Annotated in this window: 36 protein-coding genes (1 of these 36 cut by a window edge); 23 read left to right on the forward strand and 13 right to left on the reverse strand. The window is 32.3% G+C overall.

The window, feature by feature from the left end:
* From GKZ86_RS16000 to GKZ86_RS16050, 11 genes are all read left to right on the forward strand, one after another.
* Positions 1-2,916 carry the 3' portion of a VIT domain-containing protein gene (locus GKZ86_RS16000; protein ID WP_154784076.1) on the forward strand. 300 nt of this gene lie to the left of the window's left edge, so 2,916 of the gene's 3,216 nt are visible here — the last part of the coding sequence; its start codon lies beyond the left edge, outside the window; its stop codon occupies positions 2,914-2,916.
* 146 nt (positions 2,917-3,062) lie between these two features.
* Complete coding sequence (gene rsgA, locus GKZ86_RS16005) at positions 3,063-4,046, forward strand: ribosome small subunit-dependent GTPase A (protein ID WP_059117681.1); 984 nt, start codon at positions 3,063-3,065, stop codon at positions 4,044-4,046.
* Positions 4,047-4,131: 85 nt separating this feature from the next.
* Positions 4,132-4,584, forward strand: coding sequence for a D-aminoacyl-tRNA deacylase (gene dtd / locus GKZ86_RS16010; RefSeq protein WP_154784077.1), 453 nt, complete (start codon positions 4,132-4,134; stop codon positions 4,582-4,584).
* Between the two features lie 63 nt (positions 4,585-4,647).
* The gene (locus GKZ86_RS16015) at positions 4,648-6,555 is read left to right on the forward strand and encodes a DUF3857 domain-containing protein (RefSeq protein ID WP_154784078.1); all 1,908 of its coding nucleotides are present in this window, start codon (positions 4,648-4,650) and stop codon (positions 6,553-6,555) included.
* 30 nt (positions 6,556-6,585) lie between these two features.
* Positions 6,586-8,595, forward strand: a complete 2,010-nt coding sequence (locus GKZ86_RS16020; protein WP_154784079.1) for a DUF3857 domain-containing protein — start codon at positions 6,586-6,588, stop codon at positions 8,593-8,595.
* A gap of 1 nt (position 8,596) precedes the next feature.
* Positions 8,597-10,570 carry a DUF3857 domain-containing protein gene (locus tag GKZ86_RS16025; RefSeq protein WP_154784080.1) on the forward strand — a complete coding sequence of 658 codons (1,974 nt, stop codon included), beginning with the start codon at positions 8,597-8,599 and terminating at the stop codon, positions 10,568-10,570.
* A 2-nt stretch (positions 10,571-10,572) separates the two neighbouring features.
* Positions 10,573-10,899, forward strand: coding sequence for a nucleotide pyrophosphohydrolase (locus tag GKZ86_RS16030; RefSeq protein WP_012022600.1), 327 nt, complete (start codon positions 10,573-10,575; stop codon positions 10,897-10,899).
* 99 nt (positions 10,900-10,998) lie between these two features.
* The gene (locus GKZ86_RS16035; RefSeq protein WP_154784081.1) at positions 10,999-12,228 is read left to right on the forward strand and encodes a 3-phosphoshikimate 1-carboxyvinyltransferase; all 1,230 of its coding nucleotides are present in this window, start codon (positions 10,999-11,001) and stop codon (positions 12,226-12,228) included.
* Positions 12,229-12,565: 337 nt separating this feature from the next.
* Entirely contained in the window at positions 12,566-13,615 is a 1,050-nt protein-coding gene (gene queA, locus GKZ86_RS16040) for a tRNA preQ1(34) S-adenosylmethionine ribosyltransferase-isomerase QueA (RefSeq protein ID WP_154784082.1), read from the forward strand.
* 339 nt (positions 13,616-13,954) lie between these two features.
* Positions 13,955-15,232, forward strand: coding sequence for a kynureninase (gene kynU / locus GKZ86_RS16045; RefSeq protein ID WP_154784083.1), 1,278 nt, complete (start codon positions 13,955-13,957; stop codon positions 15,230-15,232).
* 290 nt (positions 15,233-15,522) lie between these two features.
* Positions 15,523-15,957, forward strand: a complete 435-nt coding sequence (locus GKZ86_RS16050) for a YMGG-like glycine zipper-containing protein (protein WP_154784084.1) — start codon at positions 15,523-15,525, stop codon at positions 15,955-15,957.
* Between the two features lie 56 nt (positions 15,958-16,013).
* Here GKZ86_RS16050 and GKZ86_RS16055 read toward each other — a convergent pair whose 3' ends face one another.
* Both GKZ86_RS16055 and GKZ86_RS16060 read right to left on the reverse strand, forming a co-directional pair.
* Positions 16,014-17,825 carry a hypothetical protein gene (locus GKZ86_RS16055; protein ID WP_154784085.1) on the reverse strand — a complete coding sequence of 604 codons (1,812 nt, stop codon included), beginning with the start codon at positions 17,823-17,825 and terminating at the stop codon, positions 16,014-16,016.
* 484 nt (positions 17,826-18,309) lie between these two features.
* Complete coding sequence (locus GKZ86_RS16060; RefSeq protein WP_154784086.1) at positions 18,310-19,866, reverse strand: hypothetical protein; 1,557 nt, start codon at positions 19,864-19,866, stop codon at positions 18,310-18,312.
* Between the two features lie 116 nt (positions 19,867-19,982).
* Between GKZ86_RS16060 and GKZ86_RS16065 the strand changes: the two genes are divergently transcribed.
* Complete coding sequence (locus GKZ86_RS16065; RefSeq protein WP_154784087.1) at positions 19,983-22,370, forward strand: penicillin acylase family protein; 2,388 nt, start codon at positions 19,983-19,985, stop codon at positions 22,368-22,370.
* A gap of 193 nt (positions 22,371-22,563) precedes the next feature.
* Here the strand turns inward: GKZ86_RS16065 and GKZ86_RS16070 are convergent, their stop codons facing one another.
* The 8 genes from GKZ86_RS16070 to GKZ86_RS16105 form a co-directional block, all read right to left on the reverse strand.
* Entirely contained in the window at positions 22,564-23,010 is a 447-nt protein-coding gene (locus GKZ86_RS16070) for a hypothetical protein (protein ID WP_154784088.1), read from the reverse strand.
* Between the two features lie 223 nt (positions 23,011-23,233).
* Positions 23,234-23,650, reverse strand: coding sequence for a DUF6157 family protein (locus tag GKZ86_RS16075; RefSeq protein WP_154784089.1), 417 nt, complete (start codon positions 23,648-23,650; stop codon positions 23,234-23,236).
* A gap of 135 nt (positions 23,651-23,785) precedes the next feature.
* Positions 23,786-25,231 (reverse strand): serine hydrolase domain-containing protein, encoded by a 1,446-nt coding sequence (locus tag GKZ86_RS16080; RefSeq protein ID WP_154784090.1) that lies wholly within the window; start codon positions 25,229-25,231, stop codon positions 23,786-23,788.
* Between the two features lie 219 nt (positions 25,232-25,450).
* Positions 25,451-25,951 carry a nuclear transport factor 2 family protein gene (locus tag GKZ86_RS16085; protein WP_228526585.1) on the reverse strand — a complete coding sequence of 167 codons (501 nt, stop codon included), beginning with the start codon at positions 25,949-25,951 and terminating at the stop codon, positions 25,451-25,453.
* Position 25,952: 1 nt separating this feature from the next.
* The gene (locus GKZ86_RS16090; protein WP_154784091.1) at positions 25,953-26,489 is read right to left on the reverse strand and encodes a nuclear transport factor 2 family protein; all 537 of its coding nucleotides are present in this window, start codon (positions 26,487-26,489) and stop codon (positions 25,953-25,955) included.
* A gap of 75 nt (positions 26,490-26,564) precedes the next feature.
* The gene (locus GKZ86_RS16095; RefSeq protein ID WP_154784092.1) at positions 26,565-27,371 is read right to left on the reverse strand and encodes an AraC family transcriptional regulator; all 807 of its coding nucleotides are present in this window, start codon (positions 27,369-27,371) and stop codon (positions 26,565-26,567) included.
* Between the two features lie 33 nt (positions 27,372-27,404).
* Entirely contained in the window at positions 27,405-28,238 is an 834-nt protein-coding gene (locus GKZ86_RS16100) for an alpha/beta fold hydrolase (RefSeq protein WP_154784093.1), read from the reverse strand.
* 101 nt (positions 28,239-28,339) lie between these two features.
* Positions 28,340-28,933 (reverse strand): GNAT family N-acetyltransferase, encoded by a 594-nt coding sequence (locus GKZ86_RS16105; RefSeq protein WP_154784094.1) that lies wholly within the window; start codon positions 28,931-28,933, stop codon positions 28,340-28,342.
* Between the two features lie 445 nt (positions 28,934-29,378).
* Between GKZ86_RS16105 and GKZ86_RS16110 the strand changes: the two genes are divergently transcribed.
* Complete coding sequence (locus GKZ86_RS16110) at positions 29,379-30,722, forward strand: NAD(P)/FAD-dependent oxidoreductase (RefSeq protein ID WP_154784095.1); 1,344 nt, start codon at positions 29,379-29,381, stop codon at positions 30,720-30,722.
* 98 nt (positions 30,723-30,820) lie between these two features.
* On the opposite strand, the gene GKZ86_RS16115 is transcribed toward GKZ86_RS16110, so the two are convergent.
* Entirely contained in the window at positions 30,821-32,338 is a 1,518-nt protein-coding gene (locus tag GKZ86_RS16115; RefSeq protein WP_154784096.1) for a helicase HerA-like domain-containing protein, read from the reverse strand.
* 380 nt (positions 32,339-32,718) lie between these two features.
* Here GKZ86_RS16115 and GKZ86_RS16120 point away from each other — a divergent pair, with 380 nt between their 5' ends.
* The 8 genes from GKZ86_RS16120 (at position 32,719) to GKZ86_RS16155 (ending at position 39,248) form a co-directional block, all read left to right on the forward strand.
* Positions 32,719-33,543, forward strand: coding sequence for a MotA/TolQ/ExbB proton channel family protein (locus GKZ86_RS16120; RefSeq protein WP_154784097.1), 825 nt, complete (start codon positions 32,719-32,721; stop codon positions 33,541-33,543).
* Between the two features lie 56 nt (positions 33,544-33,599).
* Entirely contained in the window at positions 33,600-34,226 is a 627-nt protein-coding gene (locus tag GKZ86_RS16125; protein ID WP_154784098.1) for a biopolymer transporter ExbD, read from the forward strand.
* Positions 34,227-34,245: 19 nt separating this feature from the next.
* On the forward strand, positions 34,246-34,839 hold the full coding sequence (locus tag GKZ86_RS16130; RefSeq protein ID WP_154784099.1) for a biopolymer transporter ExbD: 594 nt from the start codon (positions 34,246-34,248) through the stop codon (positions 34,837-34,839).
* A 38-nt stretch (positions 34,840-34,877) separates the two neighbouring features.
* Entirely contained in the window at positions 34,878-35,675 is a 798-nt protein-coding gene (locus GKZ86_RS16135; protein ID WP_154784100.1) for an energy transducer TonB, read from the forward strand.
* On the forward strand, positions 35,675-35,905 hold the full coding sequence (locus GKZ86_RS25465; RefSeq protein WP_154784101.1) for a hypothetical protein: 231 nt from the start codon (positions 35,675-35,677) through the stop codon (positions 35,903-35,905). The genes GKZ86_RS16135 and GKZ86_RS25465 overlap by 1 nt, the downstream gene beginning before the upstream one ends.
* 2 nt (positions 35,906-35,907) lie before the next feature.
* The gene (locus tag GKZ86_RS16145) at positions 35,908-36,831 is read left to right on the forward strand and encodes a PstS family phosphate ABC transporter substrate-binding protein (protein ID WP_154784102.1); all 924 of its coding nucleotides are present in this window, start codon (positions 35,908-35,910) and stop codon (positions 36,829-36,831) included.
* Between the two features lie 16 nt (positions 36,832-36,847).
* Entirely contained in the window at positions 36,848-38,515 is a 1,668-nt protein-coding gene (locus tag GKZ86_RS16150; RefSeq protein WP_154784103.1) for a tetratricopeptide repeat protein, read from the forward strand.
* 100 nt (positions 38,516-38,615) lie between these two features.
* A complete protein-coding gene (locus GKZ86_RS16155; RefSeq protein WP_154784104.1) occupies positions 38,616-39,248 on the forward strand; it encodes a 7-carboxy-7-deazaguanine synthase QueE in 633 nt (210 codons plus the stop codon).
* Between the two features lie 84 nt (positions 39,249-39,332).
* On the opposite strand, the gene GKZ86_RS16160 is transcribed toward GKZ86_RS16155, so the two are convergent.
* Both GKZ86_RS16160 and GKZ86_RS16165 read right to left on the reverse strand, forming a co-directional pair.
* Positions 39,333-39,878, reverse strand: coding sequence for a YfiT family bacillithiol transferase (locus GKZ86_RS16160; protein WP_154784105.1), 546 nt, complete (start codon positions 39,876-39,878; stop codon positions 39,333-39,335).
* Between the two features lie 18 nt (positions 39,879-39,896).
* Entirely contained in the window at positions 39,897-40,604 is a 708-nt protein-coding gene (locus GKZ86_RS16165) for a bifunctional 2-polyprenyl-6-hydroxyphenol methylase/3-demethylubiquinol 3-O-methyltransferase UbiG (RefSeq protein ID WP_154784106.1), read from the reverse strand.
* A gap of 72 nt (positions 40,605-40,676) precedes the next feature.
* Between GKZ86_RS16165 and GKZ86_RS16170 the strand changes: the two genes are divergently transcribed.
* Positions 40,677-41,171, forward strand: coding sequence for a YkgJ family cysteine cluster protein (locus tag GKZ86_RS16170; protein ID WP_154784107.1), 495 nt, complete (start codon positions 40,677-40,679; stop codon positions 41,169-41,171).
* Positions 41,172-41,287: 116 nt separating this feature from the next.
* On the forward strand, positions 41,288-42,523 hold the full coding sequence (locus tag GKZ86_RS16175) for an ABC transporter permease (RefSeq protein WP_154784108.1): 1,236 nt from the start codon (positions 41,288-41,290) through the stop codon (positions 42,521-42,523).
* Positions 42,524-43,423 lie beyond the last annotated feature (900 nt).

The raw sequence follows: 43,423 nt of genomic DNA on the forward strand, positions 1-43,423 counted from the left end.
ATAAACGGAAAAATGCGAGAAGCTGTTCCTGTAAATAAAAATAAAGGGAAACAGGTTTTTGAAGCTGTAGAACATCGTCGTGTCGATCCGGGATTATTGGAGAAAGTAGATGGAAATAATTTCAGAACCAGGATTTATCCTTTAATGCCAAACGGAGAACGAATTGTAATTATTGGTTACGAAGAAGAACTTATGGCTTCTGATAAAAACAATCTTGCGTATCAATTGGTGAGTCGTTTTCCGAAAAAACTCGATAAGTTTTCAGTGAAGATTTCTGTTGTTGGAGTTTCAACTTCTCCAAAAATTACCGAAAAATCATCTAGAATTTCTTTCTCAAAATGGAACCAGTCTTTTGAAGCTTCTTTCGAAAAAGAAAATTATCAGCCGGATGAAAAATTAGTTTTTGAAGTTCCGATACAAAATAATGTACCAAGTGTTTTGACTCAGGATGCAGGTGGTCAGTATTATTTTTATGGAAATGTTTTTATTGAAGGCAATACTAAATCGAGAAAAATCCCTTCTTCAATTGGTTTAATCTGGGATAATTCTTTGAGCTGTCAAACGCGTGACCTTAAAAAAGAATTAGATTTGTTAGAAGCTTATTTTCAAAAGATAAAAAATACAAAAGTGACTTTGTACTTTTTAAATTACACTTTTGAAAAGCAAAAAGAGTTTGTTATTTCTAATGGAAATTGGAGTGACTTAAAAGCGGTTTTAGAAAACACAAAATACGATGGAGGAACACGTTATTCGCAGTTAAATTTTGCAAATCACGATCAGTATTTGTTTTCTACAGACGGATTATCATCATTGAGTGAAAATTCATTTCCAAAAACTAAAAAAGCTGTGTTTACCATTTCGTCTTCTGTGTCGGCTGACTTTGCTTTTTTAAATTATTCATCTTCACAAACGGGAGGGAATTTCATCAATCTAAATCAATTGAGCACCGAAAATGCTTTGGATAAATTGATTAATACAAACCTGAAATTTTTAGGAATAAAAGAAAATCTTTTAATTACTGATTTGTTTCCGATGGAAGGAACTTCGGTTTCAGGAAATTTTAGTTTTTCAGGAATATCATTAAATCCGAAAAATGAAATTACGTTGTTGTTTGGTAACGGAGATGATGCTGTTTTGGAAAGAAAAATAACTTTTGATGCTGCAAATCAAAATGCAAGTGAAGTTAATATTGAAAAACTTTGGGCGCAGAAAAAAATCGCAAATCTTGAATTGCAATATGACAAAAACGCGGAAGAAATTGAAACTGTAGGAAAGAAATACGGAATTATTACCAAAAATACTTCCTTAATTGTTCTGGAGAATCTTCAGGATTATATCATGTATGATATTATTCCTCCTGCAGAATTACGCGCAGAATTTGACAGAATTAAAAAACAGGAACAAGACAGTCGTCTGGCAAAACAAAATAGTAACTGGGAAAATGTAGAGGGTTATTTTACAGCATTAAATTATTGGTGGAAACTTGATACAAAATATGTAGCGCCAAAAGTTTTGCCAAAGTCAAAGAAAAAGAGAGGTTCGGGAACAATAAATGGTGATCCTGATGCTGTTTTGACAGTTGATGAGCCTATTGGAGCAGGACCAGCAAGTGAAGTAATAGAAGAAGATAATGCCGTATATAATACAGCAGCCATATCTGCAATGAAATTGGAGACTGTAGAAAATCAAGGCAAAAAAGAGAAATCGTATCGACCTGCAAAAAATATTGCTCCAGGATTAACCAATACTATAAAGCAACCTGTTGTTAAACGAGAAGAAATCAAAACGGAACAAGAAGACGATTATAGTACAGCTATTGTGAGAGGGTATTTGTCTGATAGTAAAAACAAGGAACTTTTAATAATTGTTGATGGACAAATTTTTGATGGAACACTCGAAGATGTAGTAAATGCAAATATGCTTTCGGTTGACAAAATTACAGATTCTTCTGTTACCTCTATTTATGGCAGTGGAGCTGCAAATGGAGTAATTAGTATCACGACAAAAAATCCGAATAAGTTCAAAGTATGGAATCCAGACAGATTGTACTTAAAGGCACTAGCATTGGCACCAAAAGAAAAACAATACGATTTGTATTTAGAATTAAGAAAAGCACAGGAAAGAAACCCGAGTTTTTATTTTGATGTTGCGCACTTTTTCTACAATCAGGGCGATGTGAAAAAAGCATTGCAGATTATCAGTAATATTGCCGATTTAGGATTAGAAAATCATCAGCTTTACAAAACATTGACTTATACTTTACGTCAATGGCAGGATTTTGATGATGCTGTATTTACAGCAAAACAAGTCGTAAAATGGAGATCGCATGAGCCACAGAGTTTACGCGATTATGCATTGACTCTCGAAGATGCTGGAAAATATCAGGAATCTTTTGATGAACTGATTAAAGCGCTGGAAGTTAATTATTATGGCGAAATGCGCGACCATTATGAGGGAGTTGAAGATATTATTCTAATGGATTTGAATCGAATGATTATAGAACATTCAGGATTGAAAACCGAAAAATTAGACAAAAAATATCTTGACAAAATGCCGGTCGATATTAGAATAATCATGAACTGGAACCAGATGGATGTAGATTTAGATCTTCATATCATTGAACCAAATGGAGAAGAATGTTATTACGGACATAAAGATACACAAGCAGGTGCAAGATTTTCAAAAGATTTCACACGAGGTTATGGTCCTGAACAATATTTAATTCGAAATGCAATCAAAGGGAAATATAAAATTAAGACCAATTATTTTGGTGAAACTCAACTTACAGAAAATGGCCCAGCTACAATTATGGTTGAAATTTATATAACTAAGGAAGGAAAAACGTCTAAAACTTTAAAAACAATTCAGTTAGGAAAAATCAAAGAAAATGATATTTTAGGCGAAATTATTTGGTAAACAAATCAAATTTAGAGTCTGTTTTTTAATTTTAAAAGGCGAAGTTGCGTTGTTAAATTCTAAAAACGTAATTTTGCCTTTTAAAATTAATAAGGATTTCAGTTAATCTTCAATCAAAAATCTGAAATCTGAAATCAACAATTTGAATGACAGGACTCGTATATAAATCTACAGGAAGTTGGTACACCGTAAAATCTGAAAAAGGTGATTTTATAGAATGCCGTATGAAAGGGAAGTTTAGGATGAAAGGTATAAAAAGTACCAATCCTATTGCTGTAGGTGATATTGTCGATTATGAACTCGAAGAAACCTCTGATGCCTTAACCGGAACGATTCATAATATTCACGAAAGAAAAAATTATATCGTTCGTAAATCGGTAAATCTATCGCATCAAATGCATATTATCGCATCAAATATTGATCGCGTTTTTTTATTAATTACGATTAATAATCCTCCAACAACATTCAATTTTATAGATCGTTTTTTAGTAACTGCCGAAGCTTACAATATTGAAACGATTTTGGTTTTTAATAAAATAGATACTTTTGATGATGCAACACTCGATGATCAGTTGTACATGCAATATGTTTATGAGCAAATTGGTTACAAATGTCTTCGCGTTTCTTCGACAGAAATGAAAGGTGTCGAAGAGCTGAAAGAAATGATGATTGGGAAAGTAAGTATGTTTTCAGGACATTCTGGTGTCGGGAAATCAACTTTGGTAAATGCTATGGAACCTTCGCTGCATCTTAAAACCAAAACAATTTCTGAAGCCAGTAAACAAGGTCAGCATACCACAACTTTTGCAGAAATGTATGATTTGTCTTTTAATGCTAAAATTATCGATACGCCGGGAATTAAAGGTTTCGGAATCGTAGATATGGAAAAAGAAGAAATCAGCGGGTATTTTCCTGAATTTTTCAAATTGAAAGACCAATGTAAATTTAACAATTGTCTACATAAAGAAGAACCTCATTGCGCCATAAAAGCAGCTTTAGAGAAAGATGAAATTTCCTGGACTCGTTACAATAGTTATTTGAAGATTCTGGAAGGCGATGAAGAAAATTATCGTACAGATTCGTATGATGAAGATCGTAAAATTAGTGACGAAACCAGAAACCAGAAATAAAATAGTCTAAAGTCAAAAGTTTAAAAGTCATAATGTAACCTGCAAGACTTTCTGCTTTTTTGACTTTAAAACTTTAAACTAAAATATGAAAATAGTTCTTCAAAGAGTTTCAGAAGCATCTGTAACAGTTGATTCTAAAATTGTTGCCGATATTCAAAAAGGTTTACTAGTTTTAGTCGGAATTGAAGATGCCGATACTCAGGAAGATATCGATTGGCTTGCTGGAAAAATCATTAAAATGAGAATTTTTGGTGACGAAAATGATGTTATGAACTGCTCAGTTCAGGATATAGATGGTGATATAATTGTGGTAAGTCAATTTACGCTTCACGCTTCAACAAAAAAAGGAAACCGTCCTTCATATATAAAAGCTTCAAAACCAGAATTCGCAATCCCGATGTATGAGAAATTCATACAATCTTTAGAAAAAGACTTCAATAAAAAAATACAAACCGGAATTTTTGGTGCAGATATGAAAGTCAGTCTGTTAAATGACGGACCCGTAACCATAATTATGGACAGTAAAAACAGAGAGTAAAAATTCATAAACAAATGTTAAGGGTTTCTAAAAATAATATATATTTGGTGAAATTCCCTACTAATGAAAAGCCCTCTTTTTGCGTTATTTTTTTTCTTCTTTTCACTTATAACTTTTGCTCAAAAGAGTCAATATCCCGCTTCTACAATTGCTGATAGTCTTAAAGAAAATGCGAATGCTGTTGTTAGACTTGATGAGAGAGAAATAACGATTTTATCTCAACGCAGTATGAATTCGAAAAGTCATCGTGTTGTAACAGTTTTTAACGAAAAAGGATTTGATGCTTCAGAAGCTTATGAATTTTATGATAAATCAACATCTGTTAAAGATATTGAGGCGATAATCTACGATGCTTCCGGTAAAGAAATAAAAAAAATAAAAAGAAAAGATTTTAAAGATCAGAGTGTTGTTGGCGGTGGTACACTTTTTTCAGACAGCAGATATATTTTTCTCGATTATACTCCAATTTCTTATCCTTTTACAATAGAATTTAATAGTGAGGTACAAACTTCATCAACAGCATTTATTCCAAGATGGATGCCTTTGAGAAGCTTTTTTGTGAGTATTGAGAAATCTTCTTTAAATGTTATTTATCCAAATGATTTGGGATTTAAAAAGAAAGAATTTCAATTTTCAGGGTTTAATATCAAAAAGATAGCAGACACAAATACGCAGCTGTCTTATACAATTTCTAATGTTTTAGCACAGAAACAAGAAGATTACAGTCCATCATATAAAGATTTATTTCCTAAGGTAATGATGGGTTTAGAACGCTTTCATCTTGAAGGTGTTGACGGAACAGCTACAAATTGGACGGATTTTGGGAAATGGTATTCTGAAAAAATATTATCAGGAACTACTGATTTGCCAGAAGAGACAAAGGCAAAAATTAAAACCGTTGTTGGAAATGAAAAAGACCCAATAAAAAAAGCTAAGCTGGTTTACGACTTTGTTCAGAAAAAATCAAGATATGTTAGTATTCAGGTTGGTATCGGGGGTTGGAAACCCATGTTGGCCGCAGATGTAGATCGCTTAGGCTATGGTGATTGTAAAGCTTTAACAAACTATACAAAAGCACTTTTACAAGCTGTTGATGTTCCATCTTACAATACAGTTTTATATGGAGATAGTTATAAAACAAATATTGAATCTGATTTTGTTTCAATGCAAGGAAACCACATGATTTTATCTATTCCAAATGGAAATCATTATACTTGGTTAGAATGTACAAGCCAGGACGATCCTTTTGGTTACCAGGGAAAATTTACAGATGATAGGGATGTATTGATTATTAAACCAGAAGGAGGAGAAATTGTTAGAACTAAAGTTTATGAAGACATTGGTAATACCCAAAAAGACAAAGGAATATATACAATAGACGAAAGTGGTAATTTTTCAGGATCAATTTCAATTGCTTCCGAGGGTTCTCAATATAGTTCGAAAGCCAGAATTGAAGTGATGCAACCAACCGAAAAAGAAGCACATTATAAGGAATATTGGGATAACATCAATAATTTGAAACTCGGAAAAATAACTTTTACAAACGATAAAGAAAATATTCGTTTTACAGAAGATGTTCAATTAAGTGCAATTAATTACGGAGTAATTTCGGCCAATAAAATGATTTTTCCAATTGATGCTTTTAATCAAAATACAGGAAATGTTAAACGAATCAGAAACCGAAAAAATCCTTTTCAGATTCAACGAGGTTATTTAGATATTGATGAAATCGAAATTAATTTGCCAGCAGGATTTACAATCGAATTTTTGCCTTCAAACTATGAATTGAAAGGAAAATTTGGAGAATACAAAACCGAAATCATCAAAAAAGAAAATAATAAACTGACTTACAAACGTTCCATGTTTTTAAACAAAGGAAAATATTCGAATAAAGAATATGATGAATATCGCCTTTTTATGGAACAAGTATCAAGAAATGATAACGCCAAAATTATACTAACCAAGAACTAAAAAGATCCATCAAAACCAAACCTAAAACAAATGAAAATTTTCAAACCATTCTGTCTATTCGTTTTTTTATTATTTATATCAAATATAACAGCGCAGGAATTTAAATTAGGAAAAGTATCAATTGCAGAGCTGCAGGAAAAAGTGCATCCAAAAGATACAGCTGCTGCTGCCGCAATATTGTACAAAAAAGGGAGTTCGAGAATCGAATATAATCAAAATGATGGTTTTGTTACTGTAACTGATGTTGAAACGAGAATAAAGATTTACAAAAAAGAAGGTTATGATTGGGCAAATCATAATGTATGGTATTCTAATAACAGTAACCTGTCTGAAAAACTGTCTTTTAATGATGCCGTTACCTACAATCTTGTTGCTGGTAAAATCGAAAAGACAAAATTAAAAAGTGAAGGAATTTTTGATGAGGTGGTAAATAAATACAAAAGCCAAAAAAAGATTACAATGCCTAATGTAAAAGAAGGTTCGGTTATCGAATTTAGATACACCGTTAGAAGTCCTTCAAGAATGATCAGAGAATGGGATTTTCAAACCAGTATTCCTGTAAATTATTCTGAGTTTGTAACGTATGTGCCGGAATACTATACGTATAATCCTAGGCAAAAAGGATATATTTTTCCTAAGGTTACGACTGTAAAAAATAATAGATCAATCGTGTTCATTTCGAAAGAAAGATATGAAGGATCAAATGCCAGAACAGAATTCTCTCATGATAAAGTAGATTATATGGAAACCCAGACTACTTATGTTGGGGAGAACTTTCCCGCAATGAAAGAAGAGTCTTTTGTAAATAATATTGATAATTATACTTCAAGTATTCAACATGAATTATCGACAGTACAATTTCCTAACGAACCTCTAAAGTTATACTCTACAGACTGGAATTCAGTTGCAAAAACAATTTATGATTATGATACTTTTGGTCCCGAATTAAATAAAACAGGCTATTTTGAGAATGATTTAAAAGTAGTTTTAGCAGGTAAAGATACCCCGGAAGAAAAAATTATGGCTATTTTAAATCATGTTAAATTGAGTGTAAAATGGAACGGATATCATGGTTATGATTGCGATAATGGAGTAAAAAAGGCCTATAAAGAAAAATCAGGAAATGTTGGCGATATCAATTTGATGCTTACGGCAATGTTACGTTATTCAGGACTAAATGCAAATCCTGTTTTAGTTAGTACAAGATCAAACGGAATATCTTTATTCCCGAACAGAACGGCTTTTAATTATGTTATTGCTGCAGTTGAAACTCCAAATGGAACAGTTTTGCTGGATGCCACAGATAAATTTTCGATACCTAATATTTTACCCTTAAGAGCATTGAACTGGAAAGGAAGATTAATTAGAAAAGACGGAACATCAGAAGAGGTTGATTTAATGCCAAGCAAACTATCTGGCGATAATGTATTTATAACTTATAGCGTAGATGCTGACGGAAAAGTTACAGGAAAGGCGAGAAGACAATATACAGATTATAATGCCTTGGTAACCAGAGAAAATATTTCTAGCTTAAAAGAAGAAGAATATCTGGAAAAATTAGAGAATAGAAATAACAAAATAGAAATCAGCGATTATTCGAGAACAAATGAAAAAGATATTTTATTGCCAATTATAGAAACTTATTCATTTACCGGAAGTAATTTGTGCGAAGTAATTGGAGGTAAATTATATATTAACCCAATGTTGTTTTTTACAAATGAAAAGAATCCGTTTAAGCAGGAAGTTCGTGAATATCCGGTAGATTTTAGTTTTCCTTTTTCTGATAAATACAATATTACGATTCAAATTCCAGAAGGTTTTGCGATAGAAACATTACCAACTCCGGCAGCAGTAGCAATGGAGGATAATTTGGGTACTTTTAAGTTTAATATTGCAGCAAATGCAAATGTACTTCAGTTAACTGTTTCGCATCAAATTAATGAAGCCATTGTTGGAACAGAGAAATATGAAATGCTTAAGGAGTATTACAAAGCAATGATTGCAAAAGAAACAGAAAAAATAGTTTTAAAAAGAATCTAATATGAGGCTATGGAGTTTAGTAATAGTAGCTTTTTTACTTTTAAGTAATTCAAAAATTAATGCTCAAAATCATGAATTAGATAAAGTAACAATAGAAGAATTACAAGAAAAAGTAAATGCAAAAGATACAACAGCTCCAGCTACAATTTTATTTAAAAAAGGAAAAACTTTTTTCACCTACAGTGAAGGAAAAGGTTTTACCGCTAACCATGTTTATGAATTTAAAATTAAAATTTATAAAAAAGAGGGGCTTAGTTGGGCAAACCATAGGGTTTCTTACTATGTAGGATACGGAAATTTGAATGATGATAATGTGAGTTTTTCAAGTGCTGTAACTTATAATCTTGAAAACGGTGCTATTGTAAAAACAAAAATAACCAGAGAAGGTATTTTTAATAACAAAGTAAATAAATACTGGAACCAGACAACCATTACTTTGCCAAATGTAAAAATAGGTTCAGTTATAGAATTCAGGTATGTGGTGAAATCACAAAATGTAGTTCGACTTCCTGATTTTGATTTCCAATATGATATTCCGGTTAATTATTTTGAGTATAAAACAGAGATTCCTGAATTTCTTATTTATAAAACGATACTTATTGGCCAATTAAACATTACTACAAGCAGCGAAATAGTCGAAAGCAAACAAATATTTGCTACTGGTTACAAACAGATTAATAGTTTGTATACTTCTGAAAATATTCCGGCATTAAAGAAAGAGAAATTTGTAGACAACATAAGCAATCATTCAGGCTCTATACAGAATGAACTGGAAAGAAAGAGATTTCCACAACAACCCCTTGTGGATTTAACAAAAACATGGGATGGAGTTGCCAAAAGTATTTATGAAAATGATAGTTTTGGAAAAGAACTTAAACTTAAAAATTATTATTCAGAAGATTTAAAAACCTTGTTGCCAAATGCAAATCTGCCTTTAGAAAGATTAAATGCAATTTTTAAGTTTGTTCAAAATAGAATGAACTGGACTAATGAAAAAGGATATTTTGTAGATAAAGGAGTTAAAAAAGCATATGAAGCAAAAACAGGTAATGTTGCCGAAATAAATTTTATTCTGATTTCGATGCTGAAAACTGCCGGGATCGATGTAAGTCCGGTTTTGGTTAGTACACTTGAAAATGGAGTTCCGGTATTTCCGAACCGCACCGTTTTTAATTATGTTATTGCGGCTGTAGAAATCGATGGAAAGAAGATTTTATTAGATGCAACAAACAAGTTTACCGCACCAAATGTTTTACCTTTAAATCTCTTAAACTGGAAAGGAAGACTAATTAAAGAGGATGGTTCATCTCAGGAAATTGACCTTATTCCGGAAACTCCGTCAAAAGATAGTTATACGATAACAGCTACTATAAAACCTGATTTAAGACAAATTGAAGGACAGGTGAGAATAAGAAGAGCAGATTACTCAGCACTTCAATTTAGAGAATTAAAATCAAGCGATAATAATGAAGATACTTATCTTGAAAAATTAGAAAATGATTTGAATAAAATACAAATCAAAGACTATTCGTTAGAAAATAAAAGTGAGGATTTATCAAAACCAGTTGTCGAAAAATTTAGTTTTACATCTGATAATTCGTATGATGTTATTAATGGGAAAATATTTTTAAAACCGTTACTTTTCTTCACCGATATTACAAATCCGCTAGTTCAGGAAGAAAGACAAATGCCAATTTATTTTGGATATCCTGATCAGAATACTTATAATGTTTTCTTTGAGATTCCGGATGGCTATGCTATCGAATCGATGCCAAAACCAATGCGAATCAGTACAGAAAACAAAGATGCCTTTTATATAATGAATATGATTGCTGAAGAAAATAAAATACAAATTCAAGTGACAAAAGGAATAAACAAAGCTATTTTTGTAGCGAGCGACTACGATATGCTGAAAGAGTTTTTTCAGAAGATAATCGTTAGTCAAAATGAAAAAATTGTCCTTAAAAAATTATAACGATGGATTTGAAAAATGCACAACTAGACGTAGATACCTGGATCAAAGAACACGGAGTTCGTTATTTTAATGAATTAACCAATATGGCGCAACTTACAGAGGAAGTAGGTGAGGTGGCAAGAATTATTGCAAGAAGATATGGCGAGCAATCAGAAAAAGAAAGCGATAAAAACAAAGATTTAGGTGAAGAACTGGCCGATGTTGTTTTTGTAGTTTTATGTCTGGCGAATCAAACAGGAATCGATTTGCAAGCCGCTTTTGATAAAAAAATGGACTTAAAATCGGTTAGAGATAAAGATCGTCACAAAAACAACGATAAATTGAAATAATTGTGAAATATCAATGGTGAATTTTGAATTATGAATGAGGAGTGGTAAATTGCGGGCTCGAATTAAATTACACATAATTCGCAACTCATAATTAAGATCATGAATTTAAAATTAAGTACGAATTCACAATTCACCATTGACAATTCACAATTAAATATTACAGGCTCAAAAAGCGAAACGAATCGTTTGTTATTATTAAAAGCCTTATTTCCAAATATTACACTTGCTAACACTTCAAACTCTGATGATAGTGAAGTAATGCAAAAAGCCTTAATTGGCAACGAGGAAATTGTAGACATTCACCATGCCGGAACAGCAATGCGTTTTTTAACAGCTTACTTTGCTGTAAATGAAGGTCGCAACGTTGTAATGACAGGTTCAAAAAGAATGCAGGAACGCCCAATAAAAATTCTAGTCGAAGCATTAGGACAATTGGGAGTTGAAATCTCTTATGAAAAAGAAGAAGGTTATCCGCCAATTCGAATCAAAGGAAAAAAAGTTACTGCTTCAAAAGTAACTTTGGCAGCAAACGTAAGCAGCCAATATATATCGGCACTTTTACTTGTTGCTTCAAAATTAGAAAATGGTTTAGAATTAACGTTAGAAGGCGAAATCACTTCAATTCCGTATATCAAAATGACTTTGGCTTTGCTGAATGATTTAGACATCATAACCAGTTTTGAAGGAAATGTGATTAAAGTGTTTCCTAAAGAAGCTGTTGTTTCAAAAGAAATGGTCGTAGAATCTGACTGGAGTTCTGCATCATACTTTTTTAGTTTAGTGGCTTTGGCCGATGCAGCAACAATCACATTGAGCAGTTATAAAGAAAACAGTTTACAAGGCGATTCTGAATTAGTTTCACTTTATGAGAAATTGGGAGTTAAAACAACGTTCCAAAATAATAAAATGACTTTGGTTAAACAAGCCAATTTTAATTATGAAACCGTAAATTTCGAATTAAACAATACACCGGATATTGCACAAACAATTGTAGTAACTTGTTTAGGTTTAGGAATTGGTTGTTATTTGACAGGACTTCACACCTTAAAAATTAAAGAAACAGATCGACTTGAGGCGCTTAGAATTGAACTAACAAAATTGGGTGCGAATATATCAGTAACTAATGATTCTTTAACTTTGGTAGCTTCACAAAACATCAACCATAATATTAAAATTGGTACTTACAACGATCACCGTATGGCAATGGCATTTGCACCGCTGGCAATTAAAGTTCCGATAATTATTGAAGATGCAGAAGTGGTTTCTAAGTCATATCCAGATTTTTGGAATGATCTAAAAGAATTGAATTTTCAAATTTCAGAATTATAATTTTTGAACATATAAGTAATATAAGTTCATTTAAATAAAATGAGCATAATTTGAATAGCCTCCAGTTTTAACTGGAGGTTTTTTTTGTGGAAGATTTTAGGTTATAGCCAAAACGTGACTCATTTCTTCTTCGTTGAAATGACACAAACATTAATATTTGGTTTTCTTTAACTAAAATGTCATTTTTGAACAACTCTAAACAGTAGTAAATCAACGACTTTTGAAAATAAACATCAAAACACTTGACAACGCCTATCTCACAATCGTATATTTGCACACGATTTATAATTTTAGATATAAAATCTAAGATCTACACTTTAAAATCAACAATTCAAATATGAAATTATCACATTTTCAATTTAATTTACCAAAAGAACTTTTAGCAGAATTTCCGGCAGAAAACAGAGATGAGTCTCGTTTAATGGTAATTGACCGTGCAAAACAAACTATCGAACATAAAATGTTTAAAGATGTTATCAATTATTTTGATGACGGAGACGTTTTAATTCTTAACAATACAAAAGTTTTTCCTGCACGTTTGTACGGGAACAAAGAAAAAACAGGAGCAAGAATTGAAGTTTTCTTATTAAGAGAATTAAACTCAGAGCAACGTCTTTGGGACGTTTTAGTTGATCCGGCTAGAAAAATCCGTATTGGTAACAAACTTTATTTCGGCGATGACGATTCGTTAGTTGCTGAGGTAATCGACAATACGACTTCTCGTGGTAGAACTTTACGTTTTTTATATGACGGTTCTTACGAAGAATTCAGAAATAAATTAACAGAACTTGGAGAAACTCCAATTCCTAAATACATCAACAGAGAAGTAACTGCTGAAGATGCTGAAAGATACCAGACTATTTACGCAAAAGAAGAAGGAGCTGTTGCTGCACCAACTGCAGGTTTACACTTCTCGAAACACCTTTTGAAAAAATTAGAAATCAAAGGAATAAACTTTGCAGAAGTTACACTTCACGTTGGTTTAGGAACTTTTAATCCAGTTGAGGTTGAAGATTTATCGAAACACAAAATGGATTCTGAGGAATTGATTATCAAACAAGAGGCTTGCGATATCGTAAATAATGCTAAAGCAAATAAAAAACGTATTTGCGCGGTTGGAACAACTTCAATGCGTGCTATCGAAAGTTCAGTTTCATCTCAAAATACTTTAAATCCTTACGAAGGCTGGACAAATAAATTTATTTTTCCTCCTCACGATTTTAGTATTGCAAACTGTATGATTACAAATTTCCACACACCAAAATCAACATTATTAATGATGATTTCTGCTTTCTGTGGACATGATTTAATGAAAAGAGCTTACGAAGAAGCAATCAAAGAAGAATACAAATTCTATTCTTACGGAGATGCAATGTTAATTATCTAATTAGATATTTAAAATAAATATAAAACCTGTCAGTAATGATGGGTTTTTTTATTTAAAATTGGTTTCAAGTTTCAGGTTTCAAGTTTGACATTAGTTGCGAAATTTAAACGCAAAGTTCACTAAAGTTTTTTGCTCAGTTTGTTTTTTTTCAAATGCAAAAGCACGCAAAGCCTTGCGAACTTAGTGTTTGTAAACGTTAACCGGGATAAAAATCCTTGCGAACTTTGCGGTTAAAATGCACAATGCGTATCAACTTGAAACTTGAAATCTGAAACTTGAAACAAAAGAACCTGAAACAAAAAAACATTTTCCTTATTTTTACGCTTCAAAACAAAAAAAATGACTTTTCAAAATACACGCGAATTCGCGAAACAACTTGACTCACAAGATGCTTTAAATCACTATCAAGATCAATTTATATTTCCTAAAGTTAATGACAAACGCGTAATTTACTTTACAGGAAACTCCTTAGGATTACAGCCAAAACGTACCAAAGCGTATATTGATGAAGTAATGAACGACTGGGCAAACCTTGCCGTTGAAGGTCATTTTTATGCCGAAAAACCTTGGTGGGATTATCAGGAACGATTTGCAGAACCGCTGAGTAAAATTGTTGGTGCATTACCTTCAGAAGTTACGGTGATGAATACTTTAACCGTGAATCTTCATTTATTGATGGTTTCATTTTATCAGCCAAAAGACAAACGTTATAAAATTATCTGCGAAGAAAAAGCATTTCCTTCAGATCAATATATGTTTCAAAGTCAGGTTCATTTTCATGGATATAAACCAGAAGATGCCATTGTAGAAATTAAACGAAGAGAAGGCGAACATAATATTCGCCTTGAAGATGTTTTGGCAAAAATCGAAGAAGTTGGCGATGAATTGGCTTTAGTTTTAATTGGTGGAGTAAATTATTATACCGGACAAGTTTTCGATATTAAAACAATAACTGCCGCAGGACAAAAAGCAGGAGCAAAAGTGGGATGGGATTTGGCACACGCTGCCGGAAACATTAAATTAGAACTTCACGATTGGAATGTAGATTTCGCCGCTTGGTGTAGTTATAAATATATGAATTCAGGACCAGGAAATGCTTCCGGTTGTTTTGTTCATGAAAGACATCACAATAATCCTGATTTGCCAAGATTTGCTGGTTGGTGGGGACATAATAAAGAGCGCCGTTTTAAAATGGAACCCAACTTCGATCCCGTTCACGGTGCAGATGGCTGGCAAATTAGCAATCTACCTGTACTTTCATTAGCGCCTTATTTAGCTTCGGTAGAAATGTTTGCTGAGGTTGGGATGGATGCTTTAATAAAAAAGAGAGATCACATTACTTCATACTTAGAATTCATTTTGCATGAAATCGATAAAGAAGTCGATGGAACTTTTGAAGTAATTACGCCATCAAATCCAGCTGAAAGAGCTTCTCAATTATCTGTTTTTTTGCATGGAGAAGGCAGAAGTCTTTTTGATTATTTAATGAAAAACGGTGTTATTACAGATTGGCGTGAACCAAATGTAATTCGTTTAGCACCAGTCCCGTTATATTGTTCTTATGAAGATATGTTTGACTTTGGACAAATCCTTAAAAAAGGAATTTTGGGGAAGTAAAAGCTTATTAATCTCGTAAAGTCGCAAAGTTTTGTTTCACGCAGATTTAAAATGATTTGAGCAGATTTTTTTTAAATCATTTTAATCCTTTAATCTGTGGCTAAATAGAACTTTGCGTCTCTGCGAGATTTTTATGTAGACAAAAAAATCTGCGTGAAAAACAAACAATCCGTTTCGCGTCCCAAACACATTACAATCTTCAAATTCTATAACCTTTCCAGTGAATCTTGTAACTTAAACAAAATCAATCTCCTTTACTTTGTAGTGTAATAATTTTAAAAACTACAATCATGAAAGCCTTATATATGTTATTCGCCGCTTTATTAATAGTTTCTTGCCAGAATCAAAATAAGGAAGATCTAAATAAAGCCAAACAAGCCAGTATCGATTCAATGAAAGTTGAAATTAATAAACAAAGAGTTATTGATTCAATGAAAACTGAAATGGCCAATATGAAAGAAGAACAGCAAAAAGTTGAATCTCAAAAAGTAGTTGTTGTGCATCAGCAAGCTAATGGAGCTGCAACTACAACCACAACAACCAAAAAGAAAGGGTGGAGTGCAACTGCTAAAGGTGCTGTAATTGGTGCCGGAGTTGGAGCTGCGACCGGAGCAATTGTAAGTAAGAAAAAAGGTGAAGGTGCTATTATTGGTGGTTTAGCAGGTGCTGCTTTAGGAACTGGAACAGGTGCTGTTATTGACAGCAAAAATAAGAGAAATGAATAGATTGTAAAATCTAAGAATATAAAGAACCCCGATTTATACAAATCGGGGTTTTGTTTTTATACTAATTCCTGAACTTGAATTTTTATGGTTTCTAATTCTGATTTATAAAAATCGAAATCTTTCCTGATTTTTTCTTCATCAGTTTTAAAATATAAAGTTGACGATAATAAATTTTGATAATATTCGATTCCGTCTAAAAGATTCGCTTTAAAACTATTCCATTTTTTAAGTTGGTTTGCTGTTATTTCACCAGAAATAGTTTCAATTTCATTTCTAAAATAATCAACATACATTTTCAATTCTTTGACAAATAAATTAGGACGATTATTAGCTCTTAAAACAGACGTATTTCCGTAAATATGACCAACCATATCAGAAAGTGAAACTTCTTGATCAAAATACGCCATATTTGGCCCAGGGCAAATAACAACGCCTTGCGCTTGTCCTTTTATTTTAATATCATTTTCTAGATACGATGCGTTTGCCAAACCTACACACAAACACGATTTCTCTGTAATTTTAGTTTTAGCATTCTCAAAAGCGGTAAGCGAAAGATTTCCTTTAATGGCATTGAGCTCTTCCAGTTTAATATCCTGATATTTTTTAGAAGCCGTACAAATTCCGTGAGTATCATATTCCTTACTTAAAGCCAGAAATTTTTTCGGACAAGAACTTCCTGCTTTGTTTTCCTGAATTCGTTTTTGCTTCAAAATTTCATTTGAAGTTCCTCTCAAAGTATTAAACGGAACTCCTAAAGGAGAAATATGACTTAAATATAAATCTTCTTCTTTTGCGTTGATCAATAAATTTCTAGTTGTGCGGTTGACAGAAGTTGCTTCGGGAACCAGTAAAAACGGAGAACCCCAACCAACAGAATCAACTTTGTATTCGTCTAATAAAAATTCGTGTTCTTCAGAAGTTCCTACACCGCCCTGAACCGTTATTTTTACTTCTAAAGGCTGATTAGGAAAAGCAAGATTTTTTTGCTGCAAAACTTTGACCATCAAATCGTGTGAAGATTGAAGTAATTGGTCTTTTTTCTGTTTAAATTCTTCTAAAATAGTTCCAAGCAAAAGTCCGTCAGTAGCAAAGGCGTGTCCGCCGCAATTTAAGCCAGATTCAATTCGGTATTCAGAAACCCAAAGCCCTTTTTTAGCCAGGAAATTTCCCTGAATCATGGCAGATCTAAAATCACTAACTTTTAAAATGATTTTCTTTTTAAGTTGATTTTTTTGATTTGGAAAGAAATCCGGAAAGTTTTCAAAATAGCTGTAAAGTCTCGGATTCATTCCTGCAGAAAGTACAACCGAAGATTCAAGATTACTATTAGCAAAACCTCTTAAAGCCGCGTGAGCATCATTAAATTCAATTGGAAGCTGTTCGTTTTTAACGAAATTATCTTTATCCAGTTTCGTCATAATATTCACGTCGATTTCTCCGGCTGAAAGATGCGACTCGATATAACTTTGAATGTTTTCTTTAAAAGAAATACCGTCTTCCAGTAAGTTTTGAAAGCCTTTTTTGATATCAGACGTATTGGGTAATATCGCAATAAAATTTTCTAAAGCTGTTTTGCTTTCTGCCAATTCAGTTTTAAAACTTTCGAATTTTTGCTTTACAATTTTATCGACTAAATTGAGATAAGATGTAATTCTTTCTGCGCGGTAATCCTGAAATTTTTGAGTGATTTCTTCGTACGGAAAATTAAATTTAGTGCTGTAAAAATTACGCATCTTTTCGATTAATTCATCATCGGCTATTGAAATTACAGATGAAATGCCATACTGCGCCACTCGAATTGGGCTATCAATAGTGTAAGCGAGTCCCATTACCGGAATATGAAATGTGTGCAAAGGTATTTTTGCCATTTGTTTTTAGATTAAAATAAAAACAAATATTGGAAAAAGGATTTTTCTAAAACCTGATAATTGTCAGGTTTGGTCATGTTTGAAATCTACACTAAAAAATTTGCCACGAATTGCACGAATCTACACGAATTCATTGATATCCTGTAGTGAAAAAATTTGTGCAAATTTGTGTAATTCGTGGCAAAAAAATTATCAAAATCTTCTTCAAAAATTCCAATCTATTACGATTCATAAAAAAACATAGCCCACACTTTCAACCGTGGGAAACGTATTTTGGAAAACGTATTGTGAATATGCGTTGTGTTCCTGCGGTTGAACCGCAGGCTATGTTGACAAAAAAACTTTATACCAAATCTTCTTCAAAGATTCCAATCTATTACGATTCATAAAAAAACATAGCCCACGGTTTCAACCGTGGGAAACGTATTTTGAATATGCGTTGTGTTCCTGCGGTTGAAACCGCAGGCTATGTCGACAAAATATTTTATATCAAAATCTTCTTCAAAGACTCTGCAATGCTTCTCCATAAAAAATTATAGAATGATTTTTCCTGAATTCTTTCGATTTCAACATCAGTGGTTTTGACTTTGTCTTTGGAGTCATTTTTGACTAATAAATTAGCGATGGCAGATTTAAGTTTTGCTTCTTTTTCAGGATTTTTTTTCTTGTACAATTTTACTTTTAAATCGTCATAATCCAAAGACGCATTTCCTTTTGAAGTAGTATCATTTCCATAGAAATTAAAACGATATTTATGAAATGTACCTGTAAATGTAGCATTCATATAAGGTTTGCTGAATTGTCCCATAGCACTAACATCAAAATTTGAAATTACACCCTGAATATGAAAACTGTCTTTTTTGTCCAAAACATTAAAACTCCAGTCAACATCTAATGGCGAGGTTTTCATAAAAATACAATTCACTTTAATTTTAACATCATTGGTTTTTTTCAAACCAAAACCACTTCGCAGATTAGTAGCCTGCAAATTAAAATGATCAAAATTTAAAATTCCCGGACCTTTCGCAAAATCAATTTCTTCCTCATAAACCAATTTTGATTTCAAAACCTGTAAAGTGTCAATTTGAAGCGGAAACTTAATATTTCTCAACAAATGGTTATATAGATACTTTTTGCTTAAATCGTCTTTTGGCATTTTTCCACGGTAAATATTCGCGTCAAAATGATTGATAACTAATGAAGGAGCATAAAAGAAAAATTTATCATTTTTAAAACCCCATTTCATGGTATTAATAGTTGCAGAATCTAGTTTTAGCGTGTAAATATCTTTTTCCTTTTCAAGTTTCTGAACAAAAACTTTTCGGGTATATGCGGGCAAAAGTGAAAATTTTTTGACTTTTAAAAAGTTGTTTTCAGTACTGATTTTTCCAATAGTCATATTATAAAACTGACTTGGCTTGTAAAATAAACTATCGCAAATCAAAACATATTTTTCATAATGCATCGGAATTTTTTCCTTTAAGGTTGCATCTGTAATCAAAATACCTTCAAGTTTCAGAATGATATTTTTGACATTAAAAATGGGTTTGTTGGTATCTAAAGAAACGACATCTACTTGTCCTCCATTTAGATAAATATTCGAAACAGCAATTATTTTTCGGAAAGGTGCTATGATTTCAGATTCAATACTTTTACTATTATTCAAAAGCTTTTCCCCTTTTTTGTAAAGAATAACTCTGGGTTTGTTTATAATAATGCTTTCGGCTTGAATAATGTCGTGAAAAACCAAATCCCAAATATTAAAATGTGTAATCGTAATCGATTCTATTTTAGAATAAAGACCATTCTTGCTGCTTTCAGGTTGATTTTTTGGATGTATCAATAAAGTTGTTGCATAAATATTTCGGGACAAAAGAGCTACTTCAATTTTTTCGTAATTGATGTCGTAAGCTGTTTTGTTTTTCTCGTGAATAATAATAGGTAATTGTTTTTTTATCCAATAATTGAGACCGAAATTGATTAAAATCACAAAAATGAAGACTGAAATTACACCGATTGCTATTTTTTTATAGATTGACATTTATCGTATTGATTTTAAATACATAAATTTAGACTTTTAAAAGCACTAGTTTCTTATATGATTCTATCTTTAAGTTACATCATTACTAAATTGTTTGTTGTTTTTATCTTTTGAATATGAGAAAAATTAAAAAAATCCTGTTGGTTTTAGTCGTTTTGATTGTCATTGTTGGTATAGGTTTATGTGCCTATATTTTTCATCTCAAACCCCGATATGAAGGAGAAGTACAATTAAAAAACCTTGAAAAAGAAACCACTGTTTATTTTGATGATTTTGGAGTGCCTCATATTTATGCCGATTCTGAAAAAGATGCGATGACGGCTTTGGGATATGTTCATGCGCAGGAAAGATTATGGCAAATGGAATTGCTTCGCAGAATTGCACCGGGAAGATTATCAGAGATTTTCGGTTCGGTAGCGCTTAAAAATGATAAGTTTTTCTCCGGAATTGGTATCGAAGAAGCTTCGGCGAAAGCCATTTCCAAATTAGATAAAAACAGCCCAAGTTATCAATTAACATTGGCATATTTAGACGGAATTAATCAGTATTTAGAAGAAGGTGTTACGCCAATTGAATTTACTTTGATTGGAGTAAAAAAAGAAAAATTCACCATAAAAGATGTCTATAATATTTTTGGTTATATGTCTTTCAGTTTTGCAATGGCTCAAAAAACAGATCCTTTACTGACAGATATTCGCAATAAATATGGCACAGAATATTTGAAAGATTTAGGAATTGAAGGAGAATTTAATACCACAAGAATTAAAATTTCAAAAGATAATATCGAAGAATATACTTCAATTGCAAAATCTGTTGCAGCATTGTTGGATAAATCGCCAATTCCGCCATTTGTGGGAAGTAATAGTTGGGTTGCCGGACCAAACAAAACAAAAAGCGGAAAAGTTATTTTTGCAAATGATCCGCATATTGGGTTTTCGCAGCCGGCGACTTGGTACGAAGCGCATATTGTAACTCCAAACCATGAATTATACGGTTGTTATCTGGCCGGAACGCCATTTCCGTTATTGGCACACAATCGTGATTATGCTTATGGTTTAACAATGTTTGAAAATGATGATATCGATTTTTATCAGGAAAAAAATAAAACAGGAGATTCAAATCAATACCAAACGCCAGCCGGTTTTGCAACTTACCAAACAATAAAGAAAACGATTAAAGTAAAAGATACTTCGGATGTTGTCCTGACGATTAAGTCAAGCCGACACGGACCAATTATGAATGATTTACTGGAACGTTTAGATCGTAAAAACCCAATTGCAATGTCGTGGATTTATACCCAACAACCTATTCAGATTCTTGATGCGGTTTATGGGCTTTCGCATGCCAAAAGCAAAGACGATTTTAAAAAAGCAGTACAATTGGTTGCAGCACCGGGATTGAATGTAATGTATGGCGATGCAAAAGGAAATGTTGCATGGTGGGCAACGGGAACACTTTATAAACATAATAAAGGCGTGAATTCTCATTTTATTTTAGATGGTGCAAGCAGCAAAGATGATATTGCAGAATATTTAGATTTCTCGAAAAATCCATCGGCAGAAAATCCAAAATGGGGTTATGTATATTCAGCCAATAATCAGCCCGAAGCTATAGACGGTTATTTGTATCCGGGATATTATTTGCCGGAAGATCGTGCCAAAAGAATTTCAGGTTTAATGGATGCAAAATCAGATTGGGATAAAGAAGCGATTAGTAAAATGATTTTTGATAATACTTCTACTGTGGCGCCGGAAGTAGTTGTAAATTTAATTTCAAACCTAAAAAATAGTTCACTTTCAGCAGAAGAAAAACAAGCGATATCTACTTTAAAATCATGGAAAGGAACGCATAATTTAGAAGATGTTGCGCCAACGATTTACAACAAATGGGTTTATTTGTATTTGAAGAATACTTTTGAAGATGAAATGGGTTCAGATAATTTTAATTTGTTTCTGGGATTATCTTTAGGAAAACAAATTATTGCGAGACAAATTGCCAATGAAAATTCAGTTTGGTGGGATAATATCAAAACAAAGAACAAAAAAGAAACCAGAAACGAAATCGTTTCAAAATCATTTCATACAGCAATTGCTGAACTTCAAAAACAATTAGGCAATTCAGTTTCAGATTGGACTTGGGGGAAAGTGCATACGGTTGAACACGAACATCCAATGGGAAAAGTTGCCGCATTGCGAAGACTATTCAACGTTGGTCCATTTGCTGATCCAGGATCAAATGAGGTAATTAATAATCAGTTTTTTGGTTATAACGAAGAAGGGAAATATTATGTAAAAGGCGGACCTTCAACCAGAAGAATAGTTGATTTTTCGGATATTGAAAACAGCTGGAGCATTTTACCAACCGGACAATCCGGAAATCCGTTTAGCGAACATTACGACGATCAGGCCGAAATGTTTGTGGCCGGAAAATTCAGAAAAATGAAACTGAACAAAGAAGAGATTATAAAAACTTCAACAAAATTGGTTTTGAAACCTCATATTTAGGATAAAGCTAAAGTTCTTTTGCTAAATTAAAGTTTTACAATACTTTAATTTAGTTAGGCTATAAAAAAACCTTTATCAAATTGAAGTTTGATAAAGGTTTTTTTATTTATAAAATTTCAGCAGAATAGTTGAGGTTTTTTTTAGTTCAAAGTCTAAAAACCTTTGAACCTCTGTATCTCTGAGCCTCTGAACCTTATTTAGCTAAATATTTCCCAGTAACAATATCTCTCGCATAAATATCGAGATTGTTAAGCAGGACTTTATTAGTTGTCATTACGTTTGTAGTTTGGTAAGCAGGATCTTTTTCGTATGCTTTTAATAATGTCTCTAAGTCAACTTCATTATAAAAAGCAAACATATTATAAACAGCATCTCTAAAGTTTTTAAAATTGATGCTTTCTGTAATTTCCTTTGTTTTTTGTTCGTTCCATTTTTCCTTAAAACTTTTTTCGTTTATTTTAGTTAAGCAATAATCAACGAAATATGTTTTGTAATTAGTTGCTTCAATAATTTTATTTACGATAATTGTATTTTGCTGCGTTGGCATTGGCACCGATGCAGAAGTTTGAGAAATACAAACAGACGGAATAAACACAAATAAGGCTAAAACCAAAAAGGTATGCTTTTTTAAATTTTTCATAGGTTATTTCAAATTGCTTACAACAATTAGTGTTGCAAATGGATTGATTTAGGACTTTAAGGTCATTTTTTTGGGCACGGCTAAAATAGTTTTTTTGTTCTAAATATTCAATTGAAAAATGACATTTAAATAAAAAAATCCGATTGTACAGATTTTAATAAATGTACAACCGGAAGTTTATAGGATAACAATTACGCATCGTTATAATGTTGTAGTTTCAAGTTTATTTTCTTGAGCTTCGCATTGCTTTTACGACTTTTAGATTTTCATCTTTAGAAAACTTTTCATATTCAGGCGTGTTCAATCCGTAAAGCGCAATTTTTCCGTTTTCATCGTTATGAATACCCCAGCCGTAGCGTTTCGTTAAAGGCGAAGCTCGTAAACAAGCTTGTCCTTTCGAGAAAAATTGTTCTTTGGCTTCTTTATATTCTGATTTAGTCAAATCATTTTTGTCTGCAAATACCTGAAATAAAACTTCATCAGATGAATATTTATAAGGATTTTTGCTGATCATTTCAAACTCAATATTAGCAACTGTTTTATTTTCGCCTTTCATTGGCGGAATTTCTCCACGCGTTGCAGGACTATCTTCTGCAGCTTCAATAAAAGTATTTTGATAATTTGTCGTATGAACTTTCATTTTGTTAGATCATTAAATTTCTTTTAATTAGCTCTTATTCCTATGCTAAAATAATGATTTTGAACAAAAAAACTCCGATAATATATTTATCGGAGTTAATTAAAGAACAACTTTAGTGTTCGTTTTTTGATATTGTTATTTAGAAATTTCTTTCAGAACTTTTTTTCCATTTTCATTCGTCGGATCAAGTTCTACAGATTTTGAGTAATTTACAATAGCCAGTTTTTTATCTCCATCCGCTAAATAAGCTTCACCCAAACTGTCATATACATTTCCTGATTTAGGAAAAGCTTCAACATTAATTTTGAAAATTTCAATAGCTTCTTTCTTTTTACCCGTTTGCAATAATTGGTAACCGGCATTATTCATGTCACCTTCCTTAATTCCATAAGTCGGATCAGTTTTTAATTTCTTATAAGCATCTAAACCCGCAGCTGTGCCTTTTTCTTTAAAAACATCTAAAAGTTCAAGAGCCATTGATTTTTTAGGCTGATCATAGGGCTGATTGTATAAAATAGCGCGAATAGCACCATTCATTTCCCCTAAAATAGTTCCGCCCGTATTGTTCAGTAAAACAACTAAATTTTTATCAGCAGGAATGCGGGAAATGATTGTATTAAACCCGTTAATTCCTCCGCCGTGTTCTATAATTTTATATTGCTTGCCACCAATTTTTTCTTCAGATAAAAACCATCCGTATCCATAAGATTCATCACCAACCGAGATATAAGATTTAAATAGCGATTCCATTGATTTTTCTGAAAGCAATTTAGTAGTATAAAGCGCCTGATCCCAAAGATATAAATCTTCAACAGTTGAATATAAAGATCCTGCAGCATACGGAATACTCATGTCGATAAAAGACGCGTTAACAATTTTTTTGCCTTGTTTTTCATAACCGGCAGCTCTGTTTTTAAGTATAACTTCGCTATGATCAAAACCAGTATTTGCCATTTTTAAAGGTGTAAGGATTGTTTCCTGTAAATACTGCTCGTATGTTTTACCAGTAATTTTTTCAATAATATAACCCAATAAAAAGTAACCGGAATTACTGTAATTAAATTTTTCGCCCGGCGTAAAATCCAAAGGCAGTTTATTAAACGTTTTTACAAACTCTTCCGGAGTAGACGGGTTACGGCTTTTTTCTTTAAGAAAGTTTGGAACAGCAGTATAATTAGGAATTCCGGATGTATGCGTAAGCAAATGATGAATCGTTATTTTATCTCCGTTTTCTTTCGGATAATCCGCTAAATAAGTTGTGATTGGAACATCAAGTTTTAATTTTCCCTCTTCAGCCAGTTTTACAATTAAAAATGCTGTGAATTGTTTGCTTATAGAACCCAATCTAAATTTAGTGTCGGGTTGATTTGGAATGTTCCATTCCATATTAGCCTGACCAAAACCTTTTTTAAAGATAATTTTTCCGTTTTCAGCAACCAATGCCGAACCGTTAAATTGTCCGTATTCAGTATATTTACTTAAAAGAGCGTCGATTTTTTTGGCTTTATCCTGCGCAAAAATGGTGAATGTAAAAAGTTGCAGAACTAGGCAGAACGCAATTAGTTTGATAGATTTTTTCATGATTTGATTGATTTCGATTAATAAAATGATTCGTTTTTGATTGATAAATGAAACTCGCTAATAATTATATATTCAACAAGTTAAATCGAAATTACGATTTTTTTTTGAATGAATAATAGGTATAAATTATTAGACGATTGATTTATGATTTGGTTTCAAGATCAATCAGTTTTTTTTCATTTTTTTAAAGAAATGAAGATTTCCATATAAACTAAAAGGTTATTTTTTAATGCCTCTGTGTTCGTAACTCACAATTCTTTTTAGTTTCCATTCATTATCTTTTCGTTCCCAGATATGAATGAATTTTCCGGTTCCTTCAGGAATTCCATTTACATAAAAAGTGTGTTCGCCCACTTGTACGGCACCAAAATCGCCCAGTTTATCAATCGTGCATAAGTTTAATTTTCGCGTAAGTTTTTCAGTTCTGCCACATTTTGCAATTAAAGATTTCATTTCATTTTCTTTTGAAACGTTTAATCCAAAACGATCGTCGTAAAACTCAACATCATCAGCAATTATTTTTTTAAAAAGAGATGCATCACATTGGTTAAATGCAACTTCAAAAAGTAAACTGTCCATTTTGATGATTTCAGTTTTCAGAACATCCATTTTTTCAACCTCGCTGTTTGTTTGTGCTACTGCTTGTCTGCTTAGAAACAAAATAAAAAGAACTAGTATATTTATCATGGGTACCATAATTTCTTTCTTGTTAGTATTCATCTTATTTTGTTTTAGGATTTTTCTTTTTCATTTGATGATCGTAACTAAAAGATCTGGTCAGTTTCCAGACTCCATTTTGCAATAACCAAACATGAGTAAATTTCGCCGTACTGCCAGCTTTGTCTTTTTGACCGGTAGAAACTTCAAAGAATTGATGAATTCCGGTTTGTAAAGCGCCATACAGAGTGCCATTTTTAGTTAATGGATAAATTTCTGTACTTCCCGCTATTAAGTCTCTTCTAACATGGTAACTTTTACCCGAAAGGCAAATGCCTTTTTTTAAGTTACTTAAAAAAAGAGTCTTGTCGGAAATACCGTCAATGTCGTGGTAAAACTCAAAATCGTCGCTAATCAGATTTTCAAACTGTGAGATGTCACAAGTATTAAACCCAATATTAAAAAGAAGACTATCTTTTGATATAATGGTTTTATACAGTTCTGAGTTTTTTTCTTCCTGAGAAAATCCAATATGGAATTGGAAAAGTAGTATTCCAATTAAAATTGCTTTTAACCGGAAAAATGATTTGTTGTTTTTCATTTTATGATTGATTTGATTGATGATTTTGCAATATTAGTTCAATCAAAATTCAGAAAATTGTACAAATGCGAAATGTTATCTTTTTTCTGAAAGAAAATAAGAGCTTGAATTGAACATTTTTGGGGTTGTTTTTGTCACATCTTTAAACTTTTTTATAAAATGAGACTGATCAAAATACTTGTTGTAAAGTGCAACATCTGTTAAACTCAGTTTTTCTAAATCAGAATTCACCATTTGATCGACCGATTTTCTGAATTTAAGGATTTGAATATAACTTTTGATTGTAAGTCCGGTTGCTGCTTTAAATTTAATTTGAAGTAATCTTTGTGATGAAGCTAAACTTTTTCCGATTTCAGAAACATTAATTTCTTCATTGTGAAGTTTAATGAGTTGGCATATTTTTTCGACTAAATTTTTGTTTGGATTTGAAGTGTTTAAATCTTCAAAATAATGATTGATTATATTTAATAATGCTGAAATATCGCTGTTTAAATGAGTTTCAATTTGGCTTTTAAAAGGCAATTCTGTCGAATCAATTTTGATAATAGAATCCGTAAAGTTGCTCAAATCATAACTCGGAAACATCGAAAGCGTCCAGGCATGCAATTGAATTATCGTAACTTTGGTTTTAGGCTGAATATTGACCAGAACTTTATTGGTCATTTGGGAACAAAAGTAAAAACCTTCGTTCATTTCGTATTTCTTTTTGCTTGTATGAACTTCAATAGCATTTCCGCTTACAATTGCCAGATTAAAGCACCCGTTTGGCAAGACAAGTTTGTTTTCGATTACGGTCTCGCCAATACTGTTATCCAGACACCAAATTTTATTCACGAATCGTTCGCAATTTTCACTTACATAATATTCTGAATATAATTTCATAAGTTATTATGTTATGGTTTAATTGTTTAGGATTTATTTTTTACCTGTAAATAATTGTACACTTGATGTTTTATTAAACGGATCATTAAAGAAACTCATTAAAACTAAATTAAATAAATCAGGTTTTTCATAAGCACCAAAATGAGTTGCACCCGGCATTACAAAAAAGTTTGAATTGGGAATATTGTCAAATATTTCGATAGAATGTTCTAATCTGATTGCATCACGATCGCCCGACATTATCAAAACAGGACATTTTATTTTTTGAAGCTCTTTATCTGTAATATTAGGCTGTTTTGCCAGTAAGGTATACAGGTTTTTTGTGTGAGGATCTTTTGTCACTTTTAAAGTATCAAGAACCATTTGATCGATTTCGTTGTAGATTGCTTTTTTACCAGGAAATAAATTCGCGCCAAAAGTGGCCACTTTAGCCGTTTTATCAGGATAATTTATAGCCAGTAAAAGACCCAAAATACCTCCGTCACTTTGTCCCCAAATATAAGCGTTCTTGATTTTTAAGGAGTCAAGTAAAACGTTAACGTCGTCTGCCATTTGAGTATAAGTCAATTGTTTGTTTGAGGCGTCTACAGATTTTCCGTGGCCTCTGCTGTCAATAGCGATAACCTGAAATTGTTTTTTAAAATACTCAATTCTTCGGCTATGACCTTTTATTGAACCGCCATTTCCGTGAAGTAAAACTAAAGGTTGTCCGCTTCCGTAAACCTCATAATACATTTTTATGCCGTTGATTTGTTTGTAGTTTCCGGCTTCTTTATTATCTCCGTAAGGAATTTTTACTTCTGTTTGTGCAGAAGCTTTTCCAATAAGTAAGAAAATAAAAGAAAATAAGATGATTGTTTTTTTCATGATTTGATTGATGATTTTTGAAAATATGATGATTAGTCATTCTAATATTATTAGACGACAGAATTTGTGTTTTGTTTCAGTTTTAAAGATATTAATTCTAATTAAATAAATTCAGAAAAATATTCGCTCTTAATAGATTCCCATTCCTCCAAAATAATACTATAATAAACATCATCTTTACTTTTTCCTTCAGAATCAACATAATTGTTTCTAAAGACTCCTTCTTTTACAGCACCCAGTTTTTCAATAGCTCTTTGTGATTTTTTGTTTTCAAGATCGGCGCTAAATTGTATTCTTCTAAATTGAATGTTTTCGAAACCAAAGTTTAGCAATTCGTATTTGCAGGCTTTGTTTAAACCTGTTCCCTGAAATTGTTTTCCGTACCAAGTCCATCCAATTTCGCATTTTTGGCTCGCATGATTTAAATATCCGTAACGTGTGCTTCCGGCAACTTTATTGGTAACTTTATCAATAATTAAAAATGGGTAACAAATTCCGGCTGCTTTTTGTTTTAAAGTGTTTTGAATATAATTTTCAAAATCAATTTCATTGCGTACATACATTCCCATATATTTCCAGATTTCATCATCAAAAATAATTTCTTTGAGTTCGATATTTCTTTCGTTCTCAAAAGGAAGTAATAAAGCTTTTTCGTTTTCTAAAATGATGTTGGATTGTAATAGCTCGCTTTTCATTATTATTGGTTTATTTGTGTAATTAAGTTCTTTAATAATAGACGATGGCTCTCGCAAAGTCGCGAAAGCGCAAAGTATTTGTTTCACGCAGATTTCAGCAGATTTTTTTTAAATCATTTTAATTCTTTTAATCTGTGGCTAATAGAACTTTGCGATATTTTTTCGCCAGTTAACATTTGTCTATAAGCGAAAATAGACTTTTACACACTTCTAATAAATCTATAAAAATGCAAATTTGTTATGAAAATGAGTGTTGCATGAGGGATAGAGGCGGTATCCTTTTATGAAGAGAAGCGGAATAAAAGATATAGCCGAAAGCCCGACCCGCTTTTTCTGCGGGTCATGCCATGGTAAATAAGTCTTTAAATCATAAATATTTCCTTTATTTTTAAGCTCTTGTAGAATTATTACTTATTTTTACGATCTTATATTTAGATTTTTCTTGATGCAAACTTCACTAAAAATTGCCATTGTAGGTTCTGGACTTGTAGGATCACTTTTGGCAATTTATCTCAAAAAAGCAGGTCACATCGTTCATGTTTATGATCGAAGCCCTGATATTCGCAAAATAAATTTTTCTGGTCGTTCTATCAATTTAGCAATGTCAAATAGAGGCTGGAAAGCACTTGATGGAGTTGGTGTTGGCGATTCGGTGCGAGAAATCGCAATTCCGATGGACAAACGCGCGATTCATTTGGTCGATAAACTTAATTTTCAAAATTACGGACAGGAAGGCGAGTCGATTTATTCGATTTCGAGAGGAACACTTAACCGAAAAATGATTGATCTTGCTGAACAAGCAGGAGCAGAGTTTCATTTTGAGGAAAAAATCTGGGATGTAACGCTGAGCGATGCTACTTTGCATATTGGCGAAACCGAAAGAGGAGAGTGGGAAGAGCGAAAATACGATATGGTTTTTGGAGCCGATGGTGCTTTTTCGAGAATCCGTCATAGAATGCAACGCCAGAGCATGTTCAATTATTCGCAGGAATTTTTGAATATGGGTTATAAAGAATTGAATATTCCGGCAAATGCAGATGCTACACATAAATTAGATAAAAATTCTTTTCATATTTGGCCACGCGGAGAATACATGTTAATCGCGCTTCCTAATCTTGACGGAAGTTTTACGTGTACATTATTTATGCCTTTTGAAGGAGAAAATTCGTTTGCTTCGTTAACTGATCGAAAAATGGTTGAAGATTTCTTTGAGAAAAACTTCCCGGATTCGATAGAAGTTATTCCGAAACTGGCAGAAGATTTCTTTAAAAATCCAACCAGTACTTTGGTAACAATGAAATGTTTTCCGTGGACATACGAAGATAAAATTGCCTTAATTGGTGATGCTTGTCATGCGATTGTTCCGTTTTACGGACAAGGAATGAATGCCGGTTTTGAAGATATTAGCGTTTTGCAGGAAATGATTGAAAAATACGGGGATGATTGGAAAACGATTTTCTCTGAATATCAAATTTCACGCAAACCAAATGCAGATGCCATTGCAGAACTTTCGTATCGTAATTTTATGGAAATGAGTACGAAAACTGCCGATGAAAAATTCTTGCTGCAAAAGAAGATAGAAAAAGCATTCTCTGATAAATATCCGGATAAATGGATTCCGCTTTACAGTCGTGTTACATTTAGCGACCGTCCTTATGCCGAAGCTTTGGCGATTGGCGATTTTCAAAACGGAATTATGGAAGAGATTCTAAAACTAGATAATATTGAAAATATCTGGAACACTCCTGAAATCGATAATAAGATTTTGGAGTTGTTGAAAAAAGCATAATTTTTTTTTTAAAAACCATATAAGTTATATAAGTTCATTTAATATCTATGCGCAAAGCATTATATTGACTTATATAACTTATATGGTTTAATAGTTTTTTATTTTTTCAAAAATTTTGATAAAACGCCAAAAACACCTCTTATAAAGGTAGCACTTGTAACAACTTTTAGTACAGATTTTGTAACAACTTCTGTAGTGCTTGGTTCTGCTTTTGAAGATTTTGTTGGTGTTTGTTCTTCTTGTTCAGCAGCAGCCTGATTTGCAGCTGATATTTTTTTGTTTAGAATTTCATAAGCACTTTCACTATCAATTTCCTCACTGTATTTTTTTACCAATTTTGACTTATTGTTGATTTCGTCAATTTCAGTAGAAGTTAAAATATCCATTCGGCTTTGTGGAGCACGCATCATTGTTGCTACAAGCGGCGTTGGAACTCCTTTTTCGTTTAAAGCCGTAACCAAAGCTTCTCCAATTCCTAAATTCGTAAGCAATTCATCTGTTTTGTAATAAGCAGAAGTTGGGTAATTATCAGCTGTTTTTTTAATGGCTTGTCTATCATTTGCCGTAAAAGCCCTAAGAGCATGCTGAATTTTTAGTCCTAATTGCGCTAAAACGCCACTAGGCACGTCCATTGGGTTTTGCGTTACAAAATAAACGCCAACACCTTTTGAACGAATTAATTTTACAATCGTTTCAATTTGTTCTAACAATGCTTTGCTGGCTTCGTTGAAGATTAAATGTGCTTCATCAATAAAAATCACGAGTTCCGGTTGTTCCGCATCTCCTTTTTCCGGCATTTTTTGATAGATTTCGGCCAATAAACTCAACATAAAAGTCGAAAACAATTTAGGTTTATCCTGAATATCCGTCAAGCGGATGATATTTACGTAACCTTTTCCGTTTTCATCAATTCGCATCAAATCATCAGTTTCAAAAGATAACTCACCAAAAAACAAATCACCGCCTTGTTGCTCTAATTCGATTATTTTTCGAAGAATTGTTCCCGTTGTTGCAGTAGATATTTTACCATAACTTTCTGTAATTTCATCTTTTCCTTCCTCAGTAATATAATTAATGACTTTTTTAATGTCCTTTAAATCCAATAGAGGCATTTGGTTATCATCACAATATTTAAAAATAACAGAAACAACTCCGGCTTGGGTATCATTCAAATCTAAAATTCTGGAAAATAATACAGGCCCAAACTCAGAAACGGTAGCGCGCAGGCGAACTCCGTTTTGTTTAGACAATGACATTAATTCAACTGGAAATGAAGATACATTATAAGGTATGTTTATTTTAGCGTGACGTTCCGTAATAAAACCTTCTTCTTTTCCTTCTTTCGCAATACCACTAAAATCACCTTTTATATCCATCATCAGAACCGGGATTCCGGCATTTGATAACTGTTCAGAAAAAACCTGAATCGTTTTTGTCTTTCCAGTACCCGTTGCGCCTGCAATAAGTCCGTGACGGTTTAGCGTTTTTAAAGGGATTTTTACATGAGCCTCAGCAATTGGTTCACCGTCAAGTATTGCACCTCCCAGTATGATACTGTCACCCTTAGATAAATAGCCATTGTTTATATCTTGAATGAAATTGTCTTTTTTATTCATGTTTTTGTTTGTAATTTAGATGATTATAAGAGTATTACTTTGTTTTTTAACAATTTGATTACTTTTTTTTTAGTAGGAAAAAGCTTTTTTGGATTAAAAATATAATAAAAAATAATTTCGCATCTTTTTAAGAAGATATCAACGGAATCTTTGAATATTGACTAAAACGTTGTAATTTTCCCAGATTTAGCTCGTATTTTTGTTTTATCGAAAAAAGAACGTCGGCAAATTAATGAGATATTTTTTAAATTGACGTTAAATTTCCTTCAATAAAATTAAAAAAAGTTTTTTTATTTAAACTAAACGTATAAATTTGCTCCTCTACAAGTTAAATATAACTAAAAAATAAAAATTATTTAAAACTATTAAATTTAAAAAAAATGGCAAACGTTAAAGTTAAAAAAGAAAGCACTTCAAATGGAGGAGGAATGATCACTGGAATCATTATTGTAGCGTGTATTTTGGTTGGGGTGTTTATTTGGAAAGTAATCATGGGAGATGCTTCTAACTTCGAAGGTGGTAATCCTGAAACAGGTCACCCGATCAATACATTAGGGCAAGTATATAAAGGAGGATTTATTGTACCAGTATTATTAGGTATGTTTTTAATGGTTGTTGTTTTTTCTATTGAAAGATTTATCGTTATCGGTAAAGCAGCTGGAAAATCTAACTTAGATAAATTCATGAAAAGCGTTCAAGCAAGTATTAAAGAAGGAAACATCGAAGCTGCAATCGCTGCTTGTGACAAACAACAAGGTTCAGTTGCAAACGCAATTAAATCTGCTTTGATTAAATACCAAGACGTTAAAAAAGAAGGTTTCAACAGTGAAGAAGCTTCAGAAGTAATCCACAAAGAAATCGAAGAGGCAACTTCATTAGAAATGCCAATGTTAGAAAAAAATATGACTATTATCTCTACTTTAGTATCTTTAGGTACATTAGGAGGATTATTAGGAACTGTATCTGGTATGATTAAAGCGTTTGGTGCGTTAGCTTCTGCTGGAACTCCAGACCAGGCTGCTCTTGCAACAGGTATCTCTGAAGCACTTATCAACACTGCAACAGGTATCTCTACATCTATCTTAGCAATTGTTTCTTATAACTTCTTTACTGCTAAAATTGATGATTTAACTTACTCTATCGATGAGGCTGGTACTACAATCGTGAATACTTACAGAAGATTCAGAGGAAGTTTGAAACAATAATTAATTTTTGATATTAATAATTTTAATTAATTATATCAAAATAAAAATAAAAGAGAATGGCTAAAATAAAAATGAAAAAAAAGTCAACATCGACAGATATGACTGCCATGTGTGATGTTGCGTTCCTTTTGCTTACGTTCTTTATTTTGACCGCTACTGCTAAGGTGCCAGAAGCACTTCCTGTAGATATGCCTTCTTCTACTGTTCAAAGTAAATTACCAGATTCAGATTTGGCGATTATTACGATAGGTAAAGGAGAAGACGGAAAAAGCAAAGTGTTTTTTGACATTAAAGGAAGAGAGATTCGTAAAAGAACTCTTGAAGGAATGGGTGCAAAATTCGGTGTGACTTTTTCAGAAGATGATAAAACTAAATTTGCTTTAATGGATGACTTCGGTGTTCCGGTAGCAGAATTGAAAAGTATCATTGCGATGAAAGCTGCTGATAGAGTTAAAGCGGACCAAGGTGGAATTCCAATCGATTCTTTAGATAATCAATTAAAAGAATGGTTGTTAGTTTCAAGAAGAGCTGCAATTGACCTTGATGATAAAGAATTACAAATTGCCATTAAGGGTGATGCTAAAGAACAATATCCACAAATCAAAAAGATTATGGATATTTTACAAGATCAAAAAATCAATTCCTTTAACTTAGTTACTGGTATGAGAGGAAAAGACTTTTAATTAAAAAAGATACACTAAAATGGCTGAATTAAATACCGGCGACGGTGGTGGCGGAAAAGGTGGTAAAGTAAGAAGTAAAAAGCAAAACTCAAAAGTCGATTTAACAGCGATGGTAGATTTAGCTTTCTTATTGATCACATTCTTTATGTTAACCACATCGTTGTCAAAACCTCAATCGATGGATTTGTCATTGCCAGATAAAGACGATGATCCTACTAAAAATAAAGATATTAAGGTAGATGAGAATCGTACGATGACAGTAATATTAGGGGAAAATAATAAAATGATTTATTATATGGGATTATTAGCGTCTCCTATTGCGGGACCTAAGGATATTGCATATGGTAAAGATGGTATACGTAGAGAAGTTCTGAAAAGAAAAAAATCAGTTTTAGAATATTCTGCTACACAAGGGAAACCTAAAAACGGAATCATCGTTATTATCAAACCAACTAAAAAATCAACGTATCGTAATTTAGTTGATATGTTGGATGAAATGGCGATTGCTGGAGTAGATACTTATGCAATTGTTCCTGAGTTTTCGCCAGAAGAAACTAAATTGATAGATCCAACTGGAACAGGTTCTACTAACACAGCAGATCCTGCTAAATAAGAGATATCTTGTTTTTAACATCCTAATAATCAAGAAAAATGAAGTTAGATATTATAAAAAATCAGTGGCTTGATATCGTATTCGAAGGACGTAATAAGATATATGGTGCATACGAGTTAAGAAAAGCAAACACTAAAACAACGGTAAAAGCACTTATCATTGGTTCAGTTATTTTTGCTGTAGCTGTAGCAGCTCCTCTTATTGCAAGTTTTTTGCCAGATTCTGGTGAAGATGATGTGAATAATGATATTAAGATTGCGACAGTAAAATTACCTCCTAAAAAAGAGGAAGTAAAGCCTAACCAACCGCCACCTCCGCCGCCGCCGCCAAAAGTGGATCAGGTGAAATTCGTGAAACCGGTTGTTGCTAAGGCTAATGAAGTTACTGAAGATCCTCCGAAAATTGAGGAACTTAAAGACAAAAAAGTTGGTTCTGAAACTATTAAAGGAGATCCGGATGCAGTTTTAACTGTTGATGAGCCAGTAGGTACTGGAACTGCTGCAGTAGTAGAAGAAGATAACCAAGTATATAACACAGCTGGTATCGAAGTAAAACCAGATTTCCCTGGAGGAATTGAGAAATTCTACAAATTCGTAGGAAACAATTACAAGACTCCGGAAGAAGAAGGTTTAAAAGGTAAAGTGTATGTTACTTTTGTAGTTGAAAAAGACGGTTCATTAACCGACATTAAAGTTTTAAGGGATATCGGTTACGGTACAGGAGCAGAAGCAATTCGTGTTCTTAAAAAATGTCCAAAATGGACTCCCGGCGAGCAAAATGGTAAAAAAGTTAGGGTTCTTTACTCTCTGCCTATTACGATTCAATCTGCAGAATAATGTTAAAAGATATGCTTAATAATATTCAGAAGAAATCGCTCAAAGAGCGATTTCTTCTTGTTTTAGGAATACTGTTTTTTTTAATATATCTTGTACTAGGTTTAATGATAATGTTTTGGAAAAAACTACCATTAGATATGGAACCTAAATACAGATATGCTTTCGGAGGTTTGCTAATCGTGTATTCAGCAATACGTTTTTTGCGATTAATTAATTCAAATACAGAATAATTATGTTGAAATATGGTAAAGTCTTCGGATTGGTTGTTTTTGTCTTTTTGTTTGCCATGTGTAACCAAAAAAGCAAAAACGATCCAGGAAATGAGACAATTTTAAAAGGATCTATTGATATTACAGTAGATGAAACTGTAAAGCCTATTGTTGATGATCAGGTTGCTGTGTTTGAAGGAACTTACTATGGAGCGAAAATTTCTGTAAAACCTAAATCTGAAGCAGAGCTTATAAATGATCTGTTAAATCAAAAAACCAAAGTAGTTATAACTACCAGGGATTTGACGAAAGAAGAAATAAGCAGATTTGAAAAAAGTAAAATTAATCCACGAGTAACGCCGTTTGCCACAGATGCAATTGCTTTTATTTCAAACAAAAGCAATAATGATACATTAATTGCGTTGAAAACTGTAATTGATTTTATGCAGGGTAAAGCTAATACCAGAATTAAAGGTCTTGTTTTCGATAACCCAAATTCAAGTACTGTCCGTTATATGAAGGAACTTGCTAAAGTAAAAGATATTCCTGCAAAAGGTGTTTTTTCTTTTAAAAATAACGATGAAGTTATTAAATTTGTTTCTGAAAATGATGGAATGATTGGCGTAGTTGGCGTAAATTGGTTATCACAACCTTCGCCAAATATGGGTGATATTATTAAAAAGATTAATGTTTTGGGTGTAAAAGGCCTAAAGGACGACAAATATTACAGCCCAACTCAAAATGACCTGGCCGAAGCAAAATATCCTTTGGCACGTGATTTGTTTATCATAAATTGTCAGGGTTATTCTGGCTTAGGAATGGGCTTTGCTTCATTCATTGCCGGAGACATAGGACAACGAATTGTTTTAAAATCCGGATTACTTCCTGTAAGGGTTCCGGGAAGAAAGCTAAAAATTAGAAGTCAAATTATAAACGATAAAGAATAAATTAATTACAATAGAGATGAATAAATTTAAAATTTTCAGTCTTGCCTTAGTTGCTTCAGTTTCTGTTGCAAAAGCGCAAGATATAAACCAAGCCAAAAAGGCAATTGATGCAGAACAATTTGAAAAAGCTAAATCTTTGCTAAAATCAATTATCAAAGCAAAACCATCTGACGGTGAAGCTAATTTTGTTTTAGGTAATATATATCTAAATCAAACTATAATTGATTCTGCTAAAATTTATTACTTAAACGGAATTGAAGCTGCTGACAAGAAAAACTTAAATTATATTGGACTTGGTCAATTAGATCTTGATAGTAAAAATACTGCTGGAGCTCAGGCAAATTTTGCTTTAGCAACAAAAGATATCAAACGTAAAGATGTAAATGAATTTATTTACATTGGTAAAGCTTATATAAATTCTGTAAATCCAGATTATAAAAGTGCAATCGCAAGTGTACAAAAAGCTTTAGCTATAGAACCACAAAATGCTCAGGCACTTTTAACAATTGGAGACGCTTATTACGGAGCAAACAATCAAAATGATGCTTACAAAGCATATCGTGATGCATTTACTGCAGATCCAACTCTTTTAAGAGCAAAAATGCAATTAGGGGTTTTATTAAAAGGAGCTAAATCATATGATGAAGCAATTAAATCTTTTAATGAAGTTATCGCTTTAGATGCTAATTACGGACCTGTTTACAGAGAATTAGCTGAAACATATTACAAATGGGCTAGAAATAAACCTTCTACAAGACAAGTAAATTATCAAAAAGCAATTACTAATTACGAGAAATACTTAAGTCTTACAGATTATTCTATTCATTCAAGAATGCGTCATGCGGATTTCTTAATCTTAGTTGAAGATTATAAAGCTTTAGAAGCAGAAGCGAATAAAATGATTGAATTAGATAAAGTGAATCCTAGAATTTACAGATATTTAGGATATTCTGCTTATGAAAACGGTAACTATGATGTTGCTATCAAATCATTAGAAGATTTTGTTAAAGTGCCTACAAATAAAGCAATTGCAAAAGATTATTTATATTTAGGACTTGCTAAAATTAAAAAAGGAAGTAATGCTGAAGGTGTTGTAGATCCTGCTGCTTTTGACGCTGGTTTAGCTGAAATCAAAACAGCAATTGCTATGGAACCTTTAGTAGTTGAAGATCTTGGTGACTTTGGAAAAGAATTGTTTACTAAAAAACAATATGTTCAGGCTGCTACACTTTATGAATTTGCAGCGAACACTGCAGAATCAAAAAATTATTTGAACGATAATGTATACTACGGTATTTCACTTTATTATGCAAATGCTAATAAACCAAAAGGAACTTCTGATGCTGCTGCTTTAGCGAAAGCTGATGCTGCTTTTGATAGAGTTTTGGTTGCTTCTCCTACTTATGATGAAGCTTACTTATATAAAGGAAGAATCAACAACTTGTTAGAGAAAGACGATTTAATTATTAAAAACTACGAAGAGTATGTAGCTAAAACAACTGCTAAAGGAGCAGAAGAATTAGCTAAGCCTGCAACAGTTAAAAAAATAGTTGAAGCTTACAATAGTATTGGTGCAAGTTATGCTAACACAGACAAAGCTAAGGCAATTGAATATTTCAATAAATCTTTAGTTTTAGATCCTGCAAATGCTTATGCTACACAATCTGTGAAAGCTTTAAAATAAGATTAGTTTTCTACTAAATATAAAACGGATAGTTCTTTGAACTATCCGTTTTTTTTTGTTCCGTATTTAAATGACTATCTTTGCACTTTAAAATGAAGTAATGTTATCAAAAGAAATACAATTAGAAGTAAATAAGGGAGCCATGTTGCCTTTGATGGAAGAATTTTACACCATTCAGGGAGAAGGCTTTCATACAGGAACTGCCGCTTACTTTATACGAATTGGAGGTTGTGACGTAGGTTGTCACTGGTGTGATGTAAAGGAAAGTTGGAATGCAGAATTGCATCCGCCAACAAGTGTTGATTTAATTGTAAAAAATGCTTCAACTTATGCTGATACTGTTGTAATAACGGGAGGTGAGCCATTAACATGGGATATGACTTTTTTAACACAACAATTAAAAGATAAAAATTTAAAAGTTCATATTGAAACTTCCGGTGCTTATCCGCTTACAGGAACTTGGGATTGGATTTGTCTTTCGCCTAAAAAAAATAAATTACCAACTCAAACCGTATATGATAATGCGCATGAGTTAAAAGTGATTATTTACAACAAACACGATTTTATTTTTGCAGAAGAACAAGCTGAACTCGTAAATGAAAATGCTATTTTGTTTCTTCAGCCAGAATGGAGTAAAAAAGAAGAAATGACTCCGTTAATTGTTGATTATGTTATGAATAATCCAAAATGGCGAGTTTCATTACAAACTCATAAGTATTTAAATATCCCATAAAAGATAAAATCAAAAAAGCCTATTCGTTAAGAATAGGCTTTTTTGATTTCGTATACATTATACTTATAAAAGGAAATACTATACTTATTGCCAGTTTTTATATTTTTTCAAATTGGTAATATGAGCCAGGTGATGTTCCCCATGCCAGGCATAACTCCCTATAATTTGTTTGATTTTATATTCTGAATTATTTTCTGGATGAATAAATGATTTTTCAAGTTCAGCTGGAGAAAGATTCTTCATAAGATATGCCAGTCTAAAATGCAATCCTTCCAATAATAATAGAGTTGGCTCAATCGGCATATTTAAATTATCAGGTAATTCAGCCCATAAAGTCTCGTCATAAGCCTTAATTACTGGATTGTTTTCCGTCAAAGCCCATTTTAATCTTATAAAACAATTCATATGGCTTTCTGCACAATGATGAATTACTTGACGAATAGTCCATCCGCCTGGTCTGTAAGGAGTGCCAAGTTGTTCATTTGTCAAGTAAAATGTTTCTTTTTTTAATCTTTTAGGAAAAGATTCGATGGTTTCGATTTTATCAGCAATATAATTAGTTGTATATACTGTCGGAATTTCGAATTTTCCTATCGGATATTTTAATTTTTCTAAATCTAATTCTTCCATGATTCTTAATTTTTTAATTTAAATCGAAAGTTTAGCTAAATAATCATAATGTTCTCCCTCTAAAATAAGTTCGCATTTTAATCCATTTGCAATTGCAGCATTTTGTAGCGTATTATAATCTAAATAAAGCCAGTCAAAAGTTTCCTCCTTTTCGCCTTTATAGGAAATATTAAAAGTAAGCTCTCCATAATAATCATTATTCGATGGAATCCATTTTCCGCCGTCTTCATCTTCATCAAACATATAAATAATATCAGAACTGTCTAATAAAATTTGACCACCTGTGCTTAGTAATGATTTTAATTTAGATAAAAAGCTATTGCAATTTTCCAGCTTCCCAAAAATACCAACCCCATTCATCAATAATAAAATGGTGTCAAATTTCTCCCCTTCTAAATCTAGTAAATTCTGTACTTTGGCGTTTTTCACACCTCGAAGTTTACAAGTTTCGATAGCTTTTTCAGAAATATCGATAGATGTAACATCCAAATTACGATCATTTTGCAACGATAAACTATGACTTCCCGCACCACATCCAACATCTAAAATTTTTCCATTAGCTAATTGCAATGCTTTTTGTTCGATTTTAGGCATTTCGTTATAAGCACGAAATAAATAAGCAACACTCATTTCGTCTTCTTCAGAAATTGAAGTTTCAGTAATAATATCTTGAGGTGAATTATTGGTCTGGAAATCATACATAGCTTTCCCAAAAAGATCTTTCATCGTAATTTAGTTCAAAGTTTAAGGTTTCAAGTTCAAAGTTGTTTAATTTTGCAGATCACTTAAACTTTAAACTTGAAACAGATTTTAAATAACTTAAATAAGTTAGCCAAAGATAAGCATATCGAAAACAAAAAGTATTTTGATAAGCTGAAAAAGAAACAACCTAAGAATTTAGATTACGTTATGCAGGATTTGCATGATGCCGAATTTAAAAAAACAGATTGTTTGCAATGTGCCAATTGTTGTAAAACGACCGGGCCGTTATTTACTTTGGCGGATATTGAAAGAATTTCAAAATCCTTCAGACAAAAACCACAACAGTTTATCGAGCAGTATCTTCGAATCGATGAAGACAAAGACTATGTTTTACAAAGTGTTCCTTGCACTTTTTTAGATAATGAAAATTACTGCATGATTTATGATGTTCGTCCAAAAGCCTGCAGAGAATTTCCGCATACAGATCGAAAAAAGTTTCATCAAATTACAGACCTTACTTTAAAAAATGTCGCAATCTGTCCTGCAGCTTATAATATAGTTGAAGAAATGAAGAAGAAACTTCCTTTATAGATACTTAAATATTATGCAATTATTTTTAGGAACAATTCTTTTTTGGTTTTTTAAATGTAATTTTGAATATACCAATGTAAACTCAACTAATAAATCAACATAAGACCAATCATAATTTGAATTTAGAATATTTTATAGCTAAAAGACTTATCACTGCTAAAAATTACAAAAGCAGTATTTCAGCACCAATTATCAAAATTGCCATTTCGGCTATTGCGATTGGTATTATTATGATGTTAGTTTCGGTAGCAACCGGAATTGGATTACAGAAAAAAATACGCGATAAAGTTTCAGCTTTCAACGGTCAGATCATTATTTCGAATTATGACAACAATAATTCAGATGTAACATTAGTTTCTATTTCTAAAAAACAAGATTTTTATCCCAATTTCAAATCAGTTCCAGAAGTAAGCCATATTCAGGCTATCGCAAGTAAAGCCGGAATCATAAGAACTGAAAATGCTTTTGAGGGGATAATTTTCAAAGGAGTAGGAGCAGATTACGATTGGAATAATATTAGAGAATATTTAGTAGAAGGCAAATTGCCCGATTTTTCAAAATCCTTAAACGAAGAAGTTATAATTTCAAAATTTCTTGCTAACCGGCTTAATTTAAAAGTAGGAGATAATTTCAATACTTTTTTTATCAAAGAAGAGCAAGGAAAAATGCCAAATAGTCGCCGATTCAAAATTACAGGCATTTTTAATTCAGGTTTTCAGGATTTCGATGCTACATATATAATAGGAGACATTCGTCATATTCAGAAAATCAATAAATGGTCACCGGATCAAGTCGGAGCCTTCGAAGTTTTTGTAAAAGACTTTAATAATATTAAATCGACAGGTAATCAAATCTACGAGCAAACATCATCAAGTTTAGATACCAAAACCATAATTGAGAAATACAGTTATATTTTTGACTGGCTACAGCTTTTCGATTTCAACATAATCGTTATTCTCGCTGTCATGATTTCAGTAGCAACTATAAATATGATAGTAGCTTTATTAGTTCTTATTTTAGAACGTACACAAATGATAGGAATTCTGAAAGCAATGGGAGCAAATAACTGGACAGTCCGCAAAATATTTTTATACAATGCTTTTTATCTTATTTTCAGAGGACTCTTTTGGGGTAATGTAATTGGGATTACGCTATTGTTAATTCAGCAACAATTTGGAATCGTTAAACTCAATCCTGAAAATTACTACGTTAACGAAGCTCCGGTATATATAAATTGGGGTTATGTGGTTTTACTGAATTTGCTAACAGTCACAGTTTGTTTTTTAGTGCTTTTAATTCCTTCCTATATAATAACGAAGATTTCTCCTGTAAAGGCTATCCGTTTCGATTAAGCTATATTTCAAGAATAAAATTTTCATTTTCAAACCCGACAGTTTTTAAAACCTGTCGGGTTTGTTTTTGTTACCTAATATATAAGAGCAAAATTATATAGTATTCGTTGGTAGAAGCCTTTTTATAATTTGAGTTAATGCGGAGCTTATTCCTGCTATCCGTTCCAATCTTTTGCTTTTGAAAAAAAGCAAAAGGATTTCCACTGCTATCAGGGCTAGGGGGAGTAGTTCTCAGAATAAGCATTCCTTATATATGAGTAAAAAAAGCCTTTTTAAAAACGGCAAGCCCATGAAAGCATACTTCAAAGGCTGGTAAACCATTAAAAACGGATAATGAGGTTATGAAAATAGAGGTTGTCGGGTCTTGATCAGAAAAGCAATTGTATTGCGAAACCCATAAAAAAGGAGGTTTTGGAAAGGGGTGTATTGTGAAAACGATAATGCGCCAAGGATTTTTCTGATAAATGACAAAAAAGGGGTTGATGTAAAACTTGTGTTATCAGTGAGTTAAGAAAAACTTATAAAAAAGATTAAAAATACTTTAAAAAAGGTATTGTTTAACTGAATAAACTAGCTACTTTTGCACCCGCAACAGCGACAGACGTTCTTTTAAATACTGACAGGCAAATAAATCAAAATGAAAATAAATTTTCAAAAAAAGATTAAAAAAAGCTTGTGAGATTTGAAAACAGATGTTACATTTGCACCCCGCAAAACACGGAAGTTCATTGATAGATTGGTAAGGAAAAAGAAGAAAACGAGACGAAAAAAAAGTTTCAAAAAAACTTTAAAAAATCCTTGCTAATTAAAAAAGAAGTTGTAGTTTTGCACCCGCTTTGAAACACAAGCGAAACAAATTGAAACACGTTCGTAGACATATTGAATTGACAGCCGTTTTAA

Origin of the sequence: Flavobacterium sp. LC2016-13 (genome assembly GCF_009707955.1) — a bacterium.
Classification (GTDB): domain Bacteria; phylum Bacteroidota; class Bacteroidia; order Flavobacteriales; family Flavobacteriaceae; genus Flavobacterium.

What these genes read in the sequence shown, in the direction of transcription:
- rsgA (WP_059117681.1), top strand. Translation starts at nt 3,063, where the DNA reads ATGACAGGACTCGTATATAAATCTACAGGAAGTTGGTACACCGTAAAA.
- dtd (WP_154784077.1), top strand. Translation starts at nt 4,132, where the DNA reads ATGAAAATAGTTCTTCAAAGAGTTTCAGAAGCATCTGTAACAGTTGAT.
- GKZ86_RS16015 (WP_154784078.1), top strand. Translation starts at nt 4,648, where the DNA reads ATGAAAAGCCCTCTTTTTGCGTTATTTTTTTTCTTCTTTTCACTTATA.
- GKZ86_RS16020 (WP_154784079.1), top strand. Translation starts at nt 6,586, where the DNA reads ATGAAAATTTTCAAACCATTCTGTCTATTCGTTTTTTTATTATTTATA.
- GKZ86_RS16025 (WP_154784080.1), top strand. Translation starts at nt 8,597, where the DNA reads ATGAGGCTATGGAGTTTAGTAATAGTAGCTTTTTTACTTTTAAGTAAT.
- GKZ86_RS16030 (WP_012022600.1), top strand. Translation starts at nt 10,573, where the DNA reads ATGGATTTGAAAAATGCACAACTAGACGTAGATACCTGGATCAAAGAA.
- GKZ86_RS16035 (WP_154784081.1), top strand. Translation starts at nt 10,999, where the DNA reads ATGAATTTAAAATTAAGTACGAATTCACAATTCACCATTGACAATTCA.
- queA (WP_154784082.1), top strand. Translation starts at nt 12,566, where the DNA reads ATGAAATTATCACATTTTCAATTTAATTTACCAAAAGAACTTTTAGCA.
- kynU (WP_154784083.1), top strand. Translation starts at nt 13,955, where the DNA reads ATGACTTTTCAAAATACACGCGAATTCGCGAAACAACTTGACTCACAA.
- GKZ86_RS16050 (WP_154784084.1), top strand. Translation starts at nt 15,523, where the DNA reads ATGAAAGCCTTATATATGTTATTCGCCGCTTTATTAATAGTTTCTTGC.
- GKZ86_RS16055 (WP_154784085.1), bottom strand. Translation starts at nt 17,825, where the DNA reads ATGGCAAAAATACCTTTGCACACATTTCATATTCCGGTAATGGGACTC.
- GKZ86_RS16060 (WP_154784086.1), bottom strand. Translation starts at nt 19,866, where the DNA reads ATGTCAATCTATAAAAAAATAGCAATCGGTGTAATTTCAGTCTTCATT.
- GKZ86_RS16065 (WP_154784087.1), top strand. Translation starts at nt 19,983, where the DNA reads ATGAGAAAAATTAAAAAAATCCTGTTGGTTTTAGTCGTTTTGATTGTC.
- GKZ86_RS16070 (WP_154784088.1), bottom strand. Translation starts at nt 23,010, where the DNA reads ATGAAAAATTTAAAAAAGCATACCTTTTTGGTTTTAGCCTTATTTGTG.
- GKZ86_RS16075 (WP_154784089.1), bottom strand. Translation starts at nt 23,650, where the DNA reads ATGAAAGTTCATACGACAAATTATCAAAATACTTTTATTGAAGCTGCA.
- GKZ86_RS16080 (WP_154784090.1), bottom strand. Translation starts at nt 25,231, where the DNA reads ATGAAAAAATCTATCAAACTAATTGCGTTCTGCCTAGTTCTGCAACTT.
- GKZ86_RS16085 (WP_228526585.1), bottom strand. Translation starts at nt 25,951, where the DNA reads ATGAATACTAACAAGAAAGAAATTATGGTACCCATGATAAATATACTA.
- GKZ86_RS16090 (WP_154784091.1), bottom strand. Translation starts at nt 26,489, where the DNA reads ATGAAAAACAACAAATCATTTTTCCGGTTAAAAGCAATTTTAATTGGA.
- GKZ86_RS16095 (WP_154784092.1), bottom strand. Translation starts at nt 27,371, where the DNA reads ATGAAATTATATTCAGAATATTATGTAAGTGAAAATTGCGAACGATTC.
- GKZ86_RS16100 (WP_154784093.1), bottom strand. Translation starts at nt 28,238, where the DNA reads ATGAAAAAAACAATCATCTTATTTTCTTTTATTTTCTTACTTATTGGA.
- GKZ86_RS16105 (WP_154784094.1), bottom strand. Translation starts at nt 28,933, where the DNA reads ATGAAAAGCGAGCTATTACAATCCAACATCATTTTAGAAAACGAAAAA.
- GKZ86_RS16110 (WP_154784095.1), top strand. Translation starts at nt 29,379, where the DNA reads ATGCAAACTTCACTAAAAATTGCCATTGTAGGTTCTGGACTTGTAGGA.
- GKZ86_RS16115 (WP_154784096.1), bottom strand. Translation starts at nt 32,338, where the DNA reads ATGAATAAAAAAGACAATTTCATTCAAGATATAAACAATGGCTATTTA.
- GKZ86_RS16120 (WP_154784097.1), top strand. Translation starts at nt 32,719, where the DNA reads ATGGCAAACGTTAAAGTTAAAAAAGAAAGCACTTCAAATGGAGGAGGA.
- GKZ86_RS16125 (WP_154784098.1), top strand. Translation starts at nt 33,600, where the DNA reads ATGGCTAAAATAAAAATGAAAAAAAAGTCAACATCGACAGATATGACT.
- GKZ86_RS16130 (WP_154784099.1), top strand. Translation starts at nt 34,246, where the DNA reads ATGGCTGAATTAAATACCGGCGACGGTGGTGGCGGAAAAGGTGGTAAA.
- GKZ86_RS16135 (WP_154784100.1), top strand. Translation starts at nt 34,878, where the DNA reads ATGAAGTTAGATATTATAAAAAATCAGTGGCTTGATATCGTATTCGAA.
- GKZ86_RS25465 (WP_154784101.1), top strand. Translation starts at nt 35,675, where the DNA reads ATGTTAAAAGATATGCTTAATAATATTCAGAAGAAATCGCTCAAAGAG.
- GKZ86_RS16145 (WP_154784102.1), top strand. Translation starts at nt 35,908, where the DNA reads ATGTTGAAATATGGTAAAGTCTTCGGATTGGTTGTTTTTGTCTTTTTG.
- GKZ86_RS16150 (WP_154784103.1), top strand. Translation starts at nt 36,848, where the DNA reads ATGAATAAATTTAAAATTTTCAGTCTTGCCTTAGTTGCTTCAGTTTCT.
- GKZ86_RS16155 (WP_154784104.1), top strand. Translation starts at nt 38,616, where the DNA reads ATGTTATCAAAAGAAATACAATTAGAAGTAAATAAGGGAGCCATGTTG.
- GKZ86_RS16160 (WP_154784105.1), bottom strand. Translation starts at nt 39,878, where the DNA reads ATGGAAGAATTAGATTTAGAAAAATTAAAATATCCGATAGGAAAATTC.
- GKZ86_RS16165 (WP_154784106.1), bottom strand. Translation starts at nt 40,604, where the DNA reads ATGAAAGATCTTTTTGGGAAAGCTATGTATGATTTCCAGACCAATAAT.